The sequence below is a fragment of the Bacillus sp. AFS055030 genome (assembly GCF_002574545.1).
Classification (GTDB): domain Bacteria; phylum Bacillota; class Bacilli; order Bacillales; family Bacillaceae_G; genus Gottfriedia.
The window spans coordinates 1-57,671 of record NZ_NUGT01000003.1 but is presented as its reverse complement, the minus strand read 5'-3'; the positions used below and the strand labels follow the sequence as shown (position 1 = coordinate 57,671).

At 33.2% G+C, this 57,671-nt stretch carries 44 protein-coding genes and 1 riboswitch (1 of these 45 running past the window's edge); of the genes, 11 read left to right on the top strand and 33 right to left on the bottom strand.

Features of this window, described 5'->3' with window-relative positions; all coding sequences use genetic code 11:
• On the top strand, nucleotides 1-685 hold the 3' portion of the coding sequence (locus CN925_RS00975) for a LysR family transcriptional regulator (protein ID WP_098843898.1). Its footprint begins 218 nt before the window's first position; the window shows 685 of its 903 coding nt (coding positions 219-903); its start codon lies beyond the left edge, outside the window; its stop codon occupies nucleotides 683-685.
• 113 nt (nucleotides 686-798) lie between these two features.
• On the opposite strand, the gene CN925_RS00970 is transcribed toward CN925_RS00975, so the two are convergent.
• A complete protein-coding gene (locus CN925_RS00970) occupies nucleotides 799-1,839 on the bottom strand; it encodes a WxLIP family cell surface protein (protein ID WP_098843897.1) in 1,041 nt (346 codons plus the stop codon).
• A gap of 112 nt (nucleotides 1,840-1,951) precedes the next feature.
• Complete coding sequence (locus CN925_RS00965) at nucleotides 1,952-2,665, bottom strand: WxL domain-containing protein (RefSeq protein ID WP_098843896.1); 714 nt, start codon at nucleotides 2,663-2,665, stop codon at nucleotides 1,952-1,954.
• Nucleotides 2,666-2,919: 254 nt separating this feature from the next.
• Here CN925_RS00965 and CN925_RS00960 point away from each other — a divergent pair, with 254 nt between their 5' ends.
• Nucleotides 2,920-4,374, top strand: a complete 1,455-nt coding sequence (locus CN925_RS00960) for a BglG family transcription antiterminator (RefSeq protein WP_098843895.1) — start codon at nucleotides 2,920-2,922, stop codon at nucleotides 4,372-4,374.
• 911 nt (nucleotides 4,375-5,285) lie between these two features.
• Here CN925_RS00960 and CN925_RS00955 read toward each other — a convergent pair.
• Complete coding sequence (locus CN925_RS00955; RefSeq protein WP_098843894.1) at nucleotides 5,286-5,567, bottom strand: DUF3892 domain-containing protein; 282 nt, start codon at nucleotides 5,565-5,567, stop codon at nucleotides 5,286-5,288.
• Between the two features lie 188 nt (nucleotides 5,568-5,755).
• Between CN925_RS00955 and CN925_RS00950 the strand changes: the two genes are divergently transcribed.
• The gene (locus CN925_RS00950) at nucleotides 5,756-5,968 is read left to right on the top strand and encodes a hypothetical protein (RefSeq protein WP_098843893.1); all 213 of its coding nucleotides are present in this window, start codon (nucleotides 5,756-5,758) and stop codon (nucleotides 5,966-5,968) included.
• Nucleotides 5,969-6,183: 215 nt separating this feature from the next.
• On the opposite strand, the gene CN925_RS00945 is transcribed toward CN925_RS00950, so the two are convergent.
• A complete protein-coding gene (locus CN925_RS00945) occupies nucleotides 6,184-7,194 on the bottom strand; it encodes a DNA/RNA non-specific endonuclease (RefSeq protein ID WP_098843892.1) in 1,011 nt (336 codons plus the stop codon).
• 185 nt (nucleotides 7,195-7,379) lie between these two features.
• Entirely contained in the window at nucleotides 7,380-9,359 is a 1,980-nt protein-coding gene (locus CN925_RS00940) for an acetoacetate--CoA ligase (RefSeq protein ID WP_098843891.1), read from the bottom strand.
• 367 nt (nucleotides 9,360-9,726) lie between these two features.
• Nucleotides 9,727-9,828, top strand: a riboswitch (purine riboswitch).
• Nucleotides 9,829-10,098: 270 nt separating this feature from the next.
• Between CN925_RS00940 and CN925_RS00935 the strand changes: the two genes are divergently transcribed.
• From CN925_RS00935 to CN925_RS00910, 6 genes are all read left to right on the top strand, one after another.
• A complete protein-coding gene (locus CN925_RS00935) occupies nucleotides 10,099-11,331 on the top strand; it encodes an HD domain-containing protein (protein ID WP_098843890.1) in 1,233 nt (410 codons plus the stop codon).
• A gap of 14 nt (nucleotides 11,332-11,345) precedes the next feature.
• On the top strand, nucleotides 11,346-12,602 hold the full coding sequence (locus CN925_RS00930) for a cytochrome P450 (protein WP_098843889.1): 1,257 nt from the start codon (nucleotides 11,346-11,348) through the stop codon (nucleotides 12,600-12,602).
• A 113-nt stretch (nucleotides 12,603-12,715) separates the two neighbouring features.
• Complete coding sequence (locus CN925_RS00925) at nucleotides 12,716-13,357, top strand: dienelactone hydrolase family protein (protein ID WP_098843888.1); 642 nt, start codon at nucleotides 12,716-12,718, stop codon at nucleotides 13,355-13,357.
• Nucleotides 13,350-14,546 (top strand): MFS transporter, encoded by a 1,197-nt coding sequence (locus tag CN925_RS00920; protein WP_098843887.1) that lies wholly within the window; start codon nucleotides 13,350-13,352, stop codon nucleotides 14,544-14,546. The genes CN925_RS00925 and CN925_RS00920 overlap by 8 nt, the downstream gene beginning before the upstream one ends.
• A complete protein-coding gene (locus CN925_RS00915) occupies nucleotides 14,518-14,943 on the top strand; it encodes a hypothetical protein (RefSeq protein WP_098843886.1) in 426 nt (141 codons plus the stop codon). The genes CN925_RS00920 and CN925_RS00915 overlap by 29 nt, the downstream gene beginning before the upstream one ends.
• A gap of 189 nt (nucleotides 14,944-15,132) precedes the next feature.
• Entirely contained in the window at nucleotides 15,133-15,597 is a 465-nt protein-coding gene (locus CN925_RS00910; RefSeq protein WP_098843885.1) for a hypothetical protein, read from the top strand.
• Between the two features lie 258 nt (nucleotides 15,598-15,855).
• On the opposite strand, the gene modA is transcribed toward CN925_RS00910, so the two are convergent.
• The 15 genes from modA to CN925_RS00830 all read right to left on the bottom strand — a co-directional run bounded on the left by modA (nucleotide 15,856) and on the right by CN925_RS00830 (nucleotide 41,039).
• The gene (gene modA, locus CN925_RS00905) at nucleotides 15,856-16,668 is read right to left on the bottom strand and encodes a molybdate ABC transporter substrate-binding protein (protein ID WP_098843884.1); all 813 of its coding nucleotides are present in this window, start codon (nucleotides 16,666-16,668) and stop codon (nucleotides 15,856-15,858) included.
• 210 nt (nucleotides 16,669-16,878) lie between these two features.
• Nucleotides 16,879-17,184: a LysR family transcriptional regulator gene (locus tag CN925_RS00900; RefSeq protein WP_098843883.1), complete on the bottom strand. Its 306-nt coding sequence runs from the start codon at nucleotides 17,182-17,184 to the stop codon at nucleotides 16,879-16,881.
• Between the two features lie 513 nt (nucleotides 17,185-17,697).
• On the bottom strand, nucleotides 17,698-19,170 hold the full coding sequence (locus tag CN925_RS00895) for a sodium:solute symporter family protein (protein ID WP_098843882.1): 1,473 nt from the start codon (nucleotides 19,168-19,170) through the stop codon (nucleotides 17,698-17,700).
• 1 nt (nucleotide 19,171) lies between these two features.
• Nucleotides 19,172-19,366 (bottom strand): DUF3311 domain-containing protein, encoded by a 195-nt coding sequence (locus CN925_RS00890; protein ID WP_098843881.1) that lies wholly within the window; start codon nucleotides 19,364-19,366, stop codon nucleotides 19,172-19,174.
• 109 nt (nucleotides 19,367-19,475) lie between these two features.
• Nucleotides 19,476-20,651 (bottom strand): M20 family metallopeptidase, encoded by a 1,176-nt coding sequence (locus CN925_RS00885; protein WP_098843880.1) that lies wholly within the window; start codon nucleotides 20,649-20,651, stop codon nucleotides 19,476-19,478.
• Between the two features lie 14 nt (nucleotides 20,652-20,665).
• Nucleotides 20,666-21,895: a Zn-dependent hydrolase gene (locus CN925_RS00880; protein WP_098843879.1), complete on the bottom strand. Its 1,230-nt coding sequence runs from the start codon at nucleotides 21,893-21,895 to the stop codon at nucleotides 20,666-20,668.
• 135 nt (nucleotides 21,896-22,030) lie between these two features.
• Complete coding sequence (locus CN925_RS00875; protein WP_098843878.1) at nucleotides 22,031-23,332, bottom strand: helix-turn-helix domain-containing protein; 1,302 nt, start codon at nucleotides 23,330-23,332, stop codon at nucleotides 22,031-22,033.
• A gap of 11 nt (nucleotides 23,333-23,343) precedes the next feature.
• Nucleotides 23,344-24,177, bottom strand: a complete 834-nt coding sequence (locus tag CN925_RS00870) for a DMT family transporter (RefSeq protein WP_098843877.1) — start codon at nucleotides 24,175-24,177, stop codon at nucleotides 23,344-23,346.
• Between the two features lie 324 nt (nucleotides 24,178-24,501).
• On the bottom strand, nucleotides 24,502-25,656 hold the full coding sequence (locus CN925_RS00865) for an ABC transporter permease (protein WP_483295152.1): 1,155 nt from the start codon (nucleotides 25,654-25,656) through the stop codon (nucleotides 24,502-24,504).
• The gene (locus CN925_RS00860; protein WP_098843875.1) at nucleotides 25,631-26,350 is read right to left on the bottom strand and encodes an ABC transporter ATP-binding protein; all 720 of its coding nucleotides are present in this window, start codon (nucleotides 26,348-26,350) and stop codon (nucleotides 25,631-25,633) included. The genes CN925_RS00865 and CN925_RS00860 overlap by 26 nt, the downstream gene beginning before the upstream one ends.
• Nucleotides 26,350-27,588 (bottom strand): efflux RND transporter periplasmic adaptor subunit, encoded by a 1,239-nt coding sequence (locus tag CN925_RS00855; RefSeq protein WP_098843927.1) that lies wholly within the window; start codon nucleotides 27,586-27,588, stop codon nucleotides 26,350-26,352. Before CN925_RS00855 ends, CN925_RS00860 begins: the two co-directional genes overlap by 1 nt.
• A gap of 555 nt (nucleotides 27,589-28,143) precedes the next feature.
• Nucleotides 28,144-30,339: a CDP-glycerol glycerophosphotransferase family protein gene (locus tag CN925_RS00850; RefSeq protein WP_098843874.1), complete on the bottom strand. Its 2,196-nt coding sequence runs from the start codon at nucleotides 30,337-30,339 to the stop codon at nucleotides 28,144-28,146.
• 891 nt (nucleotides 30,340-31,230) lie between these two features.
• Nucleotides 31,231-31,647, bottom strand: a complete 417-nt coding sequence (gene hepT, locus CN925_RS00845; RefSeq protein ID WP_098843873.1) for a type VII toxin-antitoxin system HepT family RNase toxin — start codon at nucleotides 31,645-31,647, stop codon at nucleotides 31,231-31,233.
• Between the two features lie 458 nt (nucleotides 31,648-32,105).
• Nucleotides 32,106-36,263, bottom strand: a complete 4,158-nt coding sequence (locus CN925_RS00840) for a S8 family serine peptidase (protein WP_098843872.1) — start codon at nucleotides 36,261-36,263, stop codon at nucleotides 32,106-32,108.
• Between the two features lie 609 nt (nucleotides 36,264-36,872).
• Nucleotides 36,873-41,039: a S8 family serine peptidase gene (locus CN925_RS00830; protein WP_180232775.1), complete on the bottom strand. Its 4,167-nt coding sequence runs from the start codon at nucleotides 41,037-41,039 to the stop codon at nucleotides 36,873-36,875.
• Nucleotides 41,040-41,260: 221 nt separating this feature from the next.
• Here CN925_RS00830 and CN925_RS00825 point away from each other — a divergent pair, with 221 nt between their 5' ends.
• Both CN925_RS00825 and CN925_RS21135 read left to right on the top strand, forming a co-directional pair.
• Nucleotides 41,261-42,148, top strand: a complete 888-nt coding sequence (locus CN925_RS00825) for a LysR family transcriptional regulator (protein ID WP_180232773.1) — start codon at nucleotides 41,261-41,263, stop codon at nucleotides 42,146-42,148.
• 400 nt (nucleotides 42,149-42,548) lie between these two features.
• Nucleotides 42,549-42,752: a hypothetical protein gene (locus tag CN925_RS21135; protein WP_098843867.1), complete on the top strand. Its 204-nt coding sequence runs from the start codon at nucleotides 42,549-42,551 to the stop codon at nucleotides 42,750-42,752.
• Here CN925_RS21135 and CN925_RS00810 read toward each other — a convergent pair.
• The 13 genes from CN925_RS00810 to CN925_RS00750 all read right to left on the bottom strand — a co-directional run bounded on the left by CN925_RS00810 (nucleotide 42,741) and on the right by CN925_RS00750 (nucleotide 57,340).
• The gene (locus tag CN925_RS00810; protein WP_098843866.1) at nucleotides 42,741-43,838 is read right to left on the bottom strand and encodes a GerAB/ArcD/ProY family transporter; all 1,098 of its coding nucleotides are present in this window, start codon (nucleotides 43,836-43,838) and stop codon (nucleotides 42,741-42,743) included. The two genes, CN925_RS21135 and CN925_RS00810, sit on opposite strands and share 12 nt — an antisense overlap.
• Before the next feature lie 13 nt (nucleotides 43,839-43,851).
• Complete coding sequence (locus CN925_RS00805; protein WP_098843865.1) at nucleotides 43,852-45,045, bottom strand: Ger(x)C family spore germination protein; 1,194 nt, start codon at nucleotides 45,043-45,045, stop codon at nucleotides 43,852-43,854.
• 1 nt (nucleotide 45,046) lies between these two features.
• The gene (locus tag CN925_RS00800; RefSeq protein ID WP_098843864.1) at nucleotides 45,047-46,582 is read right to left on the bottom strand and encodes a spore germination protein; all 1,536 of its coding nucleotides are present in this window, start codon (nucleotides 46,580-46,582) and stop codon (nucleotides 45,047-45,049) included.
• A 356-nt stretch (nucleotides 46,583-46,938) separates the two neighbouring features.
• Nucleotides 46,939-47,511 carry a hypothetical protein gene (locus CN925_RS00795; protein WP_098843863.1) on the bottom strand — a complete coding sequence of 191 codons (573 nt, stop codon included), beginning with the start codon at nucleotides 47,509-47,511 and terminating at the stop codon, nucleotides 46,939-46,941.
• Between the two features lie 179 nt (nucleotides 47,512-47,690).
• Nucleotides 47,691-47,891 carry a hypothetical protein gene (locus CN925_RS00790; protein ID WP_098843862.1) on the bottom strand — a complete coding sequence of 67 codons (201 nt, stop codon included), beginning with the start codon at nucleotides 47,889-47,891 and terminating at the stop codon, nucleotides 47,691-47,693.
• Nucleotides 47,892-48,009: 118 nt separating this feature from the next.
• Entirely contained in the window at nucleotides 48,010-48,336 is a 327-nt protein-coding gene (locus CN925_RS00785) for an ArsR/SmtB family transcription factor (RefSeq protein WP_098843861.1), read from the bottom strand.
• 102 nt (nucleotides 48,337-48,438) lie between these two features.
• Nucleotides 48,439-50,205: a SulP family inorganic anion transporter gene (locus CN925_RS00780; RefSeq protein ID WP_098843860.1), complete on the bottom strand. Its 1,767-nt coding sequence runs from the start codon at nucleotides 50,203-50,205 to the stop codon at nucleotides 48,439-48,441.
• 197 nt (nucleotides 50,206-50,402) lie between these two features.
• The gene (locus CN925_RS00775) at nucleotides 50,403-50,741 is read right to left on the bottom strand and encodes a zinc ribbon domain-containing protein YjdM (RefSeq protein ID WP_098843859.1); all 339 of its coding nucleotides are present in this window, start codon (nucleotides 50,739-50,741) and stop codon (nucleotides 50,403-50,405) included.
• A gap of 547 nt (nucleotides 50,742-51,288) precedes the next feature.
• A complete protein-coding gene (locus CN925_RS00770; protein ID WP_098843858.1) occupies nucleotides 51,289-52,782 on the bottom strand; it encodes a family 1 glycosylhydrolase in 1,494 nt (497 codons plus the stop codon).
• 178 nt (nucleotides 52,783-52,960) lie between these two features.
• Complete coding sequence (locus tag CN925_RS00765; RefSeq protein ID WP_098843857.1) at nucleotides 52,961-53,281, bottom strand: PTS sugar transporter subunit IIA; 321 nt, start codon at nucleotides 53,279-53,281, stop codon at nucleotides 52,961-52,963.
• 191 nt (nucleotides 53,282-53,472) lie between these two features.
• A complete protein-coding gene (gene celB, locus CN925_RS00760) occupies nucleotides 53,473-54,816 on the bottom strand; it encodes a PTS cellobiose transporter subunit IIC (protein WP_098843856.1) in 1,344 nt (447 codons plus the stop codon).
• Nucleotides 54,817-54,838: 22 nt separating this feature from the next.
• Entirely contained in the window at nucleotides 54,839-55,147 is a 309-nt protein-coding gene (locus CN925_RS00755) for a PTS sugar transporter subunit IIB (RefSeq protein ID WP_098843855.1), read from the bottom strand.
• Between the two features lie 255 nt (nucleotides 55,148-55,402).
• A complete protein-coding gene (locus CN925_RS00750; protein ID WP_098843854.1) occupies nucleotides 55,403-57,340 on the bottom strand; it encodes a BglG family transcription antiterminator in 1,938 nt (645 codons plus the stop codon).
• Nucleotides 57,341-57,671 lie beyond the last annotated feature (331 nt).

Here is a 57,671-nt window from a genome sequence, read left to right as displayed (position 1 = left end):
AAAATACGCAGAATTAAAAGAAATAGCTCAGAAAAATAAAGATTCCCAACTCAGTGAACTTAAAGTTTCAATGGTACCCGCTTTTATTAATTACTTATTACCTCCGTTAGTTGATTTTAAAAACCAACATTCAAATTTGCATATAGACATATTAGAAAACACAACAGAGCGTACAATTGAAATTGTAAAAAAAAATCAAGCGAATATAGGAATCATCTGTCTTTACGAAGGCATTAAGAAAGAATTAGAAGAATTTCATTACGAAGGATTAATAGATGGAAAGATGAAAGTATATGCAAAAAAAGATTCCCCTTTTGCCATTTCGAAAAAAATAACTCCAGAAGAAATAATTCAGCAAAAATTCGTTCTTTATAACGGTGATTACATAAGATGGTTTACAAATAACTTCCAACAAGATATAGGAAAATTAAATATTTTATTTTCATCCAACCATCTTGAAGAGTTATTACGAGCAATTTTAAATGGCAGTGCTATAACATGGGGACCAAATTTTTCATTAAAAAATCATCCATATTTATCGAATGGTGAACTAGTTGAAATCGATCTCGTAGATTATGATTCTGTGAACTCAGAGCTTGGGGTAATCACCTCAAAAAAGAAAATTTTATCAAAAGTTGAAAAACAATTTATCAATTTCATGAGAAATGAAATCATATCATCTTAATAAAAAAGGCTACATTTCAATATCGAAATGAGCCTTTTTATTTTATCAAAATAGCATTTGTTTTAAGATACATTTGTGAACTAACGGATTAATACAATTTACTCTATATAAAATCATTCATTATTATTCGATTGTTCTTTTTCCTTCTTTCTTCTTAAGAAAACAATTAAACAAATGATCCCAATTAAAAGGATTAATCCTCCTCCGATATAATACCAGAAATAATTATTTTTTATTTCAACTGCTTTATTATTTAAATCAGTTTCTTCTTTGCCAATCGTAAATAGCTCATCCCATTCCCATATTTGGGTTCCGATGATTGCTTTCATCTTTAATCGGTAAGTTCCGGATTCAATAGGTTGGTTATTTAAATCGATTGCGTAATCAAAATTTGAATTAGGTGCCATACTCATCTCAGTTTTTTTCGAACTATATAAAACTTTATTGGAACCTTTTTTAAAGATTTGCGCATCTATACTCATATCCTTCACAATAGAAGATTCGCTATTTTGGATTGTCGCTGCAATTGTTGTACGATAATTTACTAATGTAGGTTTTATGTCAAGTAAATGTAAATTCGGCTCGACTTCATTACTGTTTTCCGATAATTTGATTCCAACCACATAAGCATACTCATTTTTTATATTAATGCTCTCGTTTTCAGAACTTTTTTTTGTTTCATCAATCTTTTTCTTAAAGTGAGCTGCACCTAAAATAACTCCATTATATTCATCTTTTGGCATTGTAATTGAAAAAGATACTACTTTTGATTTACCTGCTGGAATAACAACTTCTTTTTGAGGTTCTGATACTAAGTTAGTTAAGGGGTACTTTAGTGATTTATCTGCATTTTTACTATTCGATTCAGAGTAATCGATTAATCCATTATTATTGGTCGTTGCAAAAGTAATATTCGCTTCGATTGTTTCTTCTTTTTTACTATTATTAAAGACCTCAATTTTAAAATCCTGTTTTTGTCCTGGAGACATTTTTAAATCAAAATAAGATTTCATATGATCAATTTGATTTGTTGGAATGATTGCTTTTACGGAAAAATCGATAGTATTCTCTGCCCTTACAGATAGAGGGATGAACGATAAAGTTAACAAAATAGCAGATAAAATTAGCAATAATTTTTGACGTTTAAGTTCCATTTTTATATTCCCCCTTTAGAATGAATACTTTTATATCATTTTTACTATCAAACAGTTAAAAAAGGTTCAATAAGAAGACCATCCCATTAAATCTTATTTTTCAAAATAACTACTATAAACCAGGAGCATCCGTTAATGTCCACGTGATAGTTGCCTCATGATTACCGATCGTTGCCGAGCCTGCTGGTATCGTCAAAGTGACATTATCATTTAACGCTCCATCATTCACTTCTGGATTTGGCCCGAGCCAACGAGTTACCCATGTCCCAAAACCATTACCTACAGATGCGGCAACAACAGGTGATGCTGTGCTTCCGTCTGTTTTTAAAACAATTGACTCTGTTGCTACAGGAGCTCCACTTGTACTTAATGAAATAACGGAGCCATTTTTAAATGTAATGATTGCACCAGGTAGAGAATCTTCTGTTCCATTTGTAAATTTACTTGCTCTAGCAGTTACTGACCATCCTTCCCCAGTACCACGGCGATCTGACACTTGAATAAATGGCTTTTTAGATTTAGCCGAATAGACTTCTGTTTTATTTGAAATCTCATTTACACCGAAGTCAACTGATGAAACATAATCTAATGTTAATGAACCAGCATTCCCTGTTGGCAGATCTGTTGGATTTGTAGGATCTGATGGTTCTAATGGATCAATCGGATTTATAGGATCAACAGGTGCAACCGGACCTGTTCCAGCAACAAATGTTATAGAAGACTTTGAATTCCCTACAGATGATACCTCCGCAAAAGTTGAGTGAGCAACTCCAACTAATGATGACATTCCAATTACACTAACAAGCACGACTTTAGTAAATTTCATTTCACTCTACTCCTTCATAAAATTTTTTTGTTCAACGATGTCATTATATCGCTGTAGTAAAATGATTCCCATGATGTTTTTTACCTTTGATTTAGGTAAAAATAATAACTTATCATCCAAAAAAATTCACATTTATAGCTAAAAATCGCATGAAAAGGTGTTTTTCAATAGATAAAATAAACTTTCACTGCATTAAGAGGGAAGTTTAAAAGAAATAATAGTAATAAATTAGACATAATTTATGGAGATTTTTTATGGATAAATCAACAAAGCGGAAATTACAAATAATCGATATTTTAAGTAAAGAAGATAAGTGGTTTAAAACTGAAGAATTAGCTAACGAGTTACTTTGTACCGAAAAAACAATCCGAAATGATCTACAGGCAATTAACACTCACCTGCCTAAAGGATGGCAAATTGATACAATAAAAGGTAAAGGGATTTATATTAATAAACCGATTTCTTCATCAATTAATCAAATTCGTTCACTTTATGTAAAAAATTCATTGAAATTTCAAGCTATTATGCTAATACAATTTACTCAAATTAAAAGTATTGCAGAATTAGCAAACGCGCTTTATATACAACAACCTGCAGTCTATCCAATACTTGACCGCGTTGAGGAATTATTGAAGGCCTACCATTTAACTTTAAAACGTGGGCCGCTCGAAATCGTCGGAAGAGAATTTGAAATTCGGCTTTTGTGTGGAGATATTCTAGATGCTTTATCCGCCAATTCGAATGATCAAGAATGGCCAATTGAAGCATTCTCATTTCAAGATATTAAAAAAATTGTACTAGATACTACTGAAAAATTTAGATTATTCCTATATCCTTCTACAGCAAATAAGTACGTTTATTTATTAGGGACAATGTTATATCGAATCGATAAAACAATGCAACTTGAATTAGCTGATCAATCGATAAATAAAATTTTAGAATCAAAATATTTTAAAATTGCGAATGAAATTTGTAATCATTTAGAACATCAATATAAACATCATATTTCAATGAATGAACGCATTGCGTTCTCGTTATTAATATCCACTCTTCCCTATTACAGTTTTGACAACATGGAAAAAAACGAATTTCTTTATTTATATCGAAATCAAAAATCAAAGTATTATAAGGAACTCTATCACCTAGTAGAACTATTAAAGGAAGAAACAGGTTTATTGTTAAATGAGGACGAGGAGTTTCTTTACACATTACATGACCAATTCCAAAGATACTCATTCATTTTATACTCAATCGATAAAAAAGAACCATCCTATTCAATGGACCGATATGTTAAAAATCAGTATTCAGACCTATATAAAAAGGTATCAAAAGCATTACAAATCTGGACGAAAAAATATTCTTACCCTGAAATTACTAGAGATAAAATTGCGAAAGTAGCATTAAATGTTCAAGCTTCTAAAATTAACTTATCATCAACAAGGAAGAAAGTTTTATTATTAACAAGTAATGGTCCAGGCGTTCATCGTTATATTGAAACGAAATTAATTTCTGCCTTTGATCATAAAATTGATTTTCTTCTTCCTAAATTAGGTGAGTTTGAATCAACAATTATAAATGAATTAAACATTGATTTTATTATTTCTGATTTCTTACTTGAAGGAGAAATCATTCATCCAGTCATTACAATTGAACCGGTTCTTACGCAAAGAGATATTGATCAAATCTCAAATTTCTTAAATTCGAACTAAGGCAAAAAAATTAAAAATTGCTCCTTACATTACTGGTACTTTTTTCCTTTTAATCAATCGAAAATATAAAAGAGGCTGTCTAAAAAGTCGGTGAATAAGACATTTTGAGGCAGTTTTTTTCAATTCTTTATTTTTTGAGGTTTTTTACAAAAATGGAGTTTTTTGGAGAGAAATATCCGACTATTATTTTGTTTTTAGAAGTGGATTTCCACTTTTTTAGGTTATAGGCAACACAAATTAGACCCCAATCCGTGGTATTTTGGATAGGCTCGTTTCAATGTCTGTTTCATGTTCTACATCTATCTTTTTGGATCACTTTTTCGATTCCTAACACAATCTGTTGGAATTTTTCATCGATTTTTGATCATATTTTTCTGTTGATTTACGCTAATGATATGTTTTTCAATTTAAAGTTTGGGATTTCGCAACATTATTTCGTAAATATTCTAATTTAAAATGATACAGTTATCTAAAGAAGGGGGGATCTATTGATTGCTTTTAAAAATTAAAAAAATTGCATTATCTTTTAAACTGTCGAAGAAAAAAATATTCAAAAATAAAAATTGCTTGCAAAGATTTAGGTTATTTAAAATAAATGTCCTATACTTATCAAACTAAAAGGTGGAAAATATGATAACTTCGAAAAATTTATGGATAATAGTTGGAATTAGTATGATTTTTATTATTCCAGTAGTAATAGGAGTCATTATGTATTTTAGCAATTAAGTAATTGAACTACTCCTCCTGAACACCCTCGATGTCTTTTCGTTGAACCTGATTTTCGATTGAGACTTGGATCGTTTTCATTTCTTTTCCTTTGGTACATGACTAGCTTAGGGTTTTCGTTTCCACAATAAAAGATGCCCCAAAAAGTTAATACGTTTGAGACATCCTCTTTTAGAGATTAAACATTAAAAAGTAGGTAAGTTACTTAAATTATTTGTAGGATCACCGTCAGGATAAGAACGGAGTGTTTTATGTGGATTATCTCCACGAGTTAGACCTGTGTTCACATCTTCAATTTGTTCAAGCTCTGCCATTGCTATGGCTTGCTCAATCCCAACTATTTCACCATTTTGGAATTTTACATCTGTAATATCACCATCGCCATTTTTTCGTACTGCGACGATATGTAATTTATTAGGATCATCTTGATGTTCAGGATGTCCGACACCGCGATTTTGAAATGACATACCAACACACCTCCATTTAGTAGACACAAAAATAGTATGGCGGGATGAAAATATGTTTATCCTTCCAAATTATGACAGACTTAATATTGTAAAACATTTCACAATTTATACACAGACAAATTTGCACAAACAATTTACGATAAGTATGTAATCATTAATCTAAACAACTTTCGAAAGAAGGGAAAAATATGACTACTGTTTTAGGAATGACAAGAGAAGGCAGATTAATTCACAAAATTGGTGATGGTTATTACCGATATACAAAATTAAACAAAGACGAACTAAAAACATTGAATTTACTTGTTAATGAAGGTATGGCAACTGTCGTTAAAAAAGGAATTGGTTATGCAGCTCTTGTTAAACTGACTGAACAAGGTAAAATTATAAATCACGAATGCTAACTTTAATTGATTAGAATAAAAGAATAAATAAAACCATGAAAAGTCTGAACTGTTTAAGCCCCCCATTTTTATACCCCTTTAAAAGCTGAGATAACAATACTCCTTAAAGGGGTATTGTTTTAATGAAAAACTATGTTTTTTGATACATTCCTTGGTGAATCATTTGTTTATTCAAATGGCATAATAGAATGTATAACGCTCATGATTGACACCATTTATTCGCCTACTAATCCATCACCATCTCGATCATCCATATATTTATAGAGCCATGAATCGCGCGTAATTGGCATTTTAAAGCCAGCAGCTTTGGCTTCGGCGATTGTAACTCTTCCATTATGGTTGGTATCCACTTTACTAATATCTTCATTACTATTTTTCGCTTTGTTTGCAGGTACATTGTCTGTTTTCTTTGGCGTACTGCTCGCATTTGTCGTTTTCCCTAAACTTTTATTTACTTCATCTGGGTTTACATTGTCAAATTCATCTGTAATGGATCTGCCATGAATTTTGTATGTGAATTTATAATGGTTTGGAATTTGCGTGTGTGTATTTGGATATTGAATCACTGCTACGAAATCTGTACAACCTCCTGCATCTCGAATCACTTTTTCCATATAGGCTTGATCACCATGCCTATTGAGATTGCTGTTTTGAGGAGTAATATTATATGCGTTTGATACTCCACCAAGCGAGTCTGCAATCACATGCCCTTGATCCAAGATCGGACTCTCTGTACCAGGAACATTTGCTTCATCAGCGTAATATCTACCTGATGATAAAACATGTTCAGTTTTCGAATTTTGAAGTGTTATCTTTTTCGCTTCAACACGTATTAGCTGACCGTATTCATTTGTATACGCCCAATATTCCCGTTTTCCAAATCCAACATCTACTTTGACATTCGGCTGTCTATGTCCTGATAGATCCCCGCCGTTTACTACAATTAAGGTATATTTGCTGTAATCAAATCCACCCGTTGTACCTGTTGCCTTTGAGGTGCTAGATGCAGGAACACTTTTGTTTGGTCCACTATCACTCGTTGGTTTTTCTTTGTCATTACTCTTTTTCGTTTCAACAGTCTTAGAATCCGTGCTTGTTGTGGTTTCCACTTTTTTTGACGATGTCTGTTCAGTGATTTCTCCACAACCCACAGATACAGATAGTAGAATCACAGTAAATAAACTCAAAAATATTCTTTTGTTCACACTTCTGCACACCTTTCTCATGTTTCTCCTCTAGAAAAATCATATTTAAACGATAACAAATTTTGATCTTTTCTTGGAATATATCGACGGTGCTATTATAACCCTATGCAGCTATCCTGTCAGTAAGTTTCATAATAAAATCAACAATCAATCATAATAGAGAAAAAAAACGCTATCTCATAATAAAGATAACGTTCTAGACTTTTTCAATTTTGTTCATTTAACACTTGTGCCAACCCGATAAAAAACTTTAATGACTCTGGATTAGCCATCGAACCTTTGTTGACTACTTTTTCAGGAGAAAATCCTAATAATATTTTACGAATTGGAACTTCTAATTTTTTTCCACTCAATGTTTTTGGAATTTGCTCCACTTCATATATTTCATTAGGTACAAATCGCGGAGAAACCTTCTGCTTAATTTCTACTTTTATTTTTTCTTTTAATTCATTTGTCAACACAACCCCATGTTTCAGTGCAACAAATAATGGCATAAATGACTGACGGCCAAGTAATTCTAAATCAATCACTAAACTTTCCATTACTTCATCAAGCGTTTCAACAACTCGATAGATTTCACTAGTACCTAAACGCACTCCTTGTCTATTTATAGTTGAATCTGATCTCCCATATATGATACAACTACCTTTTTCATCAATTTTAATCCAATCTCCATGTCTCCAAATACCTGGATAAACTTCAAAATAACTTTCTAGATAACGTTCATTATTAAAATCACCCCAGAAATAAAGTGGCATGGAAGGCATAGGAGAAGTAATCACTAATTCGCCCACCTCGTTAATAACTGAGTTTCCCTCATCATCGAATGATTGTACATGAGCTCCTAATGAACGAGCTTGAATCTCCCCAGCATAAACAGGAAGAATAGGTGAACCTCCAACAAATGCTGTACAAACATCAGTACCTCCACTAGTTGAAACAAGCCAAATGTCATCTCTTATATTTTCATAAACCCAGGAAAATCCTTCTACTGATAGTGGAGATCCCGTTGAACAAATAGACTTTAATTTAGAAAAACTATGTCTATTTTTCAACTCAATTCCGTGCTTCTCACACACGCTTAAAAATCCTGCACTTGTACCAAAGAATGTTACCCCTACTTCTTCTGCAAGGTCCCATAATATATGTAAACTTGGATAAGAAGGGCTTCCATCATACAATAAAATCGTACTGCCAGATAACAAACCACCAACTAATTGATTCCACATCATCCAGCCAGTTGTAGTAAACCAAAAAATGACATCATCCTGATTTATTCCTTGTTCAACTACTAATGTCTTTAGTTGCTCAACTAATATGCCTCCTTGACTTTGTACAATTGGTTTAGGCAAACCTGTTGTTCCAGAAGAAAACAAGATCCATAATGGATGTTCAAAAGGAACACTTTCAAAAGTAAGTTCACTGCTTCCCACTAATAATTCATTCCAAAAAACGATATTGCTTTCCATTTTGTATTCATCAAAATTCACATATGGCACTAAAATTGTCTTCTTTAATGTAGGTAATTCAGACTGTAGCTCTTTAACGCTTGATAGCCTATTTTGAACTTTTCCATTATAAGAATAACCATCCACCGCAAATAAAATAGTCGGTTCGATTTGCTTAAAACGGTCAATTACACTACTCGTACCAAAATCTGGTGAACAGCTTGACCAAATAGCTCCAATGCTTGCACAAGCTAAAAAAGCAATGATCGTTTCAGGGATATTAGGCATATATGCTACAACTCGATCACCAGGTTTTACACCTAATTCTCTTAAAGAATTTGCTACTAATCCTGTCTTTTCTTTAAGCTCTTTCCAACTTATTTCTGTTTTTGGAGTAATTTCTGATTGAAAAATTAATGCAGTTTGATCTCCTTGATCATTTCGAAATACATGTTCTGCATAATTTATTTTAGATCCAGTAAACCATTTTGCGCCTGGCATTTTTCTCTCTTTGAGAACTTGATCGTACGGCGCGTGCGAAATGACATTACAATATTTCCAAATGCTTTCCCAAAAGTACTCTAAATCTTCTACAGACCATTTCCATAACTCGCTTTGTGTATTGAAAAATAGTTTTTTTTCATGTTCAAGCCAATTCATAAAATGGCTAACTCCAGCATTTTCAATTTGCTGCCTAGTTGGTTCCCATAATAAAGCACCTTCAGTAACCGCTTTCATTATTACTCCTCCTAAATTAGCAATCTATTTATTTTAATGCCACAGTACTGCGCATAGCTCGTTCAACCCTTTTCATGAAAATCACTTAAAATTTTTCCATTATGTATTAATTATTTTCCTGAAAATACTAAATATTTAAAAATTAACTATTATACTATTACACACTAAATAGACTGTCAATATCGAAAATAAATCATCATTCAACTAAAAGCACTCTTTAATACTGCACATTTAACTACTAATATTTAAATGTGCCAAAAAACTTCATACTATATCCTCATAGAGATAGTGTTGATATTTAATTTGATTAAATGTAATATATTAATTGATAATCCTGCAGGTTATTATTACCAATTATAACATTATTTACCATAAATATATTATAACTCGTATATACCCGGAAATATGGTCTGGGAGTCTCTACCTAATTCCCGTTAAGAATTAGACTACGAGGTAATCTTTACTTTATAAGTATAAAAAGCTGAATGTAATAGGGATCACTATATGCCTTTGTATAGATTAACGTACTTTTAAATACTCTATTAATCTAGAATATTTAAAAGTACGTATTCCATCTATTTCAAGGACTATAGTGTCAACCTTCAAAATTTCAACTTTTTTACAAGCCAAGATAAAGTAGGACTTATCTCTAGTGGAGAATACGTCCTACTTTATCTTGGTTTTTTAATGTCATTTAATTGTTTTCTTAAATAAAAATTTATAGAAGGGGTTTAATGATATGTATAAGGCCATGTATCATACTTTTGACCACCTAAGATTATCTGACAAAAAAACGCAAGAAGCTAATATTGCGTTCTTACATGACTTTAATGCAGTTTTAGAATCCCCCCATTTAAAAAAATTAGCAAAAAAAACACAGTTAATTCCCAACTCAGAGCATTTCCATAATCGTTTGTCTCATTCTATTGACGTATGTCATATTTCAAGCCTAATCATAGAACGTCTTAACAATTATTTACGAGAGAATTACATTACATCCATAAATAAAGAATTAGTAATGGCTATTAGTCTAGCTCATGATATTGGTCATCCACCATTTGGACATTCTGGTGAACGAGTGCTAGATGAAATGATGAAAAAAATGGGTGGATTTGAATCGAATGCACAGAGCGTTAAAATTTTAGTCAATAGTTCGGATGATTTTAAATATAGAACCCTTACAGCTTTAATGAAATACAAAACTAAAATCCCTTTAATTAGAAAAGAATATAACGGTTTAATTAAAGGCTATTACGAGTATATGGCAGACTATTTAGAACCTTTATTTTTGACATATCAGGAAATTGTTATTGAGCAATCTATCGTAGACATAGCAGACACGTTATCTTATGCGCTATCGGATCTTAAAGATCTCATTCTATTTTATGGAGAAAATAGATTTACTCAATTACTTAACAGATATTTTACAGAAGATGCGATGCTAGAGGAGACAATGCTTTTTTTCCCTGAAATTAGTAGATCTGAATTACATTATTTCCTTCCAAAAATGATGGAAGATATTAAGAATAATATACTAAGGGACATTTTGCAGAATTACCGAAAGTATAGATCAGAACCACCGCAACATATTATTCATGATTTTATCGATACATTAGTGATTACGATAAACGAATCACAACCAATGTATAGTAAATTGAATCTTCCAATAGAAAATGAATTAAAACTTTTTCTATTAAATCAAATTACAAAGAAATGTTTCTTAGAAAGAAAAGTTAACAGAGAAATAGATAAAAAGATTACTCATAATATACAGTTCACCTACGATTATCTTTTTAACTTAAATAGTGCGGATTCTTTGTTGAAATTAGATAAGGAAATCCTACAAAAATTAATTAGTATCTCTAACCATACTGAGCGTTCACGTTTTGTTTGTGACGTAATTTGTCATTTCAGTGATATGGAGATTGTAGATTTTGTAAGTAATTCTACTAAAAAAATAATTGTAGTATAACAGGAGGAAATAACATGAGTATAAATGTAAAACAATCTGTCGAGCAGTTCAGTTTAAATAGTAAAGAGTATTATGAAAACAGATATGAATTATATGAAAGATTACGAAATGATGCACCCGTTTTTTGGCATGAAGAAATGCAATCTTGGTTTATAACAAGATATGAGGATGTGTCCAAAAATTTACTTGGAGATAAATTTATTTCAAGTAAGGTAATTCCGAATAAAATGAGTAATCTTGCTGAAGGAGAAGATCAACATTTTAAGGATATAATCGATATCATTAAAACTTGGATGGTCTATAATGATCGACCAGTTCATTCACAATTAAAAGGCTATATGAACAGAGCCTTTTTAGTTAATGAAATCGAACTGATTGCACCAGAAATCCAGAAAATTGTTTCTACAATCGTTGATAAAGTACTTGAAAAAAACATTAGTTCATTTGACTTTGTAAAGGAGATCGCACACCCTATTCCTGCGATGGTTCTTTGTAAAATGTTAGGAATTCCTGGTGAAGAAGTTGATCGATTCATAAAGTGGTCTGATGATATCGCATTATTTATGCAGGATTTCGTTGTGTCTCATGTTCCTAGTAAAGAAATTAGTGAACAAGTTAGAGGAAGTGTAAGAGAAATTTGGACATACCTTTCAGATGCGATTGCGGAAAGACGAAAAGAAAAGAAAAATGATTTATTAAGTAGGTTAATCTCTGAGACTCCTGGCGAGGATGGTGAACTTACTGATGATCAATTAATTGCTCAAACAATGCACTTAATTTTCGGTGGACATAAAATACCTCAATTCGTGTTAAGTAATACATTACATCTTCTTTTTAAGAATCAAAATGTTCTAGAAATGCTTAAAAAGGATATGTCTCTTCTTCCAAAAGTGTTAGATGAAACAATGAGACTAGAAGGGCCAATCCAATATATTGTTAGACATGCTTCTAATGATATAGAATTACACGGGCAGCAAATCAAGAAAAATGATTCTGTCTATTTCTTCTTAGCTTCTGCTGGACGTGACGAGCGAGTATTTGCAAATCCTGAAAAAATGGATATAAGTCGAACTGGTTTCCGTCACGTAGCTTTCGGTGGAGGGTATCATACTTGTATAGCTGCTGCTTTTGCTCGTGTAGAGATCATGGAGATACTTAAGGAAGTAATAACTCGTTTTCCAACGATCGAATCATTGTATGATTTAGAAAATCCAGAATGGACTGCAAACCCTACTTTCACTGGAATGATCCAGATGCAGGTAAAAATCTAATATTAATGGGGTATTTGATATAATAACAAAATGTTTTTAGGGCTTTGATACACAATGATAGGAATAGAACAAAATTCTATTCCTATTTTTTCTAAGTTAGAGGTGATTTAAAATTGGAAAATTGCGAGTTTCATCATACTACCATCATAGTAGTTCACGAAATTTATGGAATTAACAAACATATAAAAGATATTTGCAACAGTTTAAATAAGTTAGGATTTACAGTCGTATGCCCAAATTTATTAAATAATATAGAGAACTATTGCTATAAGGATGAACATAAAGCTTATAAACATTTTACTCAGGAAATCGGATTTGAGTTAGCTACCAATAAAATTATCACTCTTGCTAAAGAACTTCGAACTACCTGTAATAATTTGTATATTTTAGGTTTTAGTGTTGGTGCAACGATTGCATGGCTATGCAGTAAATATGAGGGATTATTTAATGGAGTAATTGGATTTTATGGTTCGAGGATTAGGGACTACTTGGGAGTTAGTCCAAAATGTGAGACCTTACTAATTTTCCCAACGAAAGAAAAATCATTTGATCCAGAAATTGTCGTCACTAAATTGAAAACAAAAGATAAGGTTCAAATCATTAAAATAGAAGGAAGTCATGGTTTTACCGATCCATCAACTTCTAATTACGATCAGTATTCTACTAAATACAGTTTTCAAAAGGTTCATGATTTTATGATAAAACAAAATCATCAAAAACTAATTCTTCCGAAATGGGAGGAATCAAATGACTAGTCAAAGATGGATGTCTTTACAGTTTTTTGGATTTTTCTTCACTTTTGGGATCTTCGTGCCATATTGGTCTGCTTGGCTAACAACAAGCAAAGGTTTTACAGCAGATGAGGCTGGACTTATCATTGCTTTAGGACTAATAACAAGATCAATTACAACCTTTTTTATTTTTCCATTTATAAGTAGATATTTAAACTTAGCAAGATTAAATCAAGTAGTTTCCTTAATTTCTGTTATGTTATTAATCATATTAATTCCGTTTAATAGTTTAATTGCTGTAGCTTTCATTACGGTTTTACTAAGCCTTGTTTATCCAATGCCTTTAGCTATGTATGAGGCTATGGCATCTATCCTTATTAGAGAATGCAAAATAGAGTATGGAAAGAGTAGGTCATATGGTTCGATCGGCTATATTATTTCTCTATCATTAACTGGAATACTCATATCTTTAAAAAGTGAAAATGTAGTTATTTACTTTTTGATGATTGGATGTGTTCTACTTACTTTTATTACATCCATTCGTGCGCCTATACCTTTAAGGACAAAAATAACATCAAAGAAAGTTCCGTTATTTAAGTTATTTAAATCAAAAGCATTTTTAATCGTATTAACAATCTGCATCACCCTTCAAGCTGCACATGCAGCATATTATAGTTATGCTGTGCTTTTTTTGAAAAATATAGGGGTGAAAACTAGTTTTACAGGATTCATCTTAATCATTGCTGTACTATCAGAAATTGCTTTCTTCTATGTATCTGACTTTCTATTTAAAAGACGCTCTGTTCCAGCTTTATTAATGTTTAGTGTAAGTGCTTCTATCTTAAGATGGGTATTGATTTCTTCTTTTAACAGCATTTCTGTTTTTGTATTGTCTCAACTTTTACATTCAATTACTTTTGGGCTCACTCAATATGCCTTTGTGAAATATTTAGATGAAAACATAGAAAATAAGTACTTCCCCTTTGCTCATGGAATTTATGCAGCTCTAGGCTTAAGTTTAGGTAGCGGGATTTTGACTTTAGTCAGTGGCTACCTCTACTCTATATCTCCATCTTTTACTTTTTTAGGTATGGCATTAGTCTGTGTCCCTTGTTTAGGACTGTGTTACTTTTTGAAATTAACATTAGGGGATCAAAATAACTTAACAGGAGAGATAAGTGAAAATGTTACTAGTAAAAGAAAAAGTATATAGTACGAACAAGTCTTTAAAATCTGATGAAACAATTCATACAGAAGTATTTCAAATGAATGAAGAAAAAGAGATTAAGTTGAAATTTTTGAGTTTAAATTCCCCTAGAAATCAAGGTGTCGGATTTATTTCAGAAAATGGTATATCAAGAAACAATGCCCCAAAACAAAAAACAATCATTATATGGGGGAATGAAATTCAATCAGAACTGATTTTAAAATGTTCTAGGGGCTTTTTAAATGTTTTTAATGTATGGGAAGAAGAACGAATGGTGGGCTTCCATGATTTCCATTCTGGTATGAGAATGAAAAAGGAGAAAGATTTCATGGTCTACAGTTGTAATGATGCTTTTGCGAACGGTGATTTTACCTCCCTAGTATTCTCGATTCAAATTCTATAAAACTAATTAGATTAAAAAACTCCATTGTCTATCCGATTAAAACAAAAAGCAGAGTTGAATTTTTTTAACTCTGCTTTTTATAAAAATCTTATACATTTTCCTCGTGTCTATTTTTGGAAAGAATAGGAAAAACTATATTTTATATTCGATATAGTAAACTTTTGTTCTAACTAGAAAGTAGGTAAAAACATGACTGAAGATTTTTTTGCTGATTATGAAAAATTTGTTGTTCCACCTTTATATCAATTTAAGGATGAGAATCAAAAATTTAATCCTAAGGACTATGCATCATATTACATCCTAACAGTTTCGTTATATGACTCTCTCATATCAAATTGGAACGATGCAGCTAAATATAACATTGATGTCAGAGACTGTATAGATCACGTATTAAATGATTTTAATGAAAAAAAAGGTGGCAGATATCATCTTCAATTATTGGAATTTGAAAGTGATAAATCCTATTTTGTCATTGCCTTGTCTATAAAAAATAAAATTGAAAAAGAAAAAATCAATGGAATTATTTCAAAGTATATTGAACAACTTGTATCTAACTCTTTTTATATTGGACAGAGTTGGTATTGGCTAATTGGTCAAAAAGGCAAAAGAGACCGAAAACTCTTCAATATATCAATAAAGGAATACACTCACTAGTTTAACATTATTTTGCATTCTATTTTTCCTTTAGCTTATAAAGAGTTTTATTTGATACAATTTTTTCTGGCAAACTTTAAATAGTAGCCCGCTCTTTAAATTTTCCCCTTCTAAACAAACATGAACAAATCTTCATAACTGTTCTTTATACAGAACAAACAAATCATTTACATTAAATTTCATTCAAGATTCCAAAATGAAAAATGAGCCAATTATTTAATCGGCTCATTCCTAAAAACTTCAGTCAGCTAATGTAAGTTAGTTTAGTCCTTTAAACCCATACTTCTCTAATATCTTCATAGACTCGTCATTTTGAAGATATTCATAGAACTTTTTAGCTTCTTTAGATTGCTTGCTATTCTTTAATACGCCTAATGGATAAATGATTGGATCATGCGTATTTTCAGGGGCTGTTGCTACAATCTTTACTTTTGTAGATGTTAGCGCATCTGTTTTATAAACAATCCCTGCGTCTACATTATTTGTTTCTACATAAGAAAGTACTTGTCTAACATCCTTACCATATACTACTTTTCCTTCAATCGCTTTCCAAACATTTAAATTTTTCAATGTTTCTTTACCATATTGTCCTGCTGGTACCGCTTCTGGCGTCCCGATAGAAATTTTGTCTGCTTTTGTAAGATCCTCAAAAGAATTAATATCTTTATTTTTATTTTTTGGTACAACTAATACAAGTTCATTCCCAACTACATTTTTACCTTGGCTCTTATCAATAAGACCATCTTGTACTAAATTATTAAATTTGTCCTCTGCAGCCGAGAAGAAAAGATCGACCGGTGCTCCTTGAGAAATTTGTTGTTGCAATGCTCCTGATGCTCCAAAGTTATAGTTTATTTTCACATTAGGGTTAGCCTTTTCAAAGTTTGCTTTAATATCATTTAGTGCATCCTGTAAACTAGCTGCTGCTGAGATTGTCAATTCCACATTCTTTTTAACAGTTTCTTGTTTTTTGCCTGTTGGCTTTGTAGCTTGTTCATTTGTTGAACATCCAGATACGATTAGTCCTAACAACATTGTTATCAATAAAAATAAAGAATAACGTTTTTTCATTATTCATCTACCTTTCTTAAAAAAAAATAACTAATTATATCTAATTATATTTAGTTATAAATAAATAAGAAAGATTTAGAACGTAAAGATATAAAGATTAAATTAGGTATGAGAAGGCTACTGATACTTTATTGAAAAATAAAAGTCATTCCAAAAAGACCAAACCTATTATGATTTGGTCCTACATTTAAAATACTTTACTATTTAGGATCAAAGCAGTCCCACATCATACATTGTATTCACAGAAGATTTCTTATGTAAGGATTTAATTTCTTCGTCAATTTCTCTACAATTCCTTACGATTTCCTTTATATGCGTAATAATTTGTAAGCATTCAAATGAAGGCACTACTTTAAATTCGTCGTCACACTCAATTAGCTTTATGCCAAATTCAATTTCTAAACTATTGATTGATTCTTTCATGTCAGCTTCATTAATTAAAGACTTCTGCGCTGCAATCGTAAAGGAACCACTCTCTAAAACTTCACAAAGATGACTTAATTGTTTAATATGCAACTTGATCCCCCCATACTCTAAGATGTTGCTATTCCTGTCCTAGTTTTATTTTATTAATTGTTGATGTCATTTTAATTTTGAAAAAAAGTATCAACATTGGTTTTTTTATTTAAATTTTTCACTGATAAATCAAATCGTTTATATTACTGATACTAACTTCTTCCAAAAAACCAACTGACCAAATTCAAATGATTCCAACTCTAATAATGAAAAATTCTACATTTTAAATTGATTTCCCTTTGATTTAAACTTGGGTTATTTTAGCCTTGATTTTATTGAGTTTTCCCGTTTATTAACCAATTTTTCTGGAGAAATCTATGTTAAATAGGCCAATATTATATTACTCAAATAGAAAAACCACCTATAAATGGCGGTTTAGTTTGGATTTGTCTACTCTTTAAGTCTTTCTAACTATAAATTTGCATTTGGGGGAATTTAGATAAAAGCTCATAAAAAAATAGAGGTTGATTAAAATAATCAACCCTAGGGATATTTGTTAGTACATAATTCTATTTAAGCTACAATTTCTTTTTTACTTTGAACCGATACATTTTTAGTAATTAAACTAACAACAACTAAAAATACAAGGTTGACAACTAAACCAATAACACCGATATTCAAATCTTTAATATATTGAGGCAGTGTTGGGAATAAAGATCCGATTGTTGTATTACTTATAGTGACATAAGTAACTGTTGCAACTCCAGTTAAAATACCAGCGAATGCGCCTTGTTTCGTTACAAAGTTCTTTTTCATTAAACTAAAGACTAGTGTTGGGAACAATTGAGTAACTAGACTGTAACCCATTAAAAGTAATGTTACTAATGTTGTTCCACCATTAAATGTGAAAAAAACTGCGAATAAGGCAACTACAGGAACAAGGTATTTCGCTAAAACTGCAACCTGCTTTTCTGTAGCAGATGGAACAAACACTTTATAAATATTTTTTGATATTAAAGTAGCAGATGCCATTAGGATCATCGAGCCTGGCACGATTGCTGTCAATACGCCTGCTCCACCAATGATTCCAACAAACCATGGGTTAAAAGTTGCTTTACTTAACTTTAATAAAGACAGATCTGCATCCGCACCTTGTAGCCCAGGAACTTGAAGAATTGCCGCAAATCCAACGAAAAATACAAAAAGCAGCACAAGTTGGTATAAAGGCATGATAATCGCATTTTTACGAAATACGTTTTCACTTTTAGCTGAATAGACTGAGCCAAAAGTATGTGGCCACATATAAAAACCTAAAGCTGTTAGAAGAACTGTAGAATTAAACCAGGATACACTTAATCCCTCTTTTGGCAGATTTAGAAAACCTGGTTTCGCTTGATCAACTGCTTCAAACATCGCTTGGAATCCACCATAATAATGATAAGGTAAATAGATTCCTAGAAAAAGAACAACACCAAGAATCATAATGTCCTTTAACGCTGCAGTCCATGCTGATCCATGGATACCAGATATCATGACATAAATAGTTACCGAAATAGCACCGATCCAAATCGCAAATGTTGGTGAGATCATTCCATATGAAGCCTCCGAAACGATGCTTCCTAATCCTTTTAATTGTAGAACTAAGTAGGGAATTACAGCAGCTACACCAACTAGTGAAACTAAAACGCCAAGGGCCTTACTTTTGTATTTACTTGCGAAAAAGTCCGGCTGTGACATTAACTTATTTTCTTTAGCATATTTCCATATTTTTGGAAGCAACCAATAAGACATAATATAAGCAAGTGCACCATAAGCAGTGATATAGTAGGTTGGACCTCCTTTTCCATACGCCCAGCCACTTCCACCTAAGAACGTAAAGGTAGTATAGATTTCACCAGCCATTAAGAGGAACACGAAAATCGTTCCAAATCCTCTTCCTCCAACACTCCATTGCTCAAGATTCATGTCTTTACCTTTTCTAGCTTGTACCCCTAGAAATATCGATATTGCAAGAAAAAGAAAAATGATAATTAATGCACTATTCATCTTAACTGTCCCCCTTATTCGCCGAATCTAGTTTAAAGATAATCCACATAACTGGTGTTGATAAAACCGTCCATAATACAACCCAAAACAGTAGAAAAGGCATTCCTAATACAAATGGCTCAACATGGTTTGCCCAAGATGAAAAGCCTAGAATAGCAACAAATGGAATAAGTGCTAATAAATGATAGATTTTCAAAAATTGTTCCCCACTTTCAATTTAAATTTTTATTAGTTTAAATATTCAGAAAACGTTTTTTAGATTAAGCAGATCCTTGTAATTAAGGATCTACTTAACCATCAGTCTATTAATCTAAAAGCTTAAATGTAGCATGAACGAATAAGTTTACACCAATTGCCAAAGCGTCCTCGTCTATTGTAAAACGAGCATGATGATGTGGATAAATAATGTCTTTTTCTTTGTTTCCTGCCCCCACATAGAAGAAAGTGCCCGGTGCCTTTTGTTGGAATGCAGAGAAATCTTCACCACCCATGTTTGGTTTCATAAGGTCAAGAGTCTTTTCATCAAATACTTCTAGAACGGTTTCTTCAATAGCTTTCGTAATTTGCTCATCGTTGATAACAGGTCGATATCCAAACTCATATTCAAATTTGTATTGTGCACCATGAGCCTCAGTTATTCCTTTTATAACTCGTTCCATCAGTTCAGGCACCGATTTTCTAAGGTCAGCGTTGAAACTACGGACAGTTCCACAGATTTCTACTGAACCTGGGATTACGTTATGAGTTGTACCTCCAATAAACTTGGTAACAGAAACGACTAGATTATCAAGCGGATCAGTATTTCTAGAAACGATATGTTGAAGATTCGTTACAACTTGAGAAGCTATAGCAATCGAATCAATCGTGTCATGAGGAAGTGCCGCATGTCCACCCTTACCTTCAACGGTAATATAGAATGTATCCGGAGCAGCCATCATCGGGCCATATACAACACCTACTGTACCTAGTTTCATAGGAGCCCAAAGATGTGCACCAATTATCATGTCTACTCCGTCCATAACTCCTGCTTGTACCATTTCCTCTGCACCACCAGGGTTCAACTCTTCAGCGTGTTGAAACAAAAATCGAACTTCACCTTTAATCTGATCTTTTAAACTAGATAGGATTTTCGCTGTGCCAAGAAGCATTGCTGTATGACCATCGTGTCCACAAGCATGCATTACACCTGGATTTGTTGAGGCAAATTCAAAAGTGTTTTCTTCCTCAATGGGTAAAGCATCCATATCTGCTCGAATTGCTAAAACCTTGCCAGGCGTTGAACCAATCAGACGAGCCATAACACTCGTCTTTGTCGGACGAGATATCTCTAAATTCTCGAAAGTTTGAAGTGTATCATACACATATTGAGCTGTTTTTTCTTCGTGAAAAGATAACTCCGGATACTGATGGAAATGCCTTCTCCACTTAATTACTTCTTCTTTTGTTTGCTCTACTAAACGATCTAAAGATATTGTTTGCATAATTGTAACTCCCTCTATTCATTATTAGATAATTGAAGTACAGTATGATAAAGTACATTCGCACCGTCTGTACAATCTTCCTTTGAACTCCATTCAGCAGGATGATGACTTATTCCATCTTTTGAACGGATAAAAAGCATCCCTATAGGACATAGACTTGTCAGCTGCATGCAATCGTGCCCAGCTCCACTTGGGATAAAAAATGGTTCCACACCAATCTTTTCACTAGCCAATTTTGCAATATCTTGAATTTCACTCGAGCATAATGTTGGTTTAATACGTTGTAGAACTTCAATTTCTAATCCTACACCACGTTGCTCACATAAAATTCTTGCTTCTTCTACAATTCGATTTTCAACCTCATCTCGAACTGCTTCGTTAACATCTCGTAGATCCAAGGTAAATTCAACCTTCCCAGGAATAATATTTATTCCTCCAGGAAATAGTTGCAATTGACCAACTGTTCCTACTGTTGATACTGTCTTAGTTGATTCAGTTTCTATGAGTTGAACAATCCCGGATGCAGCAACTAAAGCATCGTTACGGTCATTCATTGGAGTTGTCCCTGCATGTCCTGCTTTACCTTCAATTGTGAATTTAAGCCATAACGGGCCAGCGATTCCTGTAACAATTCCTACTGATAAATTACCATTTTCAAGCACTTTTCCTTGTTCAATATGTAGTTCTACATAGGCTTTTACTGATCCCTTAGGTCTGACTGACTGTTCAATTAAAAGTGGATCATATCCTGCCTCGCTCATCGCTTGTGCTATGGTAATCCCTTGTTGATCCTTATTTTGAAGATCTTCTAAGCTGAGCGTTCCAGCAATTCCCCGACTTCCAATCATTCCAAAGCTAAATCTTGCTCCTTCTTCATCTGTAAATACAATCACTTCAATTGGATGAGTTGTTGTGATTTTCTGCTCATTCATCGTCTGGAGAATTTCAATCCCCGAGAGAACGCCAAGTGGTCCGTCAAAATTTCCGCCATTATATACAGAATCAATATGTGAGCCTACAAGTACAACTGGTGCGTTTGGATTAGTCCCTTCTTTACGTCCAATAAGATTTCCAACGGTATCTTCGTAGACTTTTAACCCTGCTTCAACCATATAGGAAGTAACTAATTCCTTAGCTTTTCTCTCATAATCTGTAAAGGACAAACGCGTAATTCCACCAGAATCTTGTTTTCCTATGGACCCTAATTCCAAAAGGTGTTTCCACAATCTATCCTGATTAATCATTTTTCCTCCTACTAAATATATTTTATTTTAGGTCTATTTATGGCTATGACCATAACTATATCATCAATTATTTAATTTGTTAAGTAATAATATTCAGAATATTATATAAAAAACAAAAAAACCTTTGATCACTTGTCAAAGGCTTATTTTATAAATGTTTCTAGGTCTTCCACGAGAAAAAGGTGTTTCCTCTCCAATAACTTGAGCAATTCCTTGTTCCTCTAATTCTTTTAAAATTCTACGCGCGCTTCTCGGCATGATTTGCATATATTGTGCTAGCTCGTGAGCCCCAATTTCACTCTTTCCTATTTTTTTAAGAATAGATTCTAGTTTACTAAGTGTCGAAATACTTAAAGATGTTTGTTCGCTTATTTTTTGTAGTTCTTTTGAGACATAAGAATATGTAATTTGTTCCTCTCTTCCCAATGGACCCGCAATCGTCTGATTATCAAGAGCAACCATCCAACTTCCTTTTCCATATTCTTTAGCATGAAATAATGCTCTTCCTGCATGAATTTCTGCTTCGTAAGCCGTTTTACCGATTCCAATTCCACAAGTAATGACTTCTTTCTTTAATTCTTCAAGATCTTTAAAATTCGGTATAAAAGAAAATTCATTCGTTATATCCTGTAAAAGTCCTCGGGTTGTAAAAATGACATATCTACCGGGACCAGCAGATTTTAGTGACCCTTGAACTTTTTTGGCGTAAACGAGAAGCTTCTCAGCCATTTTAATTTCTTTTTTGTAAATTTCATCAGTCGAAAAAGTATCCTTCGCCAGTCCAAAATAAGAGTCAACCTCAATCATTTGAACGGCAATTTGACTTTCTTTAAAGTGTAACATCTCAAAAGTTCGGAGTGCTAAATTTAGTACAGACTCAATAGCAGACTTCGCAGGAAGTACACGATAAACCGGGACACCCATCTTCTCTAGTTCAATATGTGCCGATCGAAGACAGGTAACTGCTGCTTGTGTTTTCCCACTTTTCCATAACTCATAGTGGTATCCGGCAAGTTCATCTGCATCAACTTCTCCTTCATAATATTTCAAAAACAACTGATCAGCTTTAATCTCCGCTTCATCTAATATGCTTTTAAGTTCATCATAATGGAAGTTATCAAAGCTGATTTGCTCCATGGCAATCTGGTTATGATAGAATATTTGTAACAAAGTTTTATATAAACTCGGTCCAGTGTGGGGCGTAAAAAACATCGGTTTTGTAATTCCACCCCAGCTTTTGGCTATAGCATAAGGGACCTTGCCCGAAAATAGCCAAATATCAAAATCATTTGCAATAGGACTTAAAAGATCTGGTATTTCCTCTTCTCTCCAATAAATGATAGACGTACATTCAAATTCAGGGTATTCCTTTATGACAGATTGAATAACGTCAATCGAATCATCAGATCCAAGTAAACCTAAACGAATTTTTTTCATCTTTTCCTCCACTACTCTAAAATAAATAAAATTCCTAAAATGGTAATGCAGCAGGCAATCAACTTAGCTGCTGTAATTTTTTCTTTATAATAAATTCTTGCTAAAAACAACGCAAATATTGGTGAAGTATAAGCTAAAGCTACAACTAAAGTCCCATTAGCAATCTTTAAAGCTGCAAACAATGCGATCCATTGTGAAATCGCAAGCACCCCACGAATCGAAAGATGCATATTCAATTTAGGATACCAAATTTTCGGACGATGGATTAAATAGATAATTAAAGCAATCCCACTCGCTCTGAAAAAGTAAAGTGTAGGAGCATTTATCCATTGATGAACGAGCAGTTGTTGAGTAGGAACCATGCTGAGTCCCGCTGAAACTGCAGCTGCAACCCCTAATAAATTCCCTGGTTTTTTTATTTCTACTAATGGAGATAACATGTTTCTACCTTTTACATTTAGAAAATATACACCAAGCACAATAAGCAAGACTGGAATTAAGATATGTAGATCGAATCCGTGCAATATACTATTTGGAATAAACGTAAATAATGGAGTCAACGCAGTGTACACTGCTAGTTGAGATACTTCTATTCGTCCTAGCGCTAAGAAAAATGTTACATTAGACAATGCATCTAAAATAATCACAATGATTAGTAAACCTATTGTAACTGGAGTAACAGAAAAGGAATAATACCACGGCATTACGCAGCCTAACAAAATGGTGACTACTAAAAAAGATGTTACAATAAAGCTATTATTATCCTTCATTTGCATGGTTATTTTTTTTGCATACAACGCATTCACTGCATTCAAAAAAGAACTGATTAATGCAAGAAAAAACATATATTTTCTCCTCTCTCTAGTTGATTATCTGTTTAAATGTGAGAACCTCCTTCATAATTTGATAGTATAAAACTCCACGATACTCATCAGGAATCCTCATACTGATTTTTCATCATTTACGGTCTAATTCAGGTTATGACCACAATTATAGACTATTCTGACATCATTTGATAGAAACCTAAAATACTATTTTATTAGAGAATCAACTTAATAAGGTTTCTTACTTTAGTCTGATTAATTGATCACGGAGAACGATTTCCTTTTTTACACAAAAAAAAGTTGCCCCTTAAAAGATTTACTTTTAGGACAACCTCTTTATACATATTATTCATATCGAAGGGCTTGTATTGGATCAAGCTTAGACGCTTTATTTGCGGGAAAAACGCCAAATACGATTCCAACTAATAAAGAGAATATAAATGATAACAGCATAACCGGTATAGAATATGCAATTGCTGTTCCTGTCATTATAGTGAATATTTTCGCACTTATTACACCTATTACAACACCTATTATTCCTCCAAGTGAACTTAATACCATTGATTCAATGAGGAATTGAAGAAGAATACTTCCTCGCTTTGCTCCAATTGCTTTTCGTATACCGATTTCTTTTGTTCGTTCAGATACCGATACAAGCATGATATTCATAATACCGATACCGCCAACAATAAGTGAGATTGCAGCACTTCCGCCTAGCATTAATGTCATCGTATTATTAACAGATGAAGCAGTTTCCATTAGATCCTCAGGACTCGAAACGCTATAACTATCTGCATCTCCAATAATCGTAAACATCTTTTGTTCAATTCTACGCAATGTAAAATTAATCATATCTTCATTTTCTACTTTTACATAAACAGATCCAATTGAAGTAGTAGATGCCAAGCGCTGAGCAGTACTAAGAGGAACAAAGATCGTACTGTCCCCACTTGAACCTAAGGAACTACCAACTGATTGAAGTACCCCAACTACTCTAAATGAAGTTCCATTCACTTTAACAGATTGACCAACTGGATTTCCAAAACCGAATAATGTTCGTGCAGTACTTGAGCCAAGTACTGCTATTTTTGAGCGATTTTCATTATCTAAGTCTGCGATAAATCGTCCCGATTGCAGCTCTAAATCGCGAACTTTTAAATAAGGGGAAGTTGTTCCTGTCACTGACACTTGTGCGTTCGTTTGTCCATTTTTTACAGATACTCTTCCAGAGACAGTCGGAGCAATTGCTTCTACACCACTAACGTCCTTAAGTTGATTAGCATCAACTTCTTTAAACGTTGCATCTGAGCCAGTAACACTTACTGTTAAGACATTCGTACCTAAGCTCCCTATTTGATCTTGCACTTCTTTCGTTGACCCTTGACCAATCGCAACCATCACAATAACGGAGGATACACCGATAATAATACCTAGCATCGTTAAGAACGCTCTTACTTTATTTCCTTTAATGCTCTTAAGCGCCATTCTCAGTGTCTGCAAACCATTCACCTCCATCCTCGTATAACTGGCCATCATGAATTCGTACAACACGATTTGCATTTTTTGCTACTTCTAAATCATGTGTTATTAAAATGATCGTATGACCTTGCTCATTTAACAAATTCATAATCTCCAAAATTTCCTTACTTGTTTTACTATCAAGAGCGCCCGTCGGTTCATCTGCCAGTAAAATAGGAGGGCTTCCAGCAAGGGCACGCGCAATTGCAACACGCTGTTGCTGCCCTCCTGATAATTGTGTAGGTAAATGATTCGCTCGATCTACTAGACCTACTTTTTTTAACGCCGAAAGAGCAATTTCTCTTCGTTCAGCCGTTTTCATCCCTCGATAAATAAGAGGAAGTTCAACATTTTCTACCGCAGTTAACTTTGGTATAAGATTGAAATTTTGAAAAATAAATCCTATTTTTTCATTCCGTATAGTTGCTAGTTGCGAACTTTTCATTTGCCCTACATCTTCATTATCAATCAAATATCGCCCAGAATCTGGTCGATCTAAGCATCCAATCATGTTCATAAATGTTGACTTACCTGAACCTGATGGACCGATGACTGATATAAAATCCCCCTTTTGGATATCAAGAGATACACTCTGAAGAGCCATTACCGTTTCTCCACCAAGTTCATACATCTTCGTCATGTTTTTTATTTGAATAATCGGCTCAAAGTTAGTCATTATTTACCTCCTTGTCCTCCACTTGGTTGTTTTCTTTCAAAGTTTCTTCCTCCGAAACCACCACCAGAGAATCCTCCACCAGGGAACCCACCTTCTTGGAATCCCCCACCTTGCATCATAAATCCGCCAGAATTACCCCTAGATTGAACTCTCGGAATTTCAATAGACTCCCCTTCACTTAATCCACTTGTAATCTCTACATTCGTATCATTTGAAATACCAGTTTCCACCGTAACTTTCTTTGTAGATTCATCTGTAGATGTAGGAACTAATACATATTTTTCATTTCCATTTTTATACACTGCCTCTACTGGAACATATAACGCATCTGATTTACTTTGTATTAAAATACTCGCTTCCGTTGACATCCCAATTTTCAAACCTTTTGGATTTTTAATTTTTACAGTTACATCAAATGATGAAACGCCATTTGTCGATGTACCTTCATTTGCTACTTTCGCTACAATCCCATCGAATGTTTCACCTTCAAAAGCACTTGCTGTAATCTTTACTGACTGTCCAACTTTTACCTTTGTAATATCTAATTCATCGACACTGATTGTTGTTTCCAGAGAACTGTAATTTGTAATATGTGCCACCGTCGCCGAACTTTGTACAGAATCTCCACTATTAACAGCAAGACTAGTAATTGTTCCGGCAACTGGTGCCTGTAAAATACTACCATCTGTAAATTTCACAAGTGTCGCACCCTCTTTTACAACTGAGCCTTCCTTTACATTTACAATATCCGCTACTAAACTACTACCCCCAGTATTTCCTGTACTAGAATTATTCGAAGAACTGCCACTATCCTCTCTTGTAATCGGTAACGTAACCCCATCTTCATCTTCCATACGCATTAGTACTTTCCCCTGCGATGCCCCGCTACCACTACTTATGTAAACATTTGTAATTTCTCCATCTTTTGGTGCCGTAACAACCTCACCATTTTTAAATGTCACAAGTGTATCACCTTTATCGACAGATTCTCCAGATGAAACACTAACACCATCCACAACAAGAATTGTATTTGCCGCAGTAACATCTTCGTCAGTATTTGCAGTTACAGAACCCGATCCAGTAACAGCCACTTCTAACTTTCCTTTTTGTACCGTAATTGTTTGTGCTGAAGCCATCACATTTTGAGCTTGATTAGCTTGACTCTTACTATATATAAACCAACCACTTCCTCCACCAACAGCAACAACAATAACTGAAATAATAACCCACTTTTTCAATTTACTTTTCTCCTCTCCATCATCTTGATTCACTTCGTATTTGCTGAAACATTACTCCTCCTAATTTCATTTGATAAGGCTATTTTGAGTTGTGTACCTTAAATTTTCCTTAATAGATTTCAAGCATTTAAAACGCTTATTTACAGCGAAAAAAATAACCCCTTCTGAATTAATAGAAGGGGATTTTTTTACTTTCACTAAAAAATTCTATGGATTATTAATATAATTTCATGAATAGTAAATTGATTATTAACTTTGCTCTAGCTTTATCCTAAGCCTACATTACACTAACCTTTTCATTACTCCAAAATATAAAAGCATTTTCTATATCCATAAGTAACTTTGAAAATTTGATTACTACAACAAATCCCAAAAAAAAGACTACCTTTACAATATTTGCAAAGGCAGTCTATGATAATTCTTGAAAATATAACTTATTTATAATAGCAACTCTCATAATGATTCGGTCTTAGTTTTGAACGCTAATAGAGCTGTTCAATTATCTATATCACCTAAAATGCAGTTAAAATTATAAATATACTCTATTTCAACTTCTCACTTTAGAACACTTAAAATGCTTGTACTAATCCGCTTAAAAATTGGGTTTTGATTATATCTTCTATAAATGGATTTTAGAAGATAGCTTCTTTTTAATATTTTATGAAACCCTTCCCATTTAACAAGGGATTTTTCCCGTTCACTGATATAATTAAAAATTCTAGCGCTGTTATCTTGATCTAGGTGTTTAAAATAATAATTTCTATTTAAACTAAATTCTTCTTTTTCTTTAAAACCATTGTTTATATATACGCTTAATTTATCAACTAATTCTGAAGAGTCGTAAGCAACTTCTCCGAAAACTTCATTTCTTAAATCCATGTAGCTACCTTGAGTTTCTAAATATTTATCCAAATCAAAATGAAAGAATAGTACCGGTTTCTTTTGATAATATGTTTCCCAGGCTACACTAGAATAATCTGTAATCAATAAACTTGATCGCATAATTAGATCATTAATATTTGTTTCTCCAAATTGGATAACATTTATATGCTCATGAGAACTTGTAAAGTTTTCAACATATGGCATAAATTTTGGATGGACATAAAAGTTCAATGTAAGATCATTTTCCTTTAACAATTGGGAGAGCTTTTCTGATTGGATTAGATTGTTATACACATGATAATAATCAGATAAAATAAATTTATCATCATCTACTTCTTCAAGCCAGTTTCTCCATGTAGGCATTAAGAGTATTTCTTTTTTTGTATTTTGATGCGATTTATCCTCTAATACATCCCATCTAGATAGACCGGTAACAATGACGTTATCTTCTTTGTATCCAAATTCTCTTTTTACGATTTCTTTTTCAAAATCAGAAGATACTACAAATAGGTCTGCACCGTTAGAAGATTTTGCTTTAAATGAATTTCCAACTTTTTTCAACCCTAGAACACCATGTTGTAAAAACACATACTTTTTCTCATATAAAAAATCTCGGATAACTCCTTGAGAAACTCTCCATGCAAATCCATGACCTTTTGTCTCTGAGGATACAATTAACTTGGATGCAAGTAATAGAAAAAGATGTTTAAAACTCATGAAGTAAACGACACGTTTTTTATAAGGGGCCAAGTTTTTTTCATCAGCTGAACCCTTTTTAATCACATAGTAAACCTTCTTATTATATTGATTTTCATAACAATATTTAAAGAAATAGAAGCTATTGTCTTGAGCCGTTTCTGAGTATTTTTCATGAATAAGCCATATTGGCTTCCTTGTAAAATACCAGAACAATAAACTATATAAGAAAAAGGCAGCATACTCATTAATCTTATACTGAAGGGATTCGAATTCGCCTTTTTGTCGATATGTTAAAGCTAGATAATCATTCGCAGTAATGTACGGATAAATCATATAGTTATCAGGAGTATTTACAGTATAGTTAAATATACCATGTTTCAATTTTTTACTAATTAAATAATTATCATTGCGAATTCGTGCATGATGTTCATCACCATTATCAATAGTAATTGAAATGAAAAAATCCCAATAAAATTGGTCTAATTCTAACTGGCTGATATTTAATTCAGCTTTAACCGTTCTACTATTCTTATCACGAGAAAACTCTTCAGTACAAGGGATCTGAATTTCATGACTCTTATCCTGCCTTAACCTAAGTGTGATATGATTTACTACAAAATCATGTGTTCCTTTTAGATTAATCGAGGCAATAAGTTTTAATACCCCTTGCTTATTTATAGACAATTCATGGATTTTTGTTTTTATAGGATACTTTGAATTCATATACTGTTCTGGAGTACAAAAATGGAAAGAGAACTCATTATTTAATGCCAAATATGGTGCTATCCCAAACACTTCATTTAACATTATATAGCCGAAACGCTTATCTTTCTCTGACAAATGCTTTTCATTAAAGTTTCCGATTCGTTTATTTACTTTCACATTATCAAGGTATAGTTCCATAAACAAATCCCAGCGACTGTTTTCTGTAATTTTACCTTGAAACTGCTTAATCGGAATGATGATGTGTTCTTTATTCCCGGATACTGACCTTTTTACATCAAGTGTAATAGTTTTAAAATCATTTCTTTTCTTTATATAGAACTCAACATTATTAGCATGTTTCAATTCTTTAGAGCATATATCAAATGTTATATATAAATCCTCAACCCTTAGATTTTCTATATTAGCTTGCTCATTAAATGTCAGCTCTTTTTCCTTACGAGGCATGTTATTCCCCCCATAGCTCTGTATTTTCTAAGTCGTCTAGCAGAATAACTGCATTTCTCTATACTTAGTATTGAAAATATTTTCATCTATATTTTTAATGGGTTATACAATAATTTTCCAATCTGCCGTTCTTCTGGTAAATTTGTTACTGAACTCCTAATGTCAATACATATTCGGACAAATTGACACTTTATAGTTCTGTACCTATTATTTCTCCAGTTTTTTCTTTATAGACTGTTCTAGTTTAACACACTTTTCATATTTCTTTTCTACAAAGTATGACAAAAAATATTCACCCTTATTAGTGGACCGATTGTTTAATACATAAGGTATTAAATCCTACAAACATGATTAATTATAAATCATATTAGGCAAAGAGTCACGACTTACCATTTGGTAAATGTTTTCTGAAAAGGATGTTGTTTTTTTTCGAAGAAGTGTGAATACTAAATACAACATTGATACAAAAGTATTATCACGTTAAATATAAAATCATATCATTAATTTTAGTTCGAGAAAAGTGAAAAAAAAAACAAATACCTATTAGTTTTGGCAAAATTTATCCTACATAAAATCTTTAAAAAATATCTAGCTACGATAAGATATTTTGGTTTATTACTTAATTTTGGAGACTACGATTGTTAAAACAAAACTACTAATCACATGAATTTTTAAAATAAAATCAAAAAATGCATATCCTCCCATTCTTCATAACCAAAATGAAAAAAGAGACGATATGCTTAGCTTACTTCAGTAGCATTCTAATTGAATCTTTTTTAAACCCTACTTTGTATGACGTAATTTATCGCAATTGAATATTTTTCTACGAATTGATCGAGTAGTACGAAATAGCTTCCTTTATATTCTTTTTAATTCATCCAAATACACTTATTAAAAAGTATCAGCAATTCTAAGAATAAGTTGCGTAAATTGTTTAAAGTCTCCAAGATGATTCTCAATAATTTTTTCTACGATATCAAGGTTAATATTTTGATAATCATGCATAGCAATATTTCGAAGACCGACCATTGCTTTAAGTTTCATAGACAATCCAAGATCTAGAAGTGAGTTAGCTACTAATAAGTCAAAAGCATCACAGCTTGATTGTGGTATTCCTAGCTTTCTCACTGCAACTGAGTGCATTGCTAAATCGATACACGCTTCGGATGTACGTTGTATGTTTAGAATAATAGAATCTTGTTTTGTATAGTCAGTAAGATTAGACGGGTTATTATCATAACCTTCATTAATTCTTTTGATGCTATGTTCTATTCTTGAAATTTTATTTAAAATTACTTGATTATTCATAAATAGAACCTCTTCTCTTAATTAGATCTAAAATATCTTCCCGTCTTCGTTTAGCTATACATACATATTTAGTGCTTTTATTTCAAAATTAATTCTCCGCTCACCTTCTGAACAGTATATTACTTTGCTTTTAAGTATAATTTTAGCTTGAATTACTGTTGAAGCATTGTCGATATACTACTAAAATATGAAAATAATATTTTTCATTATATCACGTTCTGTTGTTTAAAATAATGAATAAACAGCGTTAGAACAATTAAAGAATACCTGATACATTAATTAGGATTATCCTTACCTTCATTCACAAACTTAATTGTTTCTTTTATTTACATGAAATCGTTTTTTTCTTTCCCATAAAAAATCACCCGGTTATAAACTGGGTGATTTTTTTGCCGTGGTTCCAAATAAGTAATTCCCTTGAGTCTCTATATTAACTTTAAATTAAAAAATACTTTTTACTAATTTAATCCTAAATCACTTAAAATACTATCTAACGTTGCACCTTTGTAAGTAGTTTTAGGTTTTGGCGCTTTATTGACAGTTGGGTTTTGTAAGCCAAAGTTTTTAATGATGTAGTCCATATCCTTTTTATCTATTACTTTATCGAAGTTGATGTCTGCTGTTGCTTTATTTTTACCCCAGTATGTTTGTATTGTTAAAGCATCTAGAATGTCGATCACATCATCTTTATTTACATCGCCAGCTGCTGTTGTTGGAAATACAAGATTATATCTTTTTCCTAGTGTTTCTCCACGTACTTCTTCTGATAAAAGCACTTGTCTGTTCATTGTAAAATGGCCAGGGACATCGACTTTGTAAGTATAGGCTTTTTGATCAGCTTTCATTCCTTCTGCGCTGTATTGACCACTTTTGTTTATGATTGGTTGTACCGTTGTTTTTCCATCATATGAAGTTATCGTTACTTTTGCTCCAATTTTACTTTGATCAATAGTAGAATTTGTTTTACCTGTTGTAGGATTTATTGTACCTTCTAATTTTAATATTCCATCTAGTTTTGAATAAGCTTGCTTAATCTTGTAAGTCTCCATAAACGTATAGACATTATTTGTTTCAACGTTCGATTGGTCAATCGTAGATGAGTTCATTAGATGCCAATAAAATGGTATCCCATTTGAATATTTCTCTGCTGTTTTCAAGTCGAAATTAAATAATTGTATATCTTCTGGTAAAGCTTGAGTTCCAGAGTAAGTAAATGTAAATGTATAAAGTTGAAGTGCTCCTGAAGGTGTTGAAGACACCGAAACTTGCGCATCACCATACTGCTTTACAGCTTCATTTACAACTACATTTTGAATTGTTGCAAGGTTTGGATCTACTTGTAAATTTATTTTTGTTGTTTTTAAGTTTTTCATATTATTTGAACGAACACTGTAGTTTACTGTATCTCCTGTTGTGACAATCTCTTTATTGGCTTTTAAGTAGAAATATGGTAAATTTTGATCTACAAATGCAACTCTTAACATGTTTGTAGCGTTGCTTGTAAAGTTTTTTGCTGCATCAAAACCATAAAACTTAACTTCGATAGGTGTAGTACGCTTTTTCACTAAAATTTGATCTGAATAGTTTCCATCTTTATCTGTTTTAATTGTAGGTGATGGTCTCTCACTGTCATAAAACGTTACAATTGAGTTATTAGATTGATTTAATGGTAGACCTAAACGGCTTGCTTCATCAGTTTCCGGATCATTTAAATTGATGTTAAAGTCGTATAAAAATTCACCTTTTGAATCAAATTGACTATCTTTATATTCAATTACTTTTTGATCTAAATGATCAAAGCTAGTCGTCATATTTGGTGCTCCTTGGTCAAATATGAAATCAGCAGTCTTTGTGAAAGACTTACCTTTTTCATTCGTACCAACCAGTTTTAATTTGTATTGACCTGCTTTTGCATAAACAGGTTCACTACTAATCGGGGCTTTTGCATCGCCTGTAAAAGGATAGTACAGAGAATTAAACCCTCTTCCAACAAAATAGTCTTGATTTTCATTCAATATAATTGGTGTAAATGAACCAATTAAACCAATGTCTTCCCCTGTTATTGCATCTTGTAACACTAAATCTAATGTTTTCATATGTGACTTCAATGAATAATTAAACGATAATTGTGGGTATGCATTTTCTGGCCAGCTTGTATCTACACCAAACACTGGATTATAAATATTTAAATAGTCGATTCCTTCATTAACTACACGGCCACCAAATGGAATTTGATAGTTTTCCGTTGGATCCTCTGTATTTGTAAATGTAATGAACCCTTCATACGTTCCTTTTTCCGCTGTTTTTGGAATCGTTAAGTTAAACTTGATGTTTTTTTGGCTAATTCCATTTAATTTAACAGAAGTCGGCCCAGTCAAAGTAACATTATTCTCTGCTGCATCTTTAGACCCTCTTAAACCAGTTTGGAATTTCACATCCACTTTAAACGTTTTTACTTTTTCACTACGATTTTTTAATGTAATTTTGCGAGAATCCGTAATATCTTGATCATTAAAACCATATGATCCGAAGCTAATGCCACCTGTTAATTCTTCGATTGATTTTTGTTTTCCATTAATGATCATTGGCGTTTGATCTACTACTTCTAATTCTACATTCGAATGAATAGCCTCATAAGCGTCAACGCGTCCACTCCCCGCTTCAAATACACTATAAGCTTTTGATAAAGGATCTGCTGTATTCATTAGGATTGATTTAATATCTTCTGGTTGAAGATCTTTATTTGATTGAAGTAATAATGCTGACACACCTGCTACATAAGGTGCTGCCATTGATGTACCTGATAAGCGTGAATAGGCATATTTATAATCTTCAGGTTTTGATCCTTCAACCATTTTATCGTTTATATAAAATGGCACTGTTGATAGAATTGCCACTCCTGGAGCTGTTACTTCAGGTTTAATATCGTAGTTTACTCTAGAAGGACCTCTAGAGCTAAAATTTGCTAGTTCATCAGAAGCAGTTTGTACTTTATGATAATCTCCGAATGTTAAATCATTTTTACCTGCTTTGATAGCAGCTAAAATTAAACTGCCTTCTTCATTCGAAACAGAGAATGAAGGAATCGCATCCATTGACTCGCCTAAATATGTTTGTATTGCTCCTTCCGCTTTGTTAGCTTCATCGTTATACATTAATACGCCAATTGCACCTTTGTCTTTTGCATTTTTGATTTTGTCTATCAATCCATTCGTACCACGCTTAATAAAAGCTATTTTCCCATTTACGTCTTTTCCGTTAAAGTCAGCCGGATTAGCTAGTCCAACATCAACTAATTGATACGTCTTACCTTTTAAAGTTGTTAAATCATCTTTATAATTTCTTGCTAATTGTCTTAAAGTATAGTTTTTTCCATCTTGTACACCCGCATATTGAAAAATATCTAATGCAATGGATGATGCACCAACTGTCAACGCCAATGCTGCAGTTCCAGGTGAACCAAGCGTGTACATTTTATCTCCACTATTCCCCGCAGAAACGACTGTTGTAACGCCACTTAAAACTGCATTATTAACTGCAATTGAAGTAACGTATAATGGATCATTAATTGATGCCCCAAGTGACATATTAATGACATCCATACCGTCCTGTAATGCTTGATCTATTCCCGCAATAATCGCTTCAGTTGTTCCGCTTCCATAAGAACCAAGGACACGATATGCATATAATTCAGCTTCAGGTGCTGCACCTAATGTCTTATATTCACTATCTGATACACCACGCCCACCGATAATTCCCGCAACATGTGTACCATGTTCAGTATAGAATGTACTACCATTACTTATTTCTGGCTTCCCAGATTTTTTCCAATCAGCGTAAGTCGTTTCCATTGGATCATTATCTATATCAACGAAATCATATCCACCTTTATAAGCATCCTTTAAGTCTGGGTGGTTATAATCCATTCCGGTATCCAAAATCCCTACTTTAATTCCTTTTCCAGTAAATCCTTCTGCATGTAAACGATCCAACGCATCATATGGAGTATAGTTTGCAACATTGGCCTCATCAGCTTTAAGTTGTTCATTTTCCTTTGGTGGATCAATTGTAAATGTCTGGTTACTCCAAACTTTTTTAACTGCTTCTGATTTTAATAGACTCTTTATTTGGTTTGCTGGTAGAGTCATAGAGACACCATTAAATGCATGTCTATATGAACGATTTATTTTATAATCTACTTTTTTACTTTTGTTTTCTGTTAAAATTTGATTAACATCTTCCTTAAAAGTAGCATGGTCTTGATCAATTAATTTTTCTGCATCAGATATTGATAATGTTTTACCTTCTATACTCGCTTCAATTTGAGCGACTTTAACAGGTTTATTTACAAATTCAATAATGACACTTGTTTCTTTTGATGAATCTAAGTTAATATTAGTAGAAATTTTTGGCCCAGATTCTTCGCTTGTTTTTAGCTGTTTAAGGGCTGCTCTTTGCTCAGAAGTTAAATTTGCTAAAATATCTTCAACATTTCTAGGAGTTGCGGCTTTTGATACGTTCGTAACTTCTCCTAAGGAACCTAGAACAAAGCTGGATGTTAACGCTAAAACACAAAAACTTTTCAATACTTTACTTTTCTCTCTCTTTTTCCCCATTTGTCTACCTTCTCTCAATCTATTTTTCTAGTCAAAACAGTATTATCTTTAGAAAACCTGTCTTGACCTGATTTTTAAAAAATCAGAATTTTATTGATTCATTTATTCGACAATAATATTCATAATTTTTACTTAATTTTATATTTCCGATAGATCATTGTAAAATACATAATTGTTAACCATCGTTAACTACAAGTTAATTTATAAATAAATTTTATTCTTTAGGCAAGCTCCCTCTACTCTTAACCATCCTTTAGAGAAATACAAATAAAAAAACTTCTCCCATAAATGATTGGGAGAAGTTGATAAGAGTATTTATTTTTCTACTCCAAATTATCTAATTCTAAATAGACTAAAATACTTTCCAAAGTTGCACCCGTAGTCCTTGGTTTTGGATTTTCTTGAACCGGCGAAACTATTATTCTAGGACTCTTTACATAATAGTTAGTTTTTCTTTTATTTAATCCTAATTGTTTTAAAATACTTTTCAAAGTTGAACACTTGTATATAGTCTTTGGTTTCGGTTCATTTGGAATTTGTTGATCTTTTACATAAACTACTTTAGGGAAATTGAAAACAGCTTTTGCTTTTCCCCTTCTTTTCCTTCTTTTAATCATTTAATCCTAATTGAGTTAAGATACTTTCCAAAGTCGCACCCTTAAAAGTCGTTTTTGGCTTTGGAGCGTTAATTACTGTTGGATTTTGCATTTTAAAGTTCTTTTCTACGAAAGCAATATCCTTTGCATCGACAGTACCATCATAATTAATGTCTGCACTGCGTTTATTTGTTCCCCAGTATGTTTGAATCGCAAGTGCATCCATTATGTCAATCACATTATCTTTATTTACATCCCCAGCAACTGCTGTATCAACAGTTTCTGTGCCTAACGTTTTAAGAATTCCATACATGTTGCCATCCATTGTACTAAAAGCATTCGTAAATTTATTGTACGTTGTAAAGTGTCCAGGAATATCTTGAACAAACGTCAAATCATCACGAGTCAGTGGTAAACCATTTACTAAAAATTGTCCGTTTTTAGCCACTGTACCTGTATATGTTTTTCCAGTACGATCTTGGACTGTTAAAATCCCACCAGCTTTTGAATAGTCTTTAGATAAATCAGTACCACCGTTCTTTAAAAAGGCTTCCGCACGGACTACACCTTTTACAGCAGAGAAGTCTTGGAAAATAACGATTGGTGCAATATACGTAAAAGGATTTGTTACAACATTATCAACACTTGTGATTGTTGTATTCACAAATTCGAAGCTAGACCAACTCTTAATATTATGATTATCTTGAATCTTAATCGTTACATCGACCATTGGAACATCACCAGTTACTTCTTTTGAACCATCAAATGTAACATTAACATCAGATTTTACTTTTGTACCGGTAAGAGCTGTCGTTGTTGTATTTAACTGTCCACCTAAAGCTTGTGCTGCAGGATTTATTTTAATGCTTTCAATAGTTGTATCTAATGTATCTGTAGTGAAATTGTAATTTGCTTGTTTTATTTTGTTCACGTTGTTTGCACTAAGTGTAATTGTAAGCGTGTCTCCAGCATGTGTGTTAACACGGTTTAATCGTGTTTTAACATTCGGTTGACCGTAAACATATGGCGTCGTGTCTTTTACAAAGAAGTATTGTTTTTGACCATAAGTGTTACTTGCTTGGTCACCACCGATAAACCAAATGTTGAATGCTGGATCAGCTGGATTCATTAGAATTTCATCTTTTGCATTTCCGTTTGCATCTAAATCAACTGTATCCGTTAAAAACATACCGCCATAAGCAGCTGCAATTGTATTTTTAGATTGATTAACATTGAAACCAGCAGACTTCATTGTATCGATTGTTGCGTCGTGAATGGTAGCAGTAAATGGAAGTGTTTTTTGACCTTCTTTGTATTCAACAAAAGGATTATCTGCTTTTTCTCCATCTACATGCACATCAAAATTAGTAGGCATTGTATTGTCAATGAATAAATCTTGAGAAATGACAGATGTTTCACCAGCATCGTTATAACCAACAAGTTTAAGCTTATAACGACCTTCTTTTGGTAATACCGCCTTATCTCTAATCATAGTATGACTCTCATTCGTAAACGGGTAATAGTATCCCATGAATGGTACAAATGTGTATTGTTGATTTTCGTTATAATTCATACCATCAAACCAATTTGTAATTCCTAAGTCTTTTCCGGAAGCTGCATCAGTAAGTACTACATCGATCGATTTCATATGAGATTTCAACGAGAATGATGCTGTTAAATAAGGACTCGTTAATGGGCTACCTATATTGTTTCGATCATTCGATAGTGATTGGCGAGAAAGAGTAAAGTCCTTAAATCCTTTTTCGACATAATGTGCACCGAATGGGACTCGGTATGTCTCAGATTTGTCATTGTGATTCGTATAAATAACATATCCTTCGTAGATACCTTTTTCTGCTGAATCTGGAATCGAAATTGTTACATTTTTAGTCACTTTACTTTGCGCGTTTATTTTAATCGATTTGTCTGTTACAACTGTTACGCCATTCTTTTCTGCGTCATTTGAGCCTCTTACATTTGTTTGGAATACAACACTTACATCGAATGTTTTAGATTTATCACTATGGTTTTCAAACGTTACAGAACGAGATTCAGTTGCATCTAAACCAGTAGAATATACATTACCAAAGCTAAGTGCCCCAGTTATTTCTTTGATTTGTTTTTCTCTTCCATTAACAATCATTGGTGTTTTATCTTTCACCTTAATTTCAATAGAAGAATGAATTGCTTGGTAAGGATCCAAACGTCCTGCACCTTGTTCGAATACGCTATACGTTTTGCTTAATGGGTCTGCTGTATTCATTAAGATTGCTTTTACATCTTCTGGTTGTAGATTTGGTTGTGCTTGTAGTAATAATGCTGCAACTCCTGACGTGAATGGAGTTGCCATTGATGTTCCAGACATACGATCATATGCATATTTAAAGTCAGCTGGATTTGCTGGATTATGAATAAATCCTGGAACAGTTGATAATACACTTACACCTGGTGCAGTAACTTCAGGTTTAATATCATAGTTCATGCGAGAAGGTCCTCGAGAACTGAAAGCTGCTAATTCGTCACCTTTTGTTGTAATTGCTCCTAAGTCGCTGAATGTAAATTCTGTTTTGCCATTTGCTATTTGTTGTTTTAGTGCTAGTCCATCTGCCATGGTTAGATTAAATGAAGGAATAAAGTCTACACCTTCAGCTAAATAAAATGGCATGTACCCATCTACGTTATTATAGATAAGGATAGCAGCAGCTCCTTTTAATTTTGCTTGTAAAATTTTATCGTTAATATCAGTCGTTCCGCGTTGTACAAGGACTAATTTACCGGTTACATCTGATTTATAGTCGGTTGCTTGGCCAACCCCTTCGATATTCACAATTTGATAAGTCTTACTGATTAGAGAAGAAATATCGTCTGAATATCCTTTCGCCAATAAACGCATATCAGACTCTAAATTGTCATTATGACCTTTCATTGTCGGGAAATTCATTGGCACATCACTTGCACCTACTGTAAGCGCTAAAGCGGCAGCACCTGGGAATCCTAACGTATACATTTTATCTCCTGAATTGCCAGCAGCAACAACTGCAGTTACACCGTTTAATACCGCATTATTAATTGCAATACTTTCAGCAGCCATCGGATCATTATAGTTAGCGCCTAGTGATAGGTTCATAACATCCATACCATCTGCCACAGCTTTGTCAATTGCTGCGATAATTCCTTCAGCTTGACCACTACCTCCTGGACCAAGCACACGATATACATAAAGCTCAGAATCAGGAGCGATACCAGTAGTTGCATAATCACTATCTGCTGTTCCTTGACCTGCAATCGTCCCCGATACATGTGTTCCGTGTTCTGTCACGTAACTTGCTGCTCCGTTAACTCCTCCTGGTTTACCAGCTTTTACCCAATCCTCATATGTTGTTTCCATTGGGTCGTTATCATTATTTATAAAATCGTATCCGCCTTTAAAGGCAGCTTTTAAATCTGGATGGTTGTAGTCAATACCTGTATCAAGTACAGCGACTTTTATTCCTTTACCTGTGAAACCCTCTTTGTGCAATTCGTTTATTTTAAGGAAGGATCGTTCTGCCGCCATCCCTTGTCCTTTTGCTTCAGTAGAAGTAGTTTCTTGTACAGGTTCATCTAACTTTACAGTTGTGTCACTATAAATTGCTTTAACTGCTGTTGATTTCACTAACTCTGGTATTTTGTTTGCCGGAACTTGTAATGCTACTCCGTTGAATGCGTTTTTATATTGACGTTTTACTTTGTAGGAACCTTTTGCATCATCTTTAAACGTTGACTTTAAAACTTTTTTGAAAGTTGCATGATCACTTTCTACATTGTTTTTGGCTTTTTCAGCAGATAAACTTTGACCATCTACAGCTGCTTCAAGAACAGCAACTTTTTGTGGTTTATTTTTAAACTCTACGATTACTGATACAGTTTTTGAACTGTAAAGGTCTATATCTTCTGATAATTGAAGACCCGTTCCGTTGAACTTATCTAGATTCTTAATCGCTTCACGTTGTTCTGGCGTTAGATTCAAGATTTTTTTAGGATTAATGTTTACATCGGTATTCGCATTAAATTGTGGATTGTCAAGTGGATCTGTACTAAATGGACTTTGAGCTAATACGTTATAAACTTGTCCTTGCGATAATGCAACCCCAACAACCAGAGCCCCAGAAAGAAATTTGCCAAACTTTTTTCTCTTCATATTGCATCTCCTCAACCTTTTTTCTGGGCAAAACATAATTCTACTTTTTGTAAAAAAAGATTTTGCCTACTTTTGATAAAAATCAGAATTTTACCATCTAGTTATTTCGACAATAATATTCATAATTTTTATTTAATTTTATCTTTTCTAAATATTAGTGTAAAATACATAATAGTTATCCATCATTAACTATCGGTTAATATAAGGAGGGAATGCTTTCTATGCATTTTGAACAACTACTTTACATTGCAGAAATAGGAAAACAAGGTTCAATCACAACTGCTGCAGAAAAACTTTGTGTTTCCCCACCAGCTATTAGCAAATCCATTTCCAACTTGGAAAAAGAACTCGGCATTCAAATTTTTACACGATCAAAAAAAGGGATGGTCCCTACACACCAAGGGAAGGCAGTAATCAAGAAAGCATTTGAAGTCATTTTAAAAGTTGATGAATTTAGGGAAGAAGCGAAATTACAAGCACTAGTTAAAACAGAACTAAAAATATCCTGTGTACCAGGGTTGACCTATTGTGCTTTTGACGCTTTAGTCAAACTTCAAACTGATTTTCCTGAAGTGATTGTCGAAATCCAAGAAAAGGAAACATTTCAAGTATTGAGAGATATAAAGAATGGCAAATGTGATATCGGATTACTTATGGCAAATAAAACAGATATACAAAGTGAATTTGATATAGCGAATGAAACATTGGCTTTAGGAAGGCCTTGTATTTGTGTAGGAAAGAATTCTAAATTTGCATTCTATGAGTTTGTAACACCAGAGGATTTACAAAAAGAATGTTTTGTTACAAATATCGGGGAATTTACAAGGAACATAATGAATACCTATTTTTCTAAGAATCAAGTATTAATCCGGACTAACAATATAGAAATCATTAAAAAAGCAATTAAAGAAGGGGTTGGAATTACATTTGCCTATAAAGAAATGCTAACTAAAGATGTCGATGTGCAAAACGGAGAAATCATCATTATACCTTTAAAGAATTGTGAACTGCTTGAAAAACCGGTTAGCTATATTTACGCAAATGATAAACAGCTTACTTCTCCTGCTCGAACATTTTTGAATTATGTACAAGATTTTTGGATTGAATAGAATGTCTGTCGCTAAACTAGATAGGGGAATTTAATTTTACTACTCATGAACCACTCCCATCACTTAGCTAAAGCTTTTAGCCAATTTGACTATTCCAGCTGTATTATAAAATGGGCAGAAAAAAATACAAACCTTTTTGATACATTTAGTTTTCTCGATCTATATGGTTGTGATAGACCTTTCTTTCAAAACTCTAAAGTCTTAAACTTTCTTCCATTTAAAGCTATGCTAAAAAATAATAATGACATAAAGGTTAAATAACCATGGATCTTTTATGAGTCATGGTTATTTTAACACTTCATATTTGTGGTTATGCAAACAACGAACTACCATCTTGTAAAATTTGGTATATTTCTTTCAAACTTTCTATCACATACTACTATTAAAAAGGAGGTTTAATGTGAAAGAAACCATTATTTTTCTCGTTCTATTTTCGTTAACTTTTTTAGTTGTGTATCAACTCAATTTAATTACAGGTTTTCCAAATAAATACGTATTTCTTTCGATTAATTTAGGATGGATTGGCTTAGTCAATATTGATTTTATTTTAATCGTTTTTCTGATTTTTTATTTTGCAGTAAGTATATTGAGACTACGAAAATGAAAATTTTTTTTGAAGATTAATCGTAATCAACAATAGGATCGGAATGATAATCTGCAATGGTACATGTACATATTTAGGGATAATCTCAAAGCCAATCTTTTCATGTTCGAAATATGAACCCGTTCCAAAATATGAAAAAAATAAAATGATTATACCAATAAAAAACGTGATTAGTTGATGGTGCTGAAGATGAAACAGTTCGACTGTTCCTGAAACGGCTCCAAAAAAGAACACAGAAATTTTAATGAACCCAAGAATAACAAACGAAATCACCGCTAGAGATTCTAATCTTGTAAAAAAATCCCCTATATTAATTAACGAAACACTTGAGAGTACTGGAAAATTAGAAGCTTCAATTAAATCAACCCCTAGGTTACCAAGGTGGATAATCGATGAAGTGGCTAAGAATATTCCAGCGGTTACAATCGCGAATGAGCCTACTTTTGTTGACTTATGTGGTCGATCAAAATGGTGCATCAATAGCAGAAACACAACGACTTCACCGAAAGGTAACGAAATCGTTGTCGGGAAAACGGTGTGAAGTACTGGGCTCCAACCATTCTCAAGTACTGGTCTTAGTCGGTCAAGCGAAAAGAATCCTGCGATAAGCTGACAGAACAACAATAAAGTGATAATCGCTGAAGTAAACAAAAAGCAAATCCAAACTGTTCTCGCAAAAGTTGTAAAGCCTTTAATAACAGTGTAAATCAAAAGAAACATCATTAAGATTGTGATTGTGAAGATTGTTGTCATTTCCAAAGCAACCGTACTGATTACTTCAGAGAAATCTCTTAGAACACGAGCCGCGATATAGATACAATAGATGATATAGATCAGACCGACAAATCCACCTAAGTATTTTCCCCAAGCGATTTGCAAAAATTTAATTAATGAACTTGATGGGTCATTGTGATAGATCGCCATATAGATGCGATACAATAGTAATCCACATAATAAGCTAATCAAGATTGCAATCCAAGAATCCTGTTTTGCGGATTTCGCCGGTTCTAAAAACCCCGCGGTGCCGATTAAGAATATTGTCATTAAACTAAACAATTGTTCACTATTAAATTTCATCTTCTTCATAAATTCACCTTGCTTACTCTTTATTAAACAGAGGACTTGCAAGCATACCCTTTCGTCGAATAAATACTTTAGCCTTTACTTCAATATCTGCTTTCGCAAACAGGTCTCTCCACTTATTTTCAACTTTCTTCCATTGTTGCGGATTGTTGATATGAAGCCTATTACCAAAGCCAAATACATCACTTTTATAGTTTTGAGCAGTTAAGATTCCATCACGCATTTGAGCTTCAACAACTTTTCCTGCCTTCTTTTGAATGTTATTTATTTCTTTGAAACTTTCTAAATTACTAGAACAGCCCGTTTCATCTAAAACTGCAAGAAAAGAATTATCGATACGAATAAATGCCTTGTTATTATTTACTTTTACATCTGTTTTAAGTTTCTGCTCTGTTATGCGCAAAGAAATGTATTGATTATGGCCACATGGAACTGCGAGATTTGTTTCTTCTAATTGTTTACGAATCATGAGTAGCGCCCGTGTTTGTTTACCGGATAACCATCCTACAAGTTTACCTTGTCTAAACAAAGCCACTTCATCAATTAATGTTTGAGTAGGCTTTATCGACTCGACATTCTTCAACTCCCCCTTTTCTTGCCGCTCATCAATCAAACTTACACCGCTGATCGCAATATCGGAACCAGTACTGCGTAAATTTTCGCCCAGCTGCAAGATATTAGGATTCACTGATTCCCCAAGAGAAGTTAGATTATTTTTCATTTTTGAAGCCATCTCCATTGATGAAACCTGATCGACAGGAGTAACAGTTCCTAATATTTTTTCCGCAGTTGTATTTTTTGCAACAATGACTGACATGATATTTGAAATTCTCGGCTCCCTTAGAATTGCATCCACAAATTCATTTAACCCATGCTTCGCTGCTTCCTCTCCAACTACTGCAAGTGTGACATGGGAATAGTCCATGATTTTAGTCACTTTTTTATTGGCATTCCTAGCTGCTTCTGAAAGTGTTTTTCCTGTACTTGAATAGATATTGGTTGGAGAGGCTTCCCCTTTACCACCTTCTTGACCTGCTAATTCTTTCGGATTGATAATTTGCATCGTGATTTTATAATTTGAATCTTTCGTCCAATCAACCCCTAATCCCATAACAAATGATTTTTTATTTAATTCTGTATAGTCACTACATCCGCTTACTAATGATAGGAAGCAAAACAAAATTATTGTCAGTTTAAGAATTCGAATCATTTTATTCACCTGGTTTGTTGTTTTTTTGTCTTTTTGCTCTTGATACTTGTGGAATTCGAGATTCTATAATGGTTTTCATATATTTTCTAGGCAAGCGAATGAAAAGATCTTCCTGATCTTTTAGAGAGAAAGGTGAAACTGGTGTTAAATAAGGAACATTAAATGATTCAATATCATTTAAGTGAATGAGCCAAAATAAAAACATTAACGCTATTCCATACAATCCACCTATTCCTGCACTTAAAATAAATAAATACCTAAGTAGTCGCGCAGAATTAGCTATGCTGTAGTAAGGAATGGCAAAACTTGAGATACCTGATATCGCGACTATAATAATCATAGCTGTTGAGATAAATCCTGCTTGTACTACTGCTTGCCCTATCATAAGTGCGCCTACGATCGCAACAGTAGTTGCTAAAACACGAGGGCTTCGGATACTCGCTTCTCTTATTAATTCAAATGCAATCTCCATCATTAAAAGTTCTACAATTGCAGGAAAAGGAACACTCTCTCTCTGTGCTGCTAAACTAACAAGTAAAGGTGTTGGAATCATTGGTGTATGGTGCGTGATTAAAGCTAGGAAAATAGCAGATAGTAAAATCGTGCTTAGAAAAGCACCAAAACGTAATAAACGAATAAAATTACCTACGATATAGCGTTGGTAATAATCATCAGGTGATTGAAAAAACATAGGAAGAGTGGCAGGCAAAACCAATCCAATCGGACTCCCATCTACTAAAATCCCAATCCGACCTTCTAATAAATTGGCTGCTACCACATCCGGTCGTTCCGTGTCCAGTACGGTAGGAAATGGGCTAAGCGAGTTTGACTCAATTAGTGTTTCGATATAGATTGACTCAAGTACACCATTTACTTTTATGTTCTCTATTTTTTGTTTAACTGAATCTAATATAGTATGATCCACTTTATCTTCAATATAGGTAAGTACAATATTAGTATTAGTTGCATCTCCTACTTGTTTCATTTCCATTTTAAAAAGCGGGTTTCTAATTCTATAACGGAGTAATGACATATTCGTTGCAATTGATTCAGTAAAGCTGTCTTTTGGACCTCGAATAATTGTTTGACCTGTTGACTCTTGTACTGAACGAAACTGTCCACTCTTTGTATCAACTAAAAGAACCTTTTCAATACGATCAACAAAAACAACTGTGTCTCCACCTAGAATCGCTGTCATGATTTTGTTCCAATTTGCTTCTGGAATTATTTGTGATACCTCAAACGTATTATCTTTTAGTTCATTCCAAAACGATAAATAATGTAGTTCATCAATTTTTTTATGACTCCATTTTGTTAATATTGGATTAACAATATGTAAGCTAATTAAGTCCGTATTCGAAATACCTTGCAAATGAATTATCGCTAATTTCCGTTTGGACGGTTCACCGACTTCGATTTCGCGAATAATTAAATCTGCACAATACTTCAACTCATTTTTTATTTGTTTTAAATTTGTATTTAAATCCGATGACAATTTAAACTGAGCTTTTTGATGTCTTGACTGTCTTTTGATCATTTAAGTGCTCACCATTATTTTCTATTGTTTAATAAGCAATTTTATCCAATTAAAGCTCTACGTATAACAATAATACTGATAAAAAAAGTTGGCATTTAACAATAGTCATGTAATGGTCCCCTGCATGTTAGGTGATTGCTTAAATAAAGAGTAAAAGAGAAGAGTAAGGAGTAGTCTTATCCCCGTTAAGTAGACGATATAAAAAACGACTAAACCGCTGTTATCCTGTATTTTCAGGTGTTACGGTTTAGTCGTTTTTATGAGCGAATATAATATCGATTAGCAATCACTAATGCGTTTCTGTATTTTTTAATAGCAGAAATCTTTCAACATATTGCATGCTTTACACAAATGATTTATTCTTCATTTCTAGTAAATTGAAGAGCAAACTGGAAAGTGTAAAAATATTTTATTAAATCTTCTAAATCATTTTTAGCTTTCTCCAAAATGACTTCATCTTTATATTCCGAGAATCTTGTGATATATCGATCTAATGTATCGTTTAGCTCGATCATATAATCAGAATTTTCAAGTTTCGCATTCATACGAATTAAGTCTTTTGCAAAAGCTTCACTTAATAATTGAATAGAAGGGATCTCAATTTCTTTTTTGATCGAAACAATTTTTGGCGTATAATCCATTCTGTATGCTTGACCTGGTATTTGCTCCCAAAATTGTTCCCATTCATCGAGCAATCCTGCCTTATAAAGAATCAACTTTAAATATCCACATAACCATGCAGTACAACTCGTATTTCTATTATTACAGCCCTTGCCTTCTTCTAACTCATCGCAAAACTTACAACAAGACCCACCCATTTCAATACAAACCTTACAGATTGATGAAATACCAACGCCATTTAAATACTGATGTCCAAATTGAATCAGTTCTTCTCTTGTCATGAGACGTTCATTTTCATACGTATCCATCACTTTAAGTCCTTTCATTTTTTACTAAAGGAAAGTGTCTTGGCTCTTAGAAAACACTTATATATTAACCTTAGAACAAAATCTAATACGATCATCAACGGTAAAAGGCTTGTTATTGTCTTGTCATTTTTCGGTTACCGACTCATTTATTTCTCACACATACTTCTTACATTCTAATATTAGGTTTCTCCCTCTTTATGCACATCACTTTTTGCTTGTATATAAAATTCTACTAATGTGTCAAACCCTTTACGAAATTGCGGATCTTGATAGAACTTGTCGACAAATCCTTCTTCCGATAAACCGATCATCTTTTGTACGATCTCTTTTACACTCTCAGCTGCTCGTTTTTGTATTTCATATTTTAATTTCAAAGGCATACATCAACGCTCCGTTTTTATTGTAGTTCATCTTGCATCTTTTATGAGTTACCACTCATATTACCTTGAATTACGTATGTCATATTAATGCAGTATATCTTTATCTATGAATAACTAATTATTCTTCATTAAATTTATCTAACATACTAATCGTATCAACTAAGTGATTATTAAAAATTTGGCGTGCAACTACTAATAACTCAGAAATAATCGGATCCCTCAGGTAATAAGTAACTTTATTCCCTTCTTTTATGCCATATACAATATTTTTATTTCGTAAAATTGCTAGTTGTTGCGATACAGCCGATCCTTCACTTCCGATTAAATTTTGTAGTTCATTTACATTCCTCTCACCTTCACTAAGGATTTCAAGAATTCGAATTCGAAGTGGGTGGCCGAGTGCTTTAAAAAAATCTGCTTTAAATTGTTGTAGTTCTAAATTCAATTGTGTTCCTCCAAACTTATCTATTTGGTCCATATCCTAATTTCAAACTATTTATCATTTTAATTATACCTATAAAGAGTGTTTTTTTAAAATTTATGATAATTACTCAAAAGAGTTTGTTCTATTTAGATCTACTACTTCATTTTTTTGCTCTTTTAGATTTGGACTAGATAAGCTGGAACACTCTAAAAACGCGAAATGCTTACAGCCTAAACACTTATAATAATTTATATTTAATAATGCATATGAAATGGCCTCACCTGAATGTTCAAAAATATTTTGTTTACCAATCGTATCATACAGTTTCGTACGAATTAGTAACTCTTTTGGTTGAGTTTGAAGACCAGTTAGTAATACAAAAATGCCATTGTCTCTGAGATAATTTACGATATTGGCTAACTTAGCTTCACCTGTTGTATCAATAAAGGGAACCTTACCAAATCTTAAAATTAAAAACTTTGGTTTGTTATCTGATAACTTTAAAATTGTTTTTTCAAATAGATTAGCAGTTCCAAAGAAAATTGACCCTTCAATTGTGACAATACTAATTTGAGGACAATCGTGATCATCATTAACCATATTTGGCATCAATTTTTGATTTTGACGGGTACGATCAGGTAATACTTTTCTAACGATATGAAGTTCTGACATTCTTTTGACAAATAAAATAACTGCAACGATTAGGCCAACCTCAACAGCCGTTGTTAAATTTAGAAAAACAGTTAGTAAAAAAGTTAAGATTAAAATAATCGAGTCACTGGATTTCGTTTTTAAAATATGAATAAACTCATTTCTTTCACTCATGTTCCATGCTACAAGCATTAAAATTGGGGCCATACTTGCTAAAGGAATTTGTGATGCTAATGGTGCAAACATTAATAAAATCATTAAGACGATTACACCATGGATTATTCCCGAGATAGGTGAAATAGCTCCACTCTTTATATTAGTAGCAGTCCTAGCTATTGCACCCGTAGCGGGAATTCCTCCGAAAAAAGGAATAACCATATTAGCAATCCCCTGTCCCATTAACTCTTTATTACTATTGTGTCTACTTCCTGACATACTATCGGCAACTACTGCAGACAATAGTGATTCAATCCCACCAAGCATCGCAATGACAAACGCTGGCCCAATAAGTGTATGGATTTTTTCAAAATTCAACTCTAATAACTGAAATGCTGGCAACCTACTTGGAATAGCGCCAAATGTGGACTTAATTGTTGGTACTTCCCCTTTAAATAAGAAGTAAGCAATTAAACTAGATAAAACCAGACCAATTAATGCTCCAGGGACTTTTGGAAATAGTTTACTAACGATAATAACTGAAATTAAACAGATGATCGCCGTTATGACACTGTAAGTATTTGTTGTAAAAATATGCAGTCCAATTTCTCTCATATTTGAGATGAAATCATCATGCTTGGTAATATTTTGAAGTCCTAAAAAATTACCAATTTGTCCAGTAAAGATAATAAGTGCAATCCCTGCTGTAAATCCAATCGTAACAGGACGAGGTATAAATTGTATTAAAAAACCCAATTTGAAGATCCCCATTAATGTGAGAATTACACCTGCTAAAAAGCCTGCAATAAGTAAATTTTCATAACCATAATGAATTACAATTGATAAAAGTATAGGTATAAATGCACCTGTTGGGCCTCCTATTTGAAACTTTGATCCTCCGAAAATAGAGATTAATATCCCTGCAATAATCGTTGTATAAATACCGTATTCTGGTTTTACTCCTGAACTAATCGCAAATGCCATTCCTAAAGGAATTGCAATAATTCCTACGATTATTCCTGAAATTAAATCCTTTCTAAAAGATACTCTATTATAATTTTCAAATCTCCCTCTCCACTTCACTTTTTCGCACCTTCTAGTATATTTGATTATTTGAATATACAAATATTCAATATAATCATAATAACAGTTCTCTTTCTCGTCAAATAAAACTTTTTAATTAGGCATTGTAACTATTTCCCAATTTCCAATGCTACAAAACGAACAAAAAAAAGAACCTCTTCGAAAAAAGGTCCTCTACAATCGTGATTGGAATAAATCTATATTTTTTTTACAAATTCAGATTTTAATTTCATTGCTCCAAATCCTTCAATTTTGCAATCTATATCGTGATCGCCTTCAACAAGACGGATACTTTTTACTTTTGTACCAATTTTAACAACAAGAGAAGATCCTTTTACTTTAAGATCTTTGATGACAGTCACTGAATCACCATCATTTAGAATGTTTCCATTCGCATCTTTTACAACTTTCTTATCTTCCATTTCAGCTTCATTATCCTGTGTCCATTCATAGCCACATTCAGGACAAACAAATAAATTACCATCATGATAAGTATATTCTGAATTACATTTTGGACAATTTGGTAGATCAGTCATACTTTATTTCCTCCTTAGATATTACATTGAATCTATGTTTTTGATAAGAATTTTTCTCTTTTACAAACTTTAAAAGAAATTCTTCACCCATTATACTGTCATAGTTTAAACAACCTGGCAACATTTATTTGTGTAAATTTGAATATTTGAATATACTTTTTTGAAATTGAAAAAATTAACATTGCTCAATTTAACCACATTGGAAAAGGTATTATTGTTGCAGATTTGACTACTTGTATAAAAGCTATGATTTATATGCAATAACCTATTGTCCATTTTTCCGCTAAAAAAATGTTCAGATCGCCCTATCTAATTTTTCTCAGGGAAAGTAATAACTTAAAACCTCAAAAGAACCACCTATATGAGGTGGTCCTAAATATACTTCTAATGTTTTTTATTCCTAAAATTGGTCTTTTGAAATAGATACATTGCTTCTCGCATGTCAGGATCTTTCGTTAAGTAGTTTCGTATTATTGAACAATTAGACTCTCTCTTACTTCAAGCATTATTTCTCGACCGCTGACAGGTTTAACGACTACCTCTCAATCTAAAAACTAAGGTCTTCTCCATTAGTTGCTATGACTTTCTTGTACCAATCAAAAGATTTTTTCTTTGTTCTTTTTAATGTTCCATTTCCTTCGTCGTCCATATCTACATAAATAAAACCATACCGTTTTTTCATCTCTCCAGTTCCTGCTGAAACTAAATCAATGCAACCCCATGGTGTATAGCCCATTAAATCGACACCGTCTAGGGTAACTGCCTTTTTCATTTCTGCTATATGATCTCGGAAATACCGGATGCGATAATCATCCTCCACATATCCATTTTCATTTGGTTTATCCATGGTTCCTATTCCGTTTTCAACGATAAAGAGCGGTTTTTGGTATCGGTCATAAAGTTCAGATAAGGTGTATCTTAAACCAACGGGGTCAATTGCCCAGCCCCACTCCGTATTTTCTAGGTAAGGATTTACATCCCCCATTTGTCCACCAGTATCGGTATTCTGTACGATTTCAGTATGGTATACACTACTTCGGTAAAAACTAAATGATAGAAAATCTGAAGGGTACGCTTTAATTATTTTGTCATCCTCTGGTTCTTTTTTTATGGTTACTCCCAATTTTTCAAAAAAGTGGTCGGCGTATGATGGATAATATCCCCTCATCATAATATCAGAATAGATCAAAGCTCCTCTTCGATAATCCAACGCTCCAAAAACATTTTCTGGCTTACAATCTTTCGGATAAATGCAGCTTAATGCAATCATACAGCCAATCTTTGCATCTGGAATAATCTCGTGACAAAGTTTATTGGCAAGAGCACTCGCAACAAACATATGATGCTTAGCTTGATAGCGCGCTTGCGCGGTAGCTTCCCTCGTTCCCATAAAGGCATATCCATTTAATACATTAATTTCATTAATGGTAATCCAATATTTAACTAAATCTTTATATCTAGTAAACACTTCTTTGCACATACGTAAAAAACAATCTATCGTCTGACGATCGCTCCAACCATTAAAATGATGAGCCAAATAAGCAGGAGTTTCAAAATGATATAGCGTGACTAATGGTTCGATATTATATTTTTTGCACTCTTTAAAAACATCCTCGTAAAATTTTAATCCTTCCTCATTCGGTTGTTCCCCTTCAATACCACCTTTTGGGAAAATACGGGACCAACTAAGAGATAACCGGAAACACTTAAAACCCATTTCTCCAAAAAGGCCAATATCTTCTTTGTAATGGCGGTAAAAATCAACTGCTTTATGGCCTGGATAATAAACATTTTCATCAATATAGCCTGTTGCGCCTTCTGGTATAGTATCAATTTTGGGGTCCCCAGTAGGACGTCTGTTTACCATTGTTTTTGTTCCATCTTTTAACTTGATTGTAATTTTTCTTGGGCGGTCTGCCGAACCATTTGTTATGAAGTCGCTTGTTGCAAGCCCTCTCCCGCCTTCATTGTATCCACCTTCATATTGGTTTGCAGCAGTGGCTCCACCCCATAAAAAATTTTCTGGGAATGTTTTTTTCATTAAAATTCATTTCCTTCCTATAGGCAAATCGGATTAATTAGTATAATCTACACATTTTATTTTTCTTTAAATACGTGTATTTCTCACCTTAATATCATTACAAGAACTATTATGCGAAATTTATTTTTAATAAAAAAAGCCCAAAAATAGTTGGGCAATTCTAGAGGAGCGTTTTGTTTTATGCCTTTTTGATCAGTTTATGTAACTCAATAATTTCTCTAGCCATATCTTTAAGAGTCATTGAGTTCATCAAATGGTCTTGTGCATGAACCATAATAAGGGGAAAATTGACGTTTTCTCCACCAGCTTCCCTTTGGATTAAGTCAGTTTGAACATGATGTGCTTCATTAAAGGCAGAATCTGCTTCGGTTAGTTTTTCTTCTGCTTCATCAAAATTGCCTTCTTTCGCTTTCTGCATCGCTTCCATCGCCAAGCTTTTTGCATTACCTGAATGTAGTATTAATTGAAATGCAAGATTGTAAAGTTCTTCTTTAGTCATGATTAACAGCCTTTCAAATGATTTACTAGGAAGGGAACATTCCCTTCTCCGTCCAATTCTGAATCGTAATCCAGAAGTTTTTAAACATCTTATCAAAGATCATTTTTCCAATTCCATTAGCAAACGATTGATCTTTATTGTCACATTATTTGTAAGAGAGAGGCTTTAGTCAAACTAATGCCCAGCTCAGTTTATGACGCGATTATATTTTTCTTTTTTCCCGCATTCATCGCATCTTCTTCTCTCTTCTTCGCTTTATCATATATTCTGAAGAATGGAGTATAAATTACGAATGAAATAACAATGTTAACTAAATTCATGATTGCTCCTGAAATATGACCGCCAGAAGCAAGATATCCTGAAATTATTGGCGGCATTGTCCAAGGTACTGCAATTCCTGTAGGTTTTGCGACCAATCCTAAATCCATACCAACAAAAGTTACAATAACGGTAACGATTGAAGTAAGGACGAATGGGATAATCATGATCGGATTTAACACGATTGGCAAACCAAAGATTAGTGGCTCGTTAATATTAAAGATACCAGGGGCAAGTGCTAAACGACCAAGACTTTTCATTTGTTGTGATTTAGCAAACAATACCATTGAAAGAACTAAACCAAATGTTACACCCGTTCCACCGATGTGGACGAAGTTATCCCAGAATTGTTGTGTAACAATGTGTGGTAGAGTTTGACCAGCCTGGTATGCTGTCATATTGTCACCCATAGCACCAAACCAAATTGGTTCCATTACACTTTTAACGATATTTGTACCATGTAATCCAGTAGCCCATAGTAAAGTTACGAATAATTCAGCAACAATGGATCCTCCTAGTGTAAGACCTACCAATTTAAGCGGGTCACCTAAAAGGGTCGTAACTAAACCGTTGATACTTTCATAAGGAGTCAACTCAACAAGTAAACGTATTACCCAAACTACAAGAAGAACAATAAATCCTGGTATTAAAGCTGCAAACGATTTACCAACACTTGGAGGGACACCTGCTGGCATTTTAATCACAATATCCTTTTTGACGAACCATCGATATATTTCTGTTGATAAAATTGCAAATAGTAACGCAACAAACAAACCTTTACTACTTAAGAAAGATTTTGAAATTGCTCCAGTTACCAAAACTCCCGCATCAGTTCCAGCTGGAGTAAATAAGAAACTAAATGGTGTTGTTAAAAGAAAAGCAGCAACTGAAATAGTACCCGCGCTCATCGCATCAAGCTTATAGCTTTCTGCTAACCTATATGCCACCGCAAATGCTGCAATTAGTGACATGATATTGAAAGTAGCATCTACTGGATAACTTAATTTAGCCGCCCAGTTTGGACCAAAAATTGAAGACATCCAATCAGCATAACCTGGAATTGGTAAGTTAGCCAAGATCAAGAATAATGAACCAATGACAATGAATGGCATTGTCGCAATTAGACCATCCCGAAGAGCCATTAGGTGCCTTTGTGCTCCGATCTTTGCTGCAATAGGCATGATTTTCTCTTCTAGTATGGTGTTGAATTTACTCATCTACTATTTCCTCCTTTTTTTACTATTTATTGTTTACTAAATTTATAGCTGCTTTTAGAACTTCCTCTCCATCACACACTCCGTAATGAACTTGATTAATTGCATCCACTGGAATGCCTTTTTCTTCACCTAACACTTTTAATTTAGGAAGCAAGTATCTTACTTGTGGTCCTAAAAGTAGGACATCGGCATTGTCAATGTGATGATTGACTTGATTAGCTGGAACTGCCCAAATTTTTCCTTCTAAACCTTTTTCTTCAGCTGCTTTTTCCATCTTAGTCACTAGCAAACTTGTACTCATTCCTGCTGCACAACATAATAAAATATTCATCTGTTTATTCCTCCTATTGATCCACAATAATATTTTTGAAAAAACAATTAGCCAATTAATCTTACAGTCTAATTTGGCAAATGTTTTAAAAGTACTCTAATCACCTTACATTTACAGTTTATTTTGAAAGCGTTTTATTTTACAGAAACGATTTTTCCGTTACGTAACGGAAAAAATCAAATTATCCTCAAAAAACATGCTGATAGCCTAAAAAGGGTATCCCTAAATTTTGGGAATACCCTCATTTTTTTCTATTCAAACCAATTTAGTATCATTTAAAATCCTTATAATTTCTTCAGCAGACTTACTCTTTATTACTTTATTGACTGTTGCACTGTTTTCAATTAATGCCAAGAGCCTTTTATACATGCCTTCCAGATCATCCTCATTAGGTTCTTTTCTTACATTTAACAAACAGATAAATTGAACCATTTGTTTATCAGTCCATTCGATTGGCTTTCTTAACGTGCATATAGTCCAAAATGCGTCCTCTGTTTCAGGAGTTAGTGCATGAGGGATGGCTACAAGATTCCCAAAGCTCGTTGGAGCGAGCGACTCCCTTTCCAACACCGAATTTATGTAATCTTTGGATACAAGTTTTTGTTTGTATAATTCTTCACATAAAAATCGGATAACACTTTCCTTATCCTGAAAGTCTTTATGAATAAAAACTCTTGATTCATCTAAATAACTTTTTTCCCCATTCTTTTTACCATTTAATAAATCATCTCGGATCTTTTCAATATCTTCTTCTCCTAAAAATGTGTTGACCACTTGTACTGGAACGGCTATATCTTCTTTTATTGGAATGGTACTAATAATAAAATCAATAGAGGAAAGGTCGTATTCTCTTAATTGATAATAATTGGTAGAAGCTACAATATCCATTTCATCTTTAAACACATTTTGCAAACGATAATACAATAGTTTTGCACTTCCAACTCCGGAAGCACATACAACAATTACCCGTTTTGGCCTTTTCTGTCTTGTCTTCATTTTTTCTAATGCTACACCTATATGCATTGCAATATAAGCAATCTCGTTTTCTTCTACCTGAATCGCCAAGTAATCCTCAATGCATCTGCTGGCAATAGCAGCCCCTTCAAAGGCGCTTGGATATTTCCTTTTAATTTCGCTCAATAATGGATTCCGAATGTTCAAATTATAACGCAAACGGTTCATTGCTGGCCGTATATGTAAAGTCATCGATTGAATGAACTCTTCATCATCATAAAAATCCCAATTTAATTCATTTTTCAATCTTTTCAGCATGCACTGAATTATGTTATCTAATTCATCAAATTGACTAAACTCTTTCAATGTATTCTTGTGAATTAATTTTGTCCCCAACAAATGGACAATAATATAATTAATTTCAGATTGCGGAAATTGAAACCCCGTAAACTCCTCAACTTCTTTTACAATTTCATTGGCAACAATTTTTTCTAATGGATATTTTCCTGTTAAATCGTGTTCAATGTTCTCAATGACAAAACCTTCTTCAATTCGCTTACATCCAATCGTAATATGAGACGCCAAATTTTCTAGTGCAATGTCAGATATCTCAATTTTGTATTCATTCACCTTTTTTACGATGAATTGTTTTATCTTTTCAAATAGGTTTTCGTCCAATACACGAAAAGAATTACTTTCAATGATTAAGTTGCTATTTCGGCTTAATATAAAACTTGATAAACATAGCCGTTTCATATATTCTTCGCCTTCAACCTGCGTACCATAATGTGGTCTGGTAACTAACTTCAATTGATATCTTTCCAATATTTCTCTGACAATTTTCAAGTCATTTTGAACCTTAGGCTTTGAAACAAATAACTCCCCCTCAAGGTTTTCTATTTTGATTGGACCCTTTTCTAATAAGAATCGTTTTAATATATACAATACCCGATTTTCCTGTTCGGAAAAATCTGATTTATTTTCATCGATCACTTCATTCTCATTAGAATTAAACTCCTTTTCAAACACTTCATAATCCTTAATAGCTAATAGATATCCTTTTCCTCGAACCGACTCAATGGTTATTCCTAACGGAGAGCATTGTGATTGAAGCTCTTTAATCTCGTTACGAATGGTTCGATCACTAAAACCAAGTTCTTTTGCCATCCATTGGGCTGTAACAGGTTCTTTTGCTTTCTTTAAAGACATCACGATATCTTTTTGTCGTTTCGAAATCACTTTTCTATCCTCCTTAATAGCTTATTTTTAATTGATTCATGCTACTTATCTATATAAATAATAATTTAATCTGTGAAAAATAGGTTTTGAAACTAGAATAAAGTTAGTCTAGTGAAATTCTCCATTCATTTCAACATTCATAATTAACGCCTCCTATTGCGTTAGTAGTATATCAAATTTTAAATAATTAGTTTATTAACTTTGTCTTAAATCTAGACTTTTCTAGAATTTAGTTCTTCTAAAAATAGATAAGAGACTTATATTTTAAATATAATTCCACTATTAATATAGTTTAAAACAAAAAAGACTGTTATAAATGTCAACTTAAACA

What these genes read in the sequence shown, in the direction of transcription:
- CN925_RS00830 (WP_180232775.1), bottom strand. Translation starts at nt 41,039, where the DNA reads ATGAAGAGAAAAAAGTTTGGCAAATTTCTTTCTGGGGCTCTGGTTGTT.
- CN925_RS00810 (WP_098843866.1), bottom strand. Translation starts at nt 43,838, where the DNA reads ATGAAGAAGATGAAATTTAATAGTGAACAATTGTTTAGTTTAATGACA.
- CN925_RS00875 (WP_098843878.1), bottom strand. Translation starts at nt 23,332, where the DNA reads ATGAAAAAAATTCGTTTAGGTTTACTTGGATCTGATGATTCGATTGAC.
- CN925_RS00800 (WP_098843864.1), bottom strand. Translation starts at nt 46,582, where the DNA reads ATGATCAAAAGACAGTCAAGACATCAAAAAGCTCAGTTTAAATTGTCA.
- CN925_RS00765 (WP_098843857.1), bottom strand. Translation starts at nt 53,281, where the DNA reads ATGACTAAAGAAGAACTTTACAATCTTGCATTTCAATTAATACTACAT.
- CN925_RS00970 (WP_098843897.1), bottom strand. Translation starts at nt 1,839, where the DNA reads ATGGAACTTAAACGTCAAAAATTATTGCTAATTTTATCTGCTATTTTG.
- CN925_RS00850 (WP_098843874.1), bottom strand. Translation starts at nt 30,339, where the DNA reads ATGCCTCGTAAGGAAAAAGAGCTGACATTTAATGAGCAAGCTAATATA.
- CN925_RS00840 (WP_098843872.1), bottom strand. Translation starts at nt 36,263, where the DNA reads ATGGGGAAAAAGAGAGAGAAAAGTAAAGTATTGAAAAGTTTTTGTGTT.
- CN925_RS00955 (WP_098843894.1), bottom strand. Translation starts at nt 5,567, where the DNA reads ATGTCATTTCAAAATCGCGGTGTCGGACATCCTGAACATCAAGATGAT.
- modA (WP_098843884.1), bottom strand. Translation starts at nt 16,668, where the DNA reads ATGAAAAAACGTTATTCTTTATTTTTATTGATAACAATGTTGTTAGGA.
- CN925_RS00910 (WP_098843885.1), top strand. Translation starts at nt 15,133, where the DNA reads ATGACTGAAGATTTTTTTGCTGATTATGAAAAATTTGTTGTTCCACCT.
- hepT (WP_098843873.1), bottom strand. Translation starts at nt 31,647, where the DNA reads ATGAATAATCAAGTAATTTTAAATAAAATTTCAAGAATAGAACATAGC.
- CN925_RS00895 (WP_098843882.1), bottom strand. Translation starts at nt 19,170, where the DNA reads ATGAATAGTGCATTAATTATCATTTTTCTTTTTCTTGCAATATCGATA.
- CN925_RS00885 (WP_098843880.1), bottom strand. Translation starts at nt 20,651, where the DNA reads ATGCAAACAATATCTTTAGATCGTTTAGTAGAGCAAACAAAAGAAGAA.
- CN925_RS00825 (WP_180232773.1), top strand. Translation starts at nt 41,261, where the DNA reads ATGCATTTTGAACAACTACTTTACATTGCAGAAATAGGAAAACAAGGT.
- CN925_RS00960 (WP_098843895.1), top strand. Translation starts at nt 2,920, where the DNA reads ATGGATAAATCAACAAAGCGGAAATTACAAATAATCGATATTTTAAGT.
- CN925_RS00805 (WP_098843865.1), bottom strand. Translation starts at nt 45,045, where the DNA reads ATGATTCGAATTCTTAAACTGACAATAATTTTGTTTTGCTTCCTATCA.
- CN925_RS00860 (WP_098843875.1), bottom strand. Translation starts at nt 26,350, where the DNA reads ATGACTAACTTTGAGCCGATTATTCAAATAAAAAACATGACGAAGATG.
- CN925_RS00915 (WP_098843886.1), top strand. Translation starts at nt 14,518, where the DNA reads ATGTTACTAGTAAAAGAAAAAGTATATAGTACGAACAAGTCTTTAAAA.
- CN925_RS00755 (WP_098843855.1), bottom strand. Translation starts at nt 55,147, where the DNA reads ATGAATATTTTATTATGTTGTGCAGCAGGAATGAGTACAAGTTTGCTA.
- CN925_RS00770 (WP_098843858.1), bottom strand. Translation starts at nt 52,782, where the DNA reads ATGAAAAAAACATTCCCAGAAAATTTTTTATGGGGTGGAGCCACTGCT.
- CN925_RS00790 (WP_098843862.1), bottom strand. Translation starts at nt 47,891, where the DNA reads ATGCCTTTGAAATTAAAATATGAAATACAAAAACGAGCAGCTGAGAGT.
- celB (WP_098843856.1), bottom strand. Translation starts at nt 54,816, where the DNA reads ATGAGTAAATTCAACACCATACTAGAAGAGAAAATCATGCCTATTGCA.
- CN925_RS00870 (WP_098843877.1), bottom strand. Translation starts at nt 24,177, where the DNA reads ATGTTTTTTCTTGCATTAATCAGTTCTTTTTTGAATGCAGTGAATGCG.
- CN925_RS00795 (WP_098843863.1), bottom strand. Translation starts at nt 47,511, where the DNA reads ATGGATACGTATGAAAATGAACGTCTCATGACAAGAGAAGAACTGATT.
- CN925_RS00930 (WP_098843889.1), top strand. Translation starts at nt 11,346, where the DNA reads ATGAGTATAAATGTAAAACAATCTGTCGAGCAGTTCAGTTTAAATAGT.
- CN925_RS00945 (WP_098843892.1), bottom strand. Translation starts at nt 7,194, where the DNA reads ATGAGAAAGGTGTGCAGAAGTGTGAACAAAAGAATATTTTTGAGTTTA.
- CN925_RS00965 (WP_098843896.1), bottom strand. Translation starts at nt 2,665, where the DNA reads ATGAAATTTACTAAAGTCGTGCTTGTTAGTGTAATTGGAATGTCATCA.
- CN925_RS00880 (WP_098843879.1), bottom strand. Translation starts at nt 21,895, where the DNA reads ATGATTAATCAGGATAGATTGTGGAAACACCTTTTGGAATTAGGGTCC.
- CN925_RS00950 (WP_098843893.1), top strand. Translation starts at nt 5,756, where the DNA reads ATGACTACTGTTTTAGGAATGACAAGAGAAGGCAGATTAATTCACAAA.
- CN925_RS00935 (WP_098843890.1), top strand. Translation starts at nt 10,099, where the DNA reads ATGTATAAGGCCATGTATCATACTTTTGACCACCTAAGATTATCTGAC.
- CN925_RS00775 (WP_098843859.1), bottom strand. Translation starts at nt 50,741, where the DNA reads ATGACTGATCTACCAAATTGTCCAAAATGTAATTCAGAATATACTTAT.
- CN925_RS00920 (WP_098843887.1), top strand. Translation starts at nt 13,350, where the DNA reads ATGACTAGTCAAAGATGGATGTCTTTACAGTTTTTTGGATTTTTCTTC.
- CN925_RS00940 (WP_098843891.1), bottom strand. Translation starts at nt 9,359, where the DNA reads ATGAAAGCGGTTACTGAAGGTGCTTTATTATGGGAACCAACTAGGCAG.